This is a genomic window from Aphanizomenon sp. UHCC 0183, from assembly GCF_009712065.1.
Lineage (GTDB): Bacteria > Cyanobacteriota > Cyanobacteriia > Cyanobacteriales > Nostocaceae > Dolichospermum > Dolichospermum heterosporum.
The window spans coordinates 1-45,018 of sequence record NZ_VILC01000025.1 but is presented as its reverse complement, the minus strand read 5'-3'; the positions used below and the strand labels follow the sequence as shown (position 1 = coordinate 45,018).

The 45,018-nt window shown below is 37.2% G+C and carries 38 protein-coding genes and 2 pseudogenes; 24 read left to right on the top strand and 16 right to left on the bottom strand.

The window, feature by feature from the left end; translation table 11 throughout:
• Positions 1–145: 145 nt before the first annotated feature.
• Positions 146–1,573: a UDP-N-acetylmuramoyl-L-alanine--D-glutamate ligase gene (gene murD, locus FJR37_RS11020; RefSeq protein ID WP_168466030.1), complete on the bottom strand. Its 1,428-nt coding sequence runs from the start codon at positions 1,571–1,573 to the stop codon at positions 146–148.
• A gap of 80 nt (positions 1,574–1,653) precedes the next feature.
• Positions 1,654–3,804 (bottom strand): glycine--tRNA ligase subunit beta, encoded by a 2,151-nt coding sequence (gene glyS / locus FJR37_RS11015; protein ID WP_168466029.1) that lies wholly within the window; start codon positions 3,802–3,804, stop codon positions 1,654–1,656.
• A gap of 668 nt (positions 3,805–4,472) precedes the next feature.
• Between glyS and FJR37_RS11010 the strand changes: the two genes are divergently transcribed.
• The 3 genes from FJR37_RS11010 (at position 4,473) to FJR37_RS11000 (ending at position 8,202) form a co-directional block, all read left to right on the top strand.
• Positions 4,473–4,997 (top strand): type IV pilin-like G/H family protein, encoded by a 525-nt coding sequence (locus FJR37_RS11010; protein WP_168466028.1) that lies wholly within the window; start codon positions 4,473–4,475, stop codon positions 4,995–4,997.
• A 181-nt stretch (positions 4,998–5,178) separates the two neighbouring features.
• Positions 5,179–5,718 (top strand): type IV pilin-like G/H family protein, encoded by a 540-nt coding sequence (locus tag FJR37_RS11005; RefSeq protein ID WP_168466027.1) that lies wholly within the window; start codon positions 5,179–5,181, stop codon positions 5,716–5,718.
• A 240-nt stretch (positions 5,719–5,958) separates the two neighbouring features.
• On the top strand, positions 5,959–8,202 hold the full coding sequence (locus FJR37_RS11000; protein WP_168466026.1) for an O-linked N-acetylglucosamine transferase, SPINDLY family protein: 2,244 nt from the start codon (positions 5,959–5,961) through the stop codon (positions 8,200–8,202).
• Between the two features lie 58 nt (positions 8,203–8,260).
• Here FJR37_RS11000 and FJR37_RS10995 read toward each other — a convergent pair whose 3' ends face one another.
• The 6 genes from FJR37_RS10995 to FJR37_RS10970 all read right to left on the bottom strand — a co-directional run bounded on the left by FJR37_RS10995 (position 8,261) and on the right by FJR37_RS10970 (position 18,573).
• Positions 8,261–8,890, bottom strand: a complete 630-nt coding sequence (locus FJR37_RS10995; protein ID WP_168466025.1) for a transposase — start codon at positions 8,888–8,890, stop codon at positions 8,261–8,263.
• A 53-nt stretch (positions 8,891–8,943) separates the two neighbouring features.
• Complete coding sequence (locus tag FJR37_RS10990) at positions 8,944–14,439, bottom strand: FkbM family methyltransferase (protein ID WP_168466024.1); 5,496 nt, start codon at positions 14,437–14,439, stop codon at positions 8,944–8,946.
• Positions 14,440–14,721: 282 nt separating this feature from the next.
• Positions 14,722–15,330 (bottom strand): hypothetical protein, encoded by a 609-nt coding sequence (locus tag FJR37_RS10985; protein WP_168466023.1) that lies wholly within the window; start codon positions 15,328–15,330, stop codon positions 14,722–14,724.
• Between the two features lie 418 nt (positions 15,331–15,748).
• Complete coding sequence (locus tag FJR37_RS10980; protein WP_168466022.1) at positions 15,749–16,507, bottom strand: Uma2 family endonuclease; 759 nt, start codon at positions 16,505–16,507, stop codon at positions 15,749–15,751.
• Positions 16,508–16,603: 96 nt separating this feature from the next.
• Entirely contained in the window at positions 16,604–16,996 is a 393-nt protein-coding gene (locus FJR37_RS10975; RefSeq protein WP_168466021.1) for a M48 family metallopeptidase, read from the bottom strand.
• 95 nt (positions 16,997–17,091) lie between these two features.
• Positions 17,092–18,573 (bottom strand): glycoside hydrolase family 13 protein, encoded by a 1,482-nt coding sequence (locus tag FJR37_RS10970; protein ID WP_168466020.1) that lies wholly within the window; start codon positions 18,571–18,573, stop codon positions 17,092–17,094.
• A gap of 217 nt (positions 18,574–18,790) precedes the next feature.
• Here FJR37_RS10970 and smc point away from each other — a divergent pair, with 217 nt between their 5' ends.
• The 6 genes from smc (at position 18,791) to FJR37_RS10940 (ending at position 25,938) form a co-directional block, all read left to right on the top strand.
• Positions 18,791–22,477, top strand: a complete 3,687-nt coding sequence (gene smc / locus FJR37_RS10965) for a chromosome segregation protein SMC (RefSeq protein WP_168466019.1) — start codon at positions 18,791–18,793, stop codon at positions 22,475–22,477.
• A 150-nt stretch (positions 22,478–22,627) separates the two neighbouring features.
• A complete protein-coding gene (locus FJR37_RS10960; protein WP_168466018.1) occupies positions 22,628–23,218 on the top strand; it encodes a hypothetical protein in 591 nt (196 codons plus the stop codon).
• Positions 23,219–23,397: 179 nt separating this feature from the next.
• Entirely contained in the window at positions 23,398–24,294 is an 897-nt protein-coding gene (locus tag FJR37_RS10955) for a hypothetical protein (protein WP_168466017.1), read from the top strand.
• A complete protein-coding gene (locus tag FJR37_RS10950; RefSeq protein WP_039202875.1) occupies positions 24,291–25,010 on the top strand; it encodes a hypothetical protein in 720 nt (239 codons plus the stop codon). The genes FJR37_RS10955 and FJR37_RS10950 overlap by 4 nt, the downstream gene beginning before the upstream one ends.
• A gap of 284 nt (positions 25,011–25,294) precedes the next feature.
• Positions 25,295–25,588, top strand: coding sequence for a DUF6516 family protein (locus FJR37_RS26955; protein WP_015215672.1), 294 nt, complete (start codon positions 25,295–25,297; stop codon positions 25,586–25,588).
• A complete protein-coding gene (locus FJR37_RS10940; RefSeq protein ID WP_039202878.1) occupies positions 25,585–25,938 on the top strand; it encodes a MarR family transcriptional regulator in 354 nt (117 codons plus the stop codon). The genes FJR37_RS26955 and FJR37_RS10940 overlap by 4 nt, the downstream gene beginning before the upstream one ends.
• A gap of 518 nt (positions 25,939–26,456) precedes the next feature.
• Here the strand turns inward: FJR37_RS10940 and FJR37_RS10935 are convergent.
• Positions 26,457–26,861, bottom strand: coding sequence for a type II toxin-antitoxin system VapC family toxin (locus tag FJR37_RS10935; protein WP_015080096.1), 405 nt, complete (start codon positions 26,859–26,861; stop codon positions 26,457–26,459).
• A gap of 7 nt (positions 26,862–26,868) precedes the next feature.
• Positions 26,869–27,165, bottom strand: a complete 297-nt coding sequence (locus tag FJR37_RS10930) for a hypothetical protein (protein WP_027402408.1) — start codon at positions 27,163–27,165, stop codon at positions 26,869–26,871.
• Between the two features lie 288 nt (positions 27,166–27,453).
• Between FJR37_RS10930 and FJR37_RS10925 the strand changes: the two are divergent.
• From FJR37_RS10925 to FJR37_RS10915, 4 genes and pseudogenes are all read left to right on the top strand, one after another.
• Positions 27,454–27,678 (top strand): annotated as a pseudogene (locus FJR37_RS10925) (hypothetical protein); the annotation flags it as partial.
• Between the two features lie 202 nt (positions 27,679–27,880).
• On the top strand, positions 27,881–28,009 hold the full coding sequence (locus FJR37_RS27445) for a hypothetical protein (protein WP_256366876.1): 129 nt from the start codon (positions 27,881–27,883) through the stop codon (positions 28,007–28,009).
• A 211-nt stretch (positions 28,010–28,220) separates the two neighbouring features.
• Positions 28,221–28,583 (top strand): hypothetical protein, encoded by a 363-nt coding sequence (locus FJR37_RS10920; RefSeq protein ID WP_168466016.1) that lies wholly within the window; start codon positions 28,221–28,223, stop codon positions 28,581–28,583.
• A gap of 276 nt (positions 28,584–28,859) precedes the next feature.
• Entirely contained in the window at positions 28,860–29,591 is a 732-nt protein-coding gene (locus tag FJR37_RS10915; RefSeq protein ID WP_039203479.1) for a hypothetical protein, read from the top strand.
• Here the strand turns inward: FJR37_RS10915 and FJR37_RS10910 are convergent.
• Positions 29,568–29,840 (bottom strand): hypothetical protein, encoded by a 273-nt coding sequence (locus FJR37_RS10910; RefSeq protein WP_168466015.1) that lies wholly within the window; start codon positions 29,838–29,840, stop codon positions 29,568–29,570. The genes FJR37_RS10915 and FJR37_RS10910 overlap by 24 nt on opposite strands.
• Positions 29,841–29,861: 21 nt before the next feature.
• On the opposite strand from FJR37_RS10910, the gene FJR37_RS10905 reads away from it, so the two are divergent.
• Both FJR37_RS10905 and FJR37_RS10900 read left to right on the top strand, forming a co-directional pair.
• A complete protein-coding gene (locus FJR37_RS10905) occupies positions 29,862–30,080 on the top strand; it encodes a hypothetical protein (protein ID WP_039203488.1) in 219 nt (72 codons plus the stop codon).
• Positions 30,077–30,334 (top strand): hypothetical protein, encoded by a 258-nt coding sequence (locus FJR37_RS10900; RefSeq protein WP_039203477.1) that lies wholly within the window; start codon positions 30,077–30,079, stop codon positions 30,332–30,334. The genes FJR37_RS10905 and FJR37_RS10900 overlap by 4 nt, the downstream gene beginning before the upstream one ends.
• Positions 30,335–30,426: 92 nt before the next feature.
• On the opposite strand, the gene FJR37_RS10895 is transcribed toward FJR37_RS10900, so the two are convergent.
• Complete coding sequence (locus tag FJR37_RS10895; protein ID WP_039203476.1) at positions 30,427–30,876, bottom strand: hypothetical protein; 450 nt, start codon at positions 30,874–30,876, stop codon at positions 30,427–30,429.
• Positions 30,877–31,487: 611 nt separating this feature from the next.
• On the opposite strand from FJR37_RS10895, the gene FJR37_RS10890 reads away from it, so the two are divergent.
• From FJR37_RS10890 to FJR37_RS10875, 4 genes are all read left to right on the top strand, one after another.
• Positions 31,488–31,724 carry a DUF433 domain-containing protein gene (locus FJR37_RS10890; protein ID WP_015080100.1) on the top strand — a complete coding sequence of 79 codons (237 nt, stop codon included), beginning with the start codon at positions 31,488–31,490 and terminating at the stop codon, positions 31,722–31,724.
• Complete coding sequence (locus tag FJR37_RS10885; RefSeq protein ID WP_039203475.1) at positions 31,721–32,071, top strand: DUF5615 family PIN-like protein; 351 nt, start codon at positions 31,721–31,723, stop codon at positions 32,069–32,071. The genes FJR37_RS10890 and FJR37_RS10885 overlap by 4 nt, the downstream gene beginning before the upstream one ends.
• Positions 32,072–32,454: 383 nt before the next feature.
• The gene (locus FJR37_RS10880; protein WP_039203474.1) at positions 32,455–33,663 is read left to right on the top strand and encodes an AAA family ATPase; all 1,209 of its coding nucleotides are present in this window, start codon (positions 32,455–32,457) and stop codon (positions 33,661–33,663) included.
• Complete coding sequence (locus FJR37_RS10875) at positions 33,657–34,397, top strand: DUF4276 family protein (protein WP_052150005.1); 741 nt, start codon at positions 33,657–33,659, stop codon at positions 34,395–34,397. Before FJR37_RS10880 ends, FJR37_RS10875 begins: the two co-directional genes overlap by 7 nt.
• 892 nt (positions 34,398–35,289) lie before the next feature.
• On the opposite strand, the gene FJR37_RS10865 is transcribed toward FJR37_RS10875, so the two are convergent.
• A complete protein-coding gene (locus FJR37_RS10865) occupies positions 35,290–36,135 on the bottom strand; it encodes a DUF2382 domain-containing protein (protein WP_039203472.1) in 846 nt (281 codons plus the stop codon).
• A 140-nt stretch (positions 36,136–36,275) separates the two neighbouring features.
• Here FJR37_RS10865 and FJR37_RS10860 point away from each other — a divergent pair.
• From FJR37_RS10860 to FJR37_RS10840, 5 genes and pseudogenes are all read left to right on the top strand, one after another.
• Positions 36,276–36,466: pseudogene (locus FJR37_RS10860) on the top strand (hypothetical protein); the annotation flags it as partial.
• A gap of 155 nt (positions 36,467–36,621) precedes the next feature.
• Positions 36,622–37,611: a PRC-barrel domain-containing protein gene (locus tag FJR37_RS10855; protein WP_039203471.1), complete on the top strand. Its 990-nt coding sequence runs from the start codon at positions 36,622–36,624 to the stop codon at positions 37,609–37,611.
• Positions 37,612–38,543: 932 nt separating this feature from the next.
• On the top strand, positions 38,544–40,298 hold the full coding sequence (locus tag FJR37_RS10850; protein WP_217355241.1) for a Mu transposase C-terminal domain-containing protein: 1,755 nt from the start codon (positions 38,544–38,546) through the stop codon (positions 40,296–40,298).
• 3 nt (positions 40,299–40,301) lie between these two features.
• A complete protein-coding gene (locus FJR37_RS10845) occupies positions 40,302–41,135 on the top strand; it encodes a TniB family NTP-binding protein (protein WP_168466014.1) in 834 nt (277 codons plus the stop codon).
• Positions 41,135–41,638, top strand: a complete 504-nt coding sequence (locus FJR37_RS10840) for a TniQ family protein (protein ID WP_168466013.1) — start codon at positions 41,135–41,137, stop codon at positions 41,636–41,638. Before FJR37_RS10845 ends, FJR37_RS10840 begins: the two co-directional genes overlap by 1 nt.
• A gap of 65 nt (positions 41,639–41,703) precedes the next feature.
• On the opposite strand, the gene FJR37_RS10835 is transcribed toward FJR37_RS10840, so the two are convergent.
• The 3 genes from FJR37_RS10835 to FJR37_RS10825 form a co-directional block, all read right to left on the bottom strand.
• Positions 41,704–43,314: an ADP-ribosylglycohydrolase family protein gene (locus tag FJR37_RS10835; protein ID WP_217355240.1), complete on the bottom strand. Its 1,611-nt coding sequence runs from the start codon at positions 43,312–43,314 to the stop codon at positions 41,704–41,706.
• Positions 43,307–43,984 carry a DarT ssDNA thymidine ADP-ribosyltransferase family protein gene (locus tag FJR37_RS10830; RefSeq protein WP_168466011.1) on the bottom strand — a complete coding sequence of 226 codons (678 nt, stop codon included), beginning with the start codon at positions 43,982–43,984 and terminating at the stop codon, positions 43,307–43,309. The genes FJR37_RS10835 and FJR37_RS10830 overlap by 8 nt, the downstream gene beginning before the upstream one ends.
• A gap of 3 nt (positions 43,985–43,987) precedes the next feature.
• A partial coding sequence (locus FJR37_RS10825; RefSeq protein ID WP_217355239.1) for a 3'-5' exonuclease occupies positions 43,988–45,018 on the bottom strand: 1,031 nt, incomplete at its 5' end.

Here is a 45,018-nt window from a genome sequence, read left to right as displayed (position 1 = left end):
GTTTTACCTTAAGTTGACACCAATGAAGCTCTTGCTTTACCCCTACACATCTGGGCTTTTTGTCATTTGGCAAAAGTTTAAATCTCACCCGTGTTTAGTATACATCAATTTGATTGATGTTGGGTTGCGCTTTGCTTAACCCAACCTACGGTACTAGATATTTTTGGCACAATTGCCGAAAGTCTTCACCCCGCATTTCAAAGTTGGGATATTGGTCAAAACTAGCGCAAGCTGGAGATAATAATACTACAGAGGCTTGATATTTTTTGGCTAATTCCCCAGATAAGGATACGGCGTTTGCCATTGTTTCAACTATGTGATAATTGCTATATCCCATCTCTTGCAGCCGTTTCGCAAATGCTGGTGCTGCGTTACCTATGAGTAAAACGGCGGCGGCTTTGGCTTGAATTTGGGCTAACCAAGTGGTATCATCCCCGGCTTTGGCTTCGCCACCAGCAATTAAAATGGCGGGACTATGGACAGATGCTAATCCTACTTCGGCTGCGTCGTAGTTGGTGGCTTTGCTATCGTTAATAAAATCAATTCCTTGCCAATTGCAAATATGTTCTAAACGGTGGGGAACGCCAGAGAATTCACGCACAGCTTGAGAAATAGCGGTAATATCTATACCTGCTAATCTAGCAGCGGCGACGGACATGAGCAGATTTTGCTGGTTATGTTCCCCTACCATTCGCAATGCAGATACCTCTACAATGGGTTGTGGTGTGGGGGTAATTTTTTCCATTACCCAGCCATTTTCTATATAAAAGCCTTTTTCACCTATGAGGAATTTTTCACCTTTAACGGTTGTCCAATAGGCATTTGGCCAATGAGTTAATCCTAATTTGCTCAAATAAGTATCATCACCATTAAATATTTGAATTTGGGAGTTATGTAATAATTTGGCTTTGATATTATAGTAATTTTCTAATGTTTTGTGTCGGGCTAAATGATCTGGGGTGAAGGTTGTCCAAATCCCAATGCGGGGCGCTAAAGTTACGGAAGATTCGATTTGATAACTACTAAGTTCACCAATTATCCAATCAACGGAATTTTTTTCTGTATTCCCTCTTGCCTCTTGCCTCTGGTTACTGAGCGAAGTCGAAGTATTGCCTCTTGCCTGTATTGCTACCTCACAAGCAGCATGACCAATGTTACCACAGGCGGGGGCGTTCAATCCCGCTGTTTGGAAAATGGCAGCAGTTAAAGCGGTGGTGGTAGTTTTACCATTTGTCCCGGTGATTGCTACCCAAGGAATATCTTGCAAATATCGCCAAGCTAGTTCCATTTCGCCAATAGTTTCCATGCCTAATTCTCGCGCTTTGGCTAAAATAGGAATATCCCAAGGAACTCCGGGACTGAGAACTATTAATTTGGATATATCAGAGTTGGTGAATTCTGGTTTGTGTCCTAATTTTACGGTAATGTGTTCACTGGCGAGTTGTTGTTGTTGTTCGAGGAGGGTTGGGGAGGTGCTACTATCGCAAAGTTCAACCTCCCAGCCTTCCTGTTTCAACAATCTTGCCGCAGCAACACCGGATTTTCCGAATCCAATAATTAACGCTTCTGGCATAGACTATGTAGCATCCCTGGTTAAGCTTCACTATAGTAGCGTTAATTGGCAAAAATTACACCAATTTTTGTTGCGTTATGCTACAAATTTTTGACTATCGCGCCAAAGTCCGCCAATACACGGGCGTTATTTCGCAGTAATCCCAGCAAATTTAAGCGATTTTGCTTAATATCTGGATTTGCGTCCATGACTAAAACGCTGTCTTCACCATCAAAAAATGTACTGACGGTGGGGGCAATTTTTGCTAGTGCGGTTACTAATAGTTGGTAATCCCGGTTTTGTTGTGCTGCTTGGGTTTGAGGAACTAATTCGAGTAAAGCGTTATAAAATGCAGATTCGGATTTTTTCTGGAACAGTTGGGGATTTATTAAAGATTGTGGTTCTAGGGTTTGGAAATCTAGATTTCCCTGGGCTGCTAACCGGGTGGAACGGTTGACGGTTTCGTAGATTTTATCTAATGTACCATCTTTGCGGATTTGTTGTAAATAGAGAGCGCGATCGCGGACATCTAATAAATCCGTTAATGCTCGTTCTGTGTATTCAGGATCATTTTCTCCCAAAACTGCATTTACCAAATCGTAATCTATCTGTTTTTCATCTTGTAATAAGGTGCGAATCCGTTGTAGGAAAAATTCTTGCAAGGTTTTAATTAAGGATTTGGCATCTTTGTTAAAAGTTGTAGCGAAATCTGTGGCGATTTCTTCTAAAAGGGTTGATAAATTAATTTGTAAATTCGCCAACCAGGTAATATTAACAATCGCATTTGCTGCGCGACGCAATGCAAAAGGATCTGATGAACCTGTGGGAATTAAACCTAAACCAAAGATACTCACTAAGGTATCTAATCTATCTCCTAAACCAACTATTTGCCCTGTGAGAGTTTGGGGAAAAATATCATCAGCATTTCTGGGTAAATAATGCTCAAAGATGGCTTTTGCAACTTCTGGATTTTCGCCATTGGCTAAGGCGTATTTTTCGCCCATAATTCCCTGTAATTCTGGGAATTCATAGACCATTTGTGTGACTAAATCGGCTTTACAAAGTAATGCGGCTCTTTGTATATTCTGGGTTTGGTCTGAATTTAATTGTAATTGAGTGGTAATTCTTTCGGCATTTTTAACTATTCTGGCGATTTTGGCACGAACTGAACCTAAATCTTCTTGAAAGGTGACTTTTTCTAATTGGGGTAAGTAGCTTTCTAAGGGTTTGGCTAAATCAGCTTCATAGAAAAATCTACCGTCAGCTAACCGCGCTCGAATGACTCTAGCATTACCGACAGCGATAATATCAGCTTTGGCTGGATCTCCGTTACTAATGGTGATAAAATTGGGTAATAATTCCTGACAATCAGCATTTTTGAAGACGGGAAAATAACGCTGATGACTTACCATGACTTCGGTAATTACTTCTTTTGGTAAATTGAGAAATTCCTCTTCAAATTGGCCGATAACTGCTGTGGGATATTCAACTAAATTGACAACTTCTGCTAGTAAGTCGGGGTAAATTGGGGTATATCCGCCTAATTTTTCGGCTGCTGCTTTCACTTGATTTGTGATGATTTCGGCTCGGCCTTCTGGGAGTACATTTACATAGCCAGAAGCCAAGGTTTTGACATATTCTGTAGCGTGGTCAATGCTGACGGGTTGGGGGTGTAAGACTCTATGGGTGCGAGAAAGGCTATCGCTTTTAACAACTTTTGCCCCATTTTCTAATTGTAGTGGTAGAATTTCCCCATCTAACAATGTGACTAAAGTGCGAATTGGGCGCGAAAATCGTCCGTCACCATGTCCCCAGCGCATTAACCGCTTGCCTTCTAAGTTCCAGACCCATTGGGGGACAAGTTCGGTTAGAATATCGGCGATGGGACGACCGGGAATTTGTTTGTTGACAAAGACGAAATCGCCTTTTTCCGTGGGACGAATTTCTAAAGCGGAAATATCTACACCTTGCTTACTCGCAAAACCAATGGCGGCTTTAGTGGGTTGTCCATCTTTAAAAGCTGCTTGTGCGGGTGGTCCCTTGATTTCTTCTTCTCTGTCTGCTTGCTGGGAAGGTAAACCTGTAATCAGAACTGCTAACCGGCGCGGTGTTCCATAGACTTTGACAACCGCTTCGGGGAGATTGTGGGTTTTGAGACTTTCGGGAATGCGCGATCGCCATTGTCCAATAGCATCACTCAAAAAACCTGCGGGTAATTCTTCTGTACCGACCTCTAATAAAAATGCTGGCATAAGATACTGTTTTTAAGTTGGTGTGGCTTAATATTAGTCAATTCCAGCATTGTACGCCAGTTCCGACTCTTGAGGAAAATCTAAGAGGGTGGTTGAAAAGTCATGATTGCTGTATCAAATGTTAATTACTTAAGCAGTGAGACAGAATTAATTACACAATGTTATTGTGTTAGCGCAGCGTGGCGTTAGCCATATGGAAGGAAGTGAAATGAAGCAATTCCAAGGGTCGTGATTGCTTCCCTTCGCTCGCAATGACTGTAAATAAGTAGTGAGGCAAAATTAATTACATAATGTCATTGCGAATGGAAGGAAGTGAAAGGAAGCAATCGCAAGGGTTGTGATTGCTTCCCTTCGCTCGCAATGACTGTAAATTGTCATTGCGTTAGCGTTGCGTGGCGTTAGTCATATGGAACAAAGTGAAATGAAGCAATTCCAAGGGTCGTGATTGCTTCCCTTCGCTCGCAATGACTGTAAATAAGTAGTGAGACAAAATTAATTAATTCTGTCTCACTACTTACCAAACACTATAGCCACCTGAGTATAAATATTTTTTGCATAGAGATATCAAACCTGAGAAATTTGGGAATAATTGAGATTAGTGTGGATATTGCCCTATTTTTGCATCTATGTGAAAGCACACTTTTTTCGATTAACCTATTGAAAATACTATGAAAAGCCATTTCCGAACGCAATTTTTAGGCTATTTTTTATCACCAAAGCTAGGCAATACGGGATTTACCCTAATTGAACTACTTGTAGTTATACTCATGATTGGTATTTTGTCTGCGATCGCCCTACCCACTTTACTGAGTCGGGCTAATAAAGCTAAACAGGTAGAATCTAAACTATATGTTGGTGCAATGAACCGCGGTCAACAAGCTTATTATCTAGAAAATACAGTCTTTACTGAATCTATTGATGAATTAGGCGTTGGTATTCGACAGCAAACAGAGAACTATTTATATAAAAGCAATATTGCTCCTAGTAACACAGTGGTGACAAATAACGGTATATCCAGGAAACCAGCGTTGAAATCTTATGCAGGAGTCCCCTATTTAAATACGATTCTAAGCACAGATGGTACTATTGGATCAGTTACCATCACTATTTTATGTGAAAGTCCTGCTGCTGGTGAAGGGACCGAGCAAACAATGAATTTAGCTTCTTGTCCCACTGGTTGGATACCTTTATAAATGCCAACGGTTGGATTGATTGAATAAACATAATCAGATGAAATCATCTGTATGTAAGCTTTCTCATCCATTTTTATATCTAGGAAAAAATATTTTTCGGTGGGGTGATATGAAATTGATCAGAACTGGGTAAGTTATTTGCATAAAGAAACAAACAACACTCCGACCAGGAAAAACTACTATGAAAACTGAACTGAAAGCCAAATTCTTGCAACACCTTCTTGGTAAAAAGAAAGATGATCAAGGTTTCACCCTGATTGAATTGTTAGTTGTTATCATCATCATCGGTATTCTGTCCGCTATTGCCCTACCTTCCTTCTTGAACCAAGCTAAGAAAGCTAAACAGACTGAAGCTAAGACCTATGTTGGTTCTATGAATAGAGGTCAACAAGCTTACATGACAGAGAATGATACCTTTACAAGCAGCATTGATGCTATGGGTATTGGTATTGCCACCCAGACCGCAAATTACACATACACGGCTGAGGCTGGTACTGGGGCTGGTACAGCTGCTTATGGTGTTAACTATTCAAGTATAGTAACCACTGGAAGTGGGCTGAAAAACTACGGTGGTAATGTTTATTTGAAACCAGTTGGACCTAACTCTGAACTAACAAGTATAGCATATCTCTGTGAAACCACCAATGTGGAAGCAAGTGGTAAAGACGCAGTCGGTACAACTGGTACAACTTGTACTGGCACCGGTAAACTAATTAAGTAATTCTTGAATTGTTTCAGCAATTAAGAGTAAGATTACACAATTAACTCTCTATGTTAGACATAGGGGGTTAATGTTCTTATTGCAAAATAGTTATACTAAACACGGGTGAGATTTAAACTTTTGCCAAATGACAAAGAACCCAGATGTGTAGGGGTTTAGCACTGCTAAACCCCTACGTTTAGAATCAAACAATCAAGCCGTTTTGAGTATATAGAGTATAGTATATAGGTTAAAAATTTTATGCTTCAGGATAACTGGCAGCAACAGGCACAAGAGTATCTCATTAATGAAAATTATAGTGCCGCAGCAAAACTGTATGAGGAAGCAATAGAAAGAGAATCTGATATTAAAATTTATTACTGGTATCTGGGATTACTATTCTTATTACAAGGTCAGGAAACAGAAGCGCAAGTAACTTGGTTTACGGCATTATCAGAAGTAGCAGAAGCAGATTTTGACATCACAGAATTAATAGAAGTTTTAGACAAAGAAGCCAAGCGTCGCATCACAATTGAAGACTATCATGTTGCTTGGGCAGTTCGTCAGCATATCAAAGAAATTGCCCCTGAAGATATTAATAATTTATTGCATCTGGTTGCGATTGTCATTCAATTAGCAACCTTTAAGGATGATTCCTCAGAGTTATTAGAGTCAATCAGTAATTCTTTATGTGTCACAACAGATAATTGTGATCTCACTTTATTATTAGATGTTATTAGAAAATTGTTAGTTTATACAAGCACAGAAAAAGCAGCATTTAATTCAGTTTTTGATTTTGCGAAAATTTGCTTACAGAGTCATCCAGATAATTCGATAATGATCATTATTGAAACCGTAATGACCCAATGTATCAAATTATCAGCTTTTTATAGACGACCAGACTTGGCATCAAAGTTTGCAGAACTGTGTCTAGATAGAGTTCCCAAGAATTATCATCTTGAACATAGAGAAATTTTAACACTGATATCCTATTTTTATCAAAACAATCAACAATATGATAAAGGTATAGAAGTAGCTAAACTATGTTATGAATTAGCAGATACTTTATCAGAAAAAATTTGTGCTAACCAAGTTGTTCTTAGAGGATTAATGACTTCTGGTAGTTATTGGCAAGAGGCTTATGATCGATTGCAAGACCAGATTGTATTAACTGAGCAGTTAGTAGAAACCCAACCTAATATTGATAATATTATAGATATAACCAGGTTATCTAATGCGTTATCTGCTCTTCCGTATTTTGAAGATAAACCACAAAGAAACCACATACTTCAACATCAAATTTCTAGTTTTTGCCAATCCCACTTTATTAAAAAATATGCAGAAATAGTAGAACATAATTCTAGAAACTTAGATTTACGAAGACAGAATCTAAATCGAAATAAACAAATATTTAATATTGGTTATATTTCCCATTGTTTTAAACGACATTCTGTTTCTTGGCTATGCCGTTGGCTTTTTAAACATCATAACCCAGAAAAATTCAAAATACATTGTTATTCTTTTGACGATTCTGAAGGAATGGAAAGTTTTACACAAAGACATTTTGTTGATAAATCTTATAAGTTTTATAAATTTGGACTTCATGAAAATGATAAAGTTTGGCAGCAAATCCAAGCAGATGAAATTGATATTTTAGTGGATTTAGATAGTTTAACTTTAGATCAAGCCTGTGAATTAATGTCAATCAAATCTGCACCGATACAGGTAACATGGTTAGGGTGGGATAGTTCAGGATTACCATCAATTGACTATTTTATTGCTGACCCCTATGTGTTACCAGAAGCAGCACAGGATTATTATAGCGAGACAATTTGGCGACTACCTCAAACCTATATTGCTGTTGAAGGTTTTGAGATAGATGTACCTGATTTACAAAGGGAAGATTTAGATATTCCTAGTGATGCCATTATTTATTTCATGACTCAAAAAGGATATAAAAGGCATCTACCCCATCTACAATTACAGATGAAAATTATCAAAGAAGTACCTAATAGTTATCTTTTGATTAAAGGAGATGCTGATCCAGAAACAACTAAGGTATTTTTTGAGAAGATTGCGGCAGAGGCGGGTGTGGATTTTTCTCGCATCAAATTTTTACCCTATGCCCGTAGTGAAGCCGTCCATCGGGCTAATTTACAAGTTGCTGATGTGGTTTTAGATACCTATCCTTATAATGGTGCAACCACAACTTTAGAGACTCTATGGCTGGGTATTCCTTTAGTTACTAGAGTGGGTGAACAATTTTCTGCCCGCAATAGTTACGGCATGATGGTTAATGCTGGTATTACGGAAGGTATTGCTTGGACTGAGGAAGAGTATGTAGAGTGGGGTGTGCGTTTGGGTAAGGATGAAAAACTTAGACAAGAGGTTGCTTGGAAATTAAGACAAGGAAGAAAAAACGCACCTTTATGGGATGCGGAAAAATTTACCCGTGAAATGGAGAATGCCTATCAACAGATGTGGCAGAAATACGTTGATAGTTAGCTTGTAGTGAGGGCTTAAGCCCTCATCTAAATCACAGCACTGAAGTGCTTACTACGGACTAGTCATCCCAATTTGTGCCGTAATCTCTTATTGGATACTCAACCCAAGAATCACGCAACCATTGCCGTTCATAAGTTTCTAAATACCAGTGGACACTACTCTCAACCCAATCATAAGGAGATTTTACTAAGCCATGTTTCACCGGGTTGTAATGAATGTAGTTCAAAGTTGTATAGTAATGCCGTTGAGAACGAATAGCTCTATCTGACCACCGATACCATATTTTTCGCTTAGTTACATTATCCTCAAGATTCCATTGACGAGAAAGCACACCATGTATTTTGCGAAATAACTCACTCAAAACATCAAAATTTACTAACTGAACCAGCAAATGATAATGATTAGGTAAAATCACCCACGCACAAATCTTGCAGTTTGTAGTGAGTGCTTCAGCACTCACCTTATTGCTCACAGCATCACCAAAATTATTAAATATCATCTCTAACAGTTGCTGACGACGTGATTCTGAATAAAGATGACACTTATGTTCATAGCAAGCTGCTGTTAATAAATAAAATTCTTTATCTCTAACTGGATGTGGTGGTGAGTGAGGTGGATAACCTCGACTTAAACGATATTCGACTAGTTCGGCTTTTTGTTCATCTGTAAGTTTATGATACTCGTACATAGATTTTTTTAAAGCAAGTTAGTAATGAGGGCTTTAGCCTGCTCTTTTAAAATTCAAGAAGCACTGAAGTGCTTACTACAAACTTTTTTATAAAAGGACTCTAAACCTGTAACGCAAGCCTTATCATCAAAAAGACAGTCGTGATTTTGGCTCATTCTTTCCGCAATACTCCTTCTCCAAGGTTTATCTAAACCTAATCTAACAGCAATTTCTATATATTCTTGTTCGTTACTAGCAATGGTATCTGTTACACCTATCATTTTGAGAAAACTATCTGTGTGACGACCACGCATAAATTCCCCTGGACAAGTTACTATAGGAAGATTACAGGCTATTGCTTCCAGACTAGTATTACCACCAGACCAAGTAAATGTGTCTAAGTAAACATCCGAAAGCAAATTAATCATCAGATAATCTAGTCGTTCTGGAATATTCAGATGGACACAGTAATCTTCACTATTTAGCCCTACCGCAGCAAAAGCACGTTGTAACCGAGGCTTTAATACATTACCCCGTAAAAAGACAAATTTAGCTTGAGAGACGCGACTAGCAATTTCCGCCACAATAAAATCATACTGTGGTAAATATTTAAAAGGTGCTTGACAACATAAATAAATTACATCATCATCACTTAAACCATAATCTGAACGAGTTTTAATAACTGACGGAATATAGGGTTTAGGATAAGAAACACCAATATTAGGTAAGAGAATTAATTTTTCTGAGTAATGTTCTTGAGCATTTTGCCCTTCCATTAACTCACTAGATAAAAAATAATCAATCGTTGGTAAACCTGTAGTTACAGGATGTCCCCAAGCTGCACATTGCACAGGTGCAAGTCGTAAACCTGCCATTTGCATAGTTGGCGCATCCATACCAATTTCGGGATAGACTAAAATATGAAGTTTATCAGCAATTATCTGTTCACAAACTGCTGGTAAATTATCAGGAATATGATAGAAAAAATCGCTATATTCTTGAAATTTTTCAGTAATTGCATCTGCTTGATTACCTGTGTAGTAACAGTAGATTTCAAAATTATTGCGATCGCAGTAGCGCAGCCAGCCAGTTAACCAGAGTGTCCCACTATAGGAATGTAGATAATGAGAAGCGTAGCCAATGCGGATTTTCTGATTTTCTTTTAGAGGAGGCATTAATAATGGCATACCCCACTGAGGATAATTAGCTTTCATGATTTGATGCAGCCAACTACCATATTGAGATTGCAAAATTAGAACATTATCTGCTTGATAAGGAAGATAAAAGTTTGTCCAACAACTAGTAGCAATTAGGGTGTTTTGTTGGTCTTCAATATTATTGAGAGGAATATTATTAATTAAATTATCAAGTCCTTGCTTAAATCTTTGTCGGTAAGCATTAATTTCTTCTACTTGATCATAAACACTAGGTAATATAAGATTAGAAATTAATTGAAATGTGCGATTATTAGGTAAGTTATCCAACGCTATATTAGCAGCCGTAATTGCCTCTTGAACCCGTCCACTCATTTGATAATTAACAATTACAGTGAAGTGGAGTTTTGCATTAACAGGATATAGTTTAATTCCTTCTTGAAGAACGGCAAAACATTGTTCAAGAAGATTAAGTCGTCTGAAACATTCGCTGAAACTCCAGTAAAATTCAGGATTACCTATTTGAATCTGCCGAAATTTTTGATACTGTATAATTGCTTCTTGATATTTGCTTTGAGAAAATAAGCTATTTCCTAGCTGAAAAAAAAACTGTTCTGCACTTACTTCTTTTAAATTTTCCAGAGAATATAAAGGAATTTGTTCTACTTGTTTGTTGACAATTACCTTTTGATTTTCATGTTCTAAAAAAACTCTCGCATTAATACAAGGAAGTAAGGCTTGCCACTGAATTTCATTCAAATCAATGAGTAAAGAAATTGTTAACTCCTCAGTTATATCTATTTCTTCTTCCATCAATATATTCATTACTACGCTAGATAAAAAGATTTCTGCATCTTCAGTATCTATGTCACCTGTGTTTATGAGAAGAGTAATTTTTTCGCTGTTAGGATGAGTTGCTAATGTTTGAATTACCTCTTGTAACTCAAGACCTAGTTCATCTTCTGGTTGTGACCAATCAGGAAAGATAATTAAATTAATTTCTCTGAGATTCAAAGGCAATAAAGTTGTATTAATTAGCTCAGAACTCACAATTTCAGCCATCTTTGTCCAGGAGAAATTTTTAGATTGTGCTAAACCTGCGGTAATTAATGAGTGACGAACACTAGGCTTCTGCACTTCACACATAGCATTTGCCAGTGCGGCAACATCATCATCATTAACATAAATAGCGGCTTCTCCTGTGACTTCTGGGATTGAAGCATTAGGACAAGTAATCACAGGACAACCACAAGCCATTGCTTCTAATAAAGGCATTCCAAAGCCTTCATATTTAGAAGGATAAACTAGTGCCACTGCACCAGAGTAAGCTAGTACCAGTTCTTCATCGCTCAGTTGTACCAGATGTACGGCACTACCTGATGTGTAGGTTCTTAATTCAGGTGTTAAAACTCCACCAATACCAGTACAAATAATATCAAATCCGTAGCTACTGGCTAGTTTGGCAAAAGCTTGAAAGAATAAAATACCATTTTTGTAACCACTACCAGTACCAACTAATAGAAAGTACGGTTTGGTAACACCATATTTATATTTAAAAGCGTTAATTTCGCTTTCAGAAGCAGGATAAAAAAGAGGATCTACACCACAATGGGCAACAGTAATTGATTCTGAGGGTATATCAGGGAAACATTTATTTAAGTCTTTGGCTGTATTTTCAGAGATAGAAATATAAGCTGAGGCGTATTTTATAGCATGATGTTTTTCTCGCCACATAGGCTTATTTAAGTCTCCCCCCAATACTTCGGGAATCATGTCATAAGCCATAAATACCGAAGGCGTTTCTATAGGTGTGGTATAGTAGGTAGAAATAAATAGTTCCGCTTCTTCTTCATTGCAGATTTGTTGAAGCATCTGTTTATCAGCTTCGGTATTGTTATAGTCGTAGCGGGGAATGGTGCGATAACGAATACCATTAATTTTTGGTGCTGTATTGGCTCTATCTAAAACTAAAATATGATTAGCAAAGCCTGTGTTTGTCCATTCTTGAAGGAGACTTCGCCAAACTCTAGCTATTCCTGTTTGATATAGTTGGAAAAATACTGCATCAATTATAATTATTGGCTTTCTTTTTTGAACTTTTTCTCTTTGCTGCTGTATTTGATCTGGTTTTAAAAAGTGCCAATTAGTATTCTTGAAATCCCTTTGCACGATTGGTATTACACCGTAAGATTCAGCAATATCTACTATTGTTTCATCTCCTACCCAAGCAAAGTAATCTCTCAATAAAGTGGGAAATTTACTGTTTGATTGTAAAGCTTGCCACTGAGATACAGCATTACTATAGCCATAATACTGTTCTTTAAACCGCAATTGTTCTGAAGTAACATAGGCAAAGTGTTGAAACACTAAACCATTCTTTTCAGTTTCATCATGTAAAAAAGGATTTACGGCTGCAATGTTTTGATGTTTTCCGTCTAGAAGAGATTCAACTAATATCGGAGGTTCATGTGTTGCCCAAAATGCACCAGGTTTAAATTTCCAAGTTCTCAACCAGTCTTGTTGAGGATTTTGTGCATAACAATTACGGGTACTAATAATTAGTTTTTCACCAACAAAATACCAACACCAATAAAAAGCAGCAGTTTTGTCGGGATTGGTAATGAACATTTCTCTAGCAGAATAAATTTGCTCTAATGTCCACAGTTCATCTACATCAATTTGCCATAATAAACATTCTTCCTGAATATTAGCAAGCGGTGCATTCACCATTTCCCGTTTACCATCCCAAAACTCGCCTTCAGGTTTGCGGTAAATTGTAATATTATTTGGATATAGTTTCGCTAGTTCATCTAAGTATTCTCTAGTACCGTCATAGCTTAGACCGTTTTTATGGAGTTCGTCACTAATATTTCCACCAAGTTTTACACTCCAACTTGTATCGTGCTTTAAGTCAGCTACGCCTTCAATAATATGCCAATGCCATCTAAATGAAAGTTGCTTTAAGACTTCTATATGATATTGAATAAATGGTTGCCCATTCAAAACAATGGTAAAAAAGTTAATTGGTAGTACCGGAAAAGCAATATAATTTTCATAAAAAGAATTAGAATCTACTACTACTTCTCCAATATTTCCCTCTTCAGTTATTCGATGGCATTCATAACCATTTTCAATTAAGATATCAAAAGTAGATTTTGCAATACGATTTAATCCTTCCAACATCTTTTGTGATATTTCAAATTGTATATATCTTATGGATTTATTTTTTAATAATTCTCTAGATCCTTCTAATACATCGCTTTCAGCACCTTCAACATCAATTTTCAAATAATCAATATGATCAATACTGTTTTCTAAGCAAAATGAATCTAACTTAATTGCTTCAACAATCTCTGTATTTGTAATGGGTACATATTGCCCTGATCCTTGTGGATCTAACATTTGTGGTTTCCCAATGCTATTCCACACTGAGAAATCGTCTGGAAATTCATTAAATTCTATTTGAGTATCATCTGAATAAAATGCTTTTTTGAATTCATAAACATTATTAATTTTCAATGAAATAAGTCGCTCTTGTAGTTGATTGAAGGTAGTTGACGCTGGTTCAAATGAATAAACTTTTCCAGAAGAACCTACGAGTTTACTTAGAAGGATTGAATAATCACCAATATTAGCACCAATATCAAAAACTAGCATTCCTGGTTTAACAAGTCTAGTTACTAGTCTTTGCTCAGATTTTTCATACACAGAAAAATAATTTTCAACACTATCCTTCTTTTGAAAAATAGAATATCCATTTCTAACAGATGTGTTTTGAGAAACAAGTATGTAACTGGAGTCATTTAGTAATTTATGATGATTAATATTATTTTTGAATGTACTAATATCATCTAAACAAATAAATTTTGCTCCATATACCTCATTTAATTCTGCAACACCAGTAAATTCTGATCCATCTATTAAAACTACATCAAAATATTCTATATTATTTTCTTGTTTAATTCTCCTAATACCAGCATCAGCAACTCCAGAGTTTTTCACATATTCAATATCTTGGTTTAACCAACTAAGAATTAATTCTAATGGATATAAATTTAAATTAGTTATATTACTTCGGTAAAAGTTTATAACTTCTTGCTGCTCAGGAAAATTTTCTAGTGAAACAGAAGAAAAGTTATAGCATTTTACAAATAAGTCATTTTTGTACTTATTTTGCAACTCAGCAAATCTAGGTTTTGAAATTTCCATACAAAACAAAACTGGTTTATTAGGGTTTTCTCTTAAACCCATAACAAATGCTTCTGTACTTCCTTCGCCTGAAGATGAACCAATTTCTAAAATAGTTTTAATATCTTCTTCCCTAGCAATTTTATGAATAGCTGTATAAAATTCATCATTTTTAATTTCTGGCGGAATTAAACGGTTAAGTTCAGAATTAGTAATTTTATTATTCATAGTCATACTCTTATTTACTTACCCTAATAATCAAATTTTACTAGCGATCAATCTTATCTTTTCCCTTATTTCTTTCTTCACATCTTCCAAAACAGTCTAATAATTCTGTCTATTTGGATGTAATTGTACCAGTCTTTCCATGAGTGCGATCGCTTGCTTAACCCCCCCCTAATTACCTCTACATCTAGATAGTACCCACAATCCCAGAAAATCTATCATCTTATAGACACGCGGACGTTTATTTTCACAAATCTTTACAATTAACATGAAAAAGTTAAAAACTCAATAAATAACCTGCTCAAAACTATTACTAAATATAAAGTTTAACGCCTCCATCAGTGCTTGTAAATCCTCTAATACATAATATTTAACATTCTTAACAAACTCCATTTCTTGCAAAACTGCAAATTCCCATAACTTACCATTAGAAACTATACCAAATAACCGACTATTTTGATTACCATTCATTTTTTGTGCAGCAATCAGTTCCGCTAAACATTGTCCCCAACCTTCCTCAAAGTTATCTTTTTTAGCTTCCACTATAATTAGATAAGGCTTCTCCAAAATAATTTTACCCCTAGAAGAACGTTGAGCAACCATATAGTCGGGAATCCCTGATAAATTCTCATCATAATTTAAAGGTTGATGACTCCAAAGTAATAATTTACTAGCATATTGTCGCCATACTTCTACAAGAACTGGGTAAATAATGCTTTCACAAATAGCATATTCTGAATTAAAAACAACTCCTGCTTCTAGGATAAAATCTAATCTACTCTTAAAATACGGATCAGTTTCCATAGGTACTTGTTCAATGAAATTTTTTTCTTTGTAAGTGAGTGGAAATTCCTGTAATACATCAGCAATGCTTTTGTATTTATTAAAAGACATAATTTCCCCTCTGGGTAAAGTTGCTTTCCACACCCGCCAGGGAATAAATTCCCTGTCTCATAGCTCAAGTCCGTTAAAACAGACTAATAAATTTTCCTAATAAGTAGTCAGACAGAATTAATTACACAATGTCATTGGGAATGGAACGAAGTGAAATGAAGCAATCGCCAGGGTTGTGATTGCTTCCCTTCCCTCGCAATGACTGTAAATATTTTTGTCCAATTACTTATTTAGGAACGCAAATTTAATAACCTGCAATTCTGATGTAACCTGGAATGGTGCGTTACGCTGTCGCTAACACACCCTACTTTTGCACCTTATTTAATTCACATTCCTTAGTCATCTTTAGATGACTTTCGCTATTAGCAAGGAACTTGAGTTCCTTGCGGTATAGGGGTTTTGCATTATACAAAATTGCTCAATTATCAAATTCAACGCCTAATTCTCGCAATTTCGCTGCTAATCTATCAGCCCGCTGTTTTTCCTGTTCAGCCCGCTGTTTTTCCTGTTCAGCCCGTTGTTTTTCCTGTTCAGTTTGTTCTTCTCCTGTTAACAAGAAATTACCTTCCAAATCCCACCACCTTAACCAAGGTAACTCGACATTTTTATATGTTCCTTGCCAAATTCCTAATTCAACACCCATTTTTTCAATTACATAATGACCCCTTGCATTAGGTGGCATCAAGTGATATTGTCCTTCGATTAAATGATATAATTCTAAGGATGATTTCTTTTCTTCGTAAATACCATAAAAAGGCACTCTTATTGCTTTTTCATAAACCCAAAATTTTCCCTGATATGGAGTTTCGTCCCTTTCTTCCCTACCATTACCGGATACAAATTCAATGACAATTAGGGGAGCAAGTAATTCTTGCCACATCACATAAGAACGGCGCATTTGACCATTTAGAGTAGGCGGCACATCAGGAACATAAAACCAACCTGGTGCTTCTGCACCTCTTTCTGGTGGTTCTGTAATCCGCCAATAAATACCGCTATCTTGTCCTATGCAAAATTGTTTATCTGGATGAATTGCTTGTAATTTTGACCAGATAGATTCTGTTAGAAGAATACTTTGGGGATGTTCTTGAAAATTTTTCACAAATGTTCCATCTTCACAGGGTAATTGAGTATGATCTGGTAACTGTGTTGAAGGAGAAATTTTCAGGGTGTCCATAGTTTTCCATTTTGGAAGAATATGTTAGCTTTCACTAAAATCGGATATGGAATTATATCCATCTCAAATACATTATAAACAATTCTGATATCGCTCTTACTTTTCCCTCATTTTCTTCTTTACATCTGCCAGCACAGTTTGATAATCCTCTCTATCTGGATGTAATTTTATTAACTTCTCAATTAGGGCAATCCCCCCCTGATTATCCCCAGACCTTAACCGCATAATGGACAATCTCTCAAGCGCCATTTGATTATTCGGTTCACGTTGTAAAACCAATTCATAACCCTTAATCTGTGTCTGTAAATCATTCCCAACGGTTTGAACTACTGCCTGCTTAGGTTTTTCCCAAGACTGTTTGATGGCATTAACCCCGCCGAACAATATTGAACCACCAAATGAAATAAGTCCAATATATGTAACAATTCTTTTCTTTCGCTCAATCTGCTTACCGCGCCGAACCAAGTAATCATCACTAGAGTTAGTCATGTGTCAAAAATTGCTGTTGTCTTAATAGCAGCATTACCCCTACTATGATTAGATTACCCATAAGTAGCAAAAAAATATCACTCATCATCTCGTAGTCAGAGACTAGGAACGAGATGTGGTGGGGATTTGAGATTAACGCAAATCAAGCCGCTACGGGGAGGAATAGTTAAAGAAACATTGTTATCCTTCCATGTAATTTCCCCATTGCCAAATAAAACTTGGTGTGGTTTTTTTGGCAAATTACGACAATCTATATTCACTGTGATAGATTCAGTTCCCACATTCACAGCAATAATTAATTCTTCACTTTCTAAAATCCGCGCAAATACATAAACTGTTTCTTGTGCATATAGAACTTGATAACTACCAATTCGCAAAGCTGGATGATTTTGACGTAGAGAAATTAATTGTTTGTGAGTATTTAAAATTTCTTGATTCCAGTCAGATTCTAGGGGGAAAACACGGCGACAATCTGGATCTATGCCTCCAGGTAAACCAACTTCATCACCATAATAAATACTAGGCGCACCGGGAAAGGTAAATAACAACAGATTACATAATTCTACACTTGCTTGATCACCATCAGCAATACTAATTAATCTAGCTGTATCATGGCTACTGAGGACGTTTAATTGAGTTAGTTGAATTTCCCAAGGATATAATTCTAAAAGGCTGTGAATTTTGGCTGCATAACCAGCCGCATCTAGGGCAGGATAGGGATAATAACTCTGAGATTCTACTAATTCTAATACAATGCGATCGCCTACTGCAAACGCCAGCACTGCCTCATTAAATAAATAATTCAATACCCCATCAAATTGCGTCCCATCAAGCCATTCACGGGCATCTGTCCAAACCTCACCGACAATATAAGCATGAGGATTAATACCTTTAACTCGCTGGCGAAATTCCTGCCAAAAACCCGGAGTTTTAATGTCATAAGGCACATCTAACCGCCAACCATCAATGCCAAATTCCAGCCAATATTCGGCAATTTTCATGATATACTCCTTCACATCTGGATGATCATGATTAAAGGTTGGTAAAGAGCGAATCCCCGCCCAAGCATCATAGTTAGCAGGTAAATTACCATCATAAGGGGCAAGCGGCCAGTCTTGAATTTTGAACCAATCTACCCAAGGGGAATTAGAACCATTTTCTAACACATCATGGAAAAAGAAAAAGCCTCGACTAGAATGATTAAATACGCCATCAAGAACTATTTTCATATTGCGGGCGTGGGCAGCATCTATTAATACTCGCAAAGCCTGATTACCCCCCAACATCGGATCAACCTGGTAATAATCATGGGTATGATAACGATGATTACTAGCAGATTGAAAAATGGGTGTAAAGTAAATTGCACTCACCCCTAAACTTTCGATATAGTCTAATCGTTCTATCACACCCCACAAATCACCACCTTTATAGCCTTGGTATGTAGGTGGTGCATCCCAGACTTCTAAATTGCTATTATTTAAGAAGCTGTGACGGGAATGCTGACTTCTAGCAAATCTGTCGGGGAAGATTTGATAGAAAACCGCGTGTTTAACCCAATCTGGCGTTTGAATTTCCATAAATACATCTATGAGCAACTTAACATATAGCAATTTTAAACCAGATGTAAACAACCCCCTTGTATTTCCCTCTGTGTCCTCTGTGTCTCTGTGGTTCGTTTAAAATATATTGTCGCCATACATTTAGTTACCAAATTTCCCTTCTTTCTTGGTCACGAAATGATAAATAATTGGTACACTTAGTTATTTAACCCAGTTTACAGTTAACCAGTGCCTCATGGTATATGTCAAGCGCGTTGAACTTACCAATTTTAAATCCTTCGGTGGGACTACTGCTGTCCCTTTGTTACCGGGGTGTACCGTCATATCTGGTCCTAATGGTTCTGGGAAGTCAAATATTCTAGATGCTTTGTTGTTTTGTTTGGGACTGGCTAGTTCTAAGGGTATGCGGGCGGAACGTTTACCGGATTTGGTGAATAATGCCCAAAAACATAAGGGGCGTTCGGCGCTGGAAGCTAGTGTAACTGTGACTTTTGATATTTCGGATGTCTCTCGCAGAGGCGCGGAGGCGCGGAGGGAGGAGGTGGAGGAAGTGGGGGAAGTGGGGGAAGTGGGGGAAGTGGGGGAAGTGGGGGAAGTTGGGGAAGTGGGGGAAGTGGGGGAAGTGGGGGAAGAAAATCCAAAGTCTAAAATCCAAAATCCAAAATCCTCTGAGTGGAGTGTGACTCGGCGGTTGCGGGTGTCTCAGCAGGGGGGGTATACGTCGAATTATTATATTAATGGTGTGGCTTGTACTCTGACTGAGTTACATGAGGATTTGGAGGAACTGCGGATTTATCCTGAAGGGTATAATGTAGTATTGCAAGGGGATGTTACCAGCATCATTTCCATGAATGCGCGGGAACGTCGGGAAATTATTGATGAGTTGGCTGGGGTGGCGACTTATGATCGGAAAATTGTCCAAGCTAAGTCTACTTTAGATGAGGTGAAGGATAAGGAGGATAGTTGTCGGATTATTCAAACTGAGTTAAGTGGACAATGCGATCGCCTGTCTCAAGACAAGGCTAAGGCAGAAAAGTATCAATTATTGCGAGTTGAATTTATCCAAAAACAATCTTGGGAAGCGGTCTTATCTTGGCGTTCTCTCCAAGCACAGCAGGAAAAGCTGGTTGCACAAGTTCAAGAGGGCGATCGCAATTTCAGTGATTTTACTACTCAGTTAAATACAACTAATTCTCAAATTAATCAGAAAACTACTGAATTAGAGCAGCTAAATCTCCGTGTGAAGGCTTTGGGTGAGGAGGAAGTTCTTTCTGTTCAGTCTAATCTCGCTACTCAGGAAGCCGAACGGAAACAACTCCAACGACAACAACGGGAGTTAGAAACATCTATTCAAGAATCTACAAAGCGGTTAAATCAAACTTATCAAGAAATTCAGCAATATCAACTTGCTTTAGAGGAAGCTAAGAAAAGTCATAATGTAGAGACGTTTCATGTAACGTCTCTACAATCAGAGCGTGACGTTGCACAACAAAATTTAGAATCCTCTCGTCAAGCTGCTGCGGAAATTGCCTCAGCTTCGGAAGCTTGGGTACAACAACAAACAGCTTTGAATCGGCAAATTGAATCTTTACTACATATTCTTGAACCCCAACGCACTGAACAAGCACAATTACAGGAACGGAATACTCAATTACAACAACTCATTTCTGAACAATCTCAGTTAATTGCCAGTTTAGAACCGGAATTAACCGCAAAACAAGCTGAATGTGCGCGTCTGGAAACGGAATTTAATGCTTCTACCCAACCTATTCAAAATTTAGCTGAAAATCTCGCTGCGACAGAACAAGAGTTACAAATTCAACAAGATACCCAAAAACGACTTTTACAAGAACAACGGGACAAACAACGTCAATTAGATAAATTAGAGGCACAGACGCAAGCCCAACAGGAAATCCAAGGAACACAAGCCAGTAAAGTAATTTTACAGTCAGAAATGCCCGGTTTGTGCGGTTTGGTGGTGCAGTTGGGTAAAGTTGAACCCAAACACCAATTAGCATTGGAAATGGCTGCTGGTGGACGTTTAGGACATATTGTGGTTGAAGATGATAGCGTGGCATCTGCGGGCATTGAACTATTGAAACAAAAACGGGCAGGAAGGGCAACTTTTTTACCTTTAAATAAGATTAAAGTCCCGAAATTTACCCAAGATGCAACTCTGCGTTTAGCTGATGGGTTTGTCAGTTATGCGGTAGATTTGGTAGAGTGCGATCGCCGTTATCATGATGTATTTGCCTATGTTTTTGGTGCAACGGTAGTATTTGCGACTCTTGCCCAAGCTCGGAAAAACATGGGACTATATCGGATAGTCACTTTACAAGGGGAATTATTAGAAACTAGCGGCGCAATGACTGGAGGTAGCGGTAATCAACGTTCATCTTTGCGGTTTGATAATGGCGAAGCTGGAGAATCTCAGGAAGTTGCTAATTTGAAATCTCGCTTAATGGATATTGATCGGATTTTAGAACGTTGTGGAGAAGCAATTTCTACTTTAGCAACTCGCACTAAAACCCTCACCCTAGAATTAACAGAAGCACGTCAAGTCCGCAGGGAACAACAATTATATTTAGAACAGTTAAAGAAAGATATTAAGATTTTAACAACGCAGTTAGAAAATACTCGTTCTCAACTTTCCCAAAATACCGAAAAATTCACCACTGCACAATCCCGGTTAGAAGTTTTAAATCGGGAATTACCAGAACAAGAAACTCAATTACAACAATTGAGACATACCCTAGCTGAGTTGGAATCTTCCCAAACCCCTAGCGAATGGCAACAAATCCAAGCTATCATTAAAACCCAAGAACAGGAATTACAACAACGGGAAACAGCACTGCGAGATGTTCAACAACAATTAAAAAACTTAGAAAATCAACAACAACGGTTACAAGAAAAAATAGAAGAATCTCAAGCGCGAGTTATTCAATATCAGCAGGAAGAAACCACAGGAAAACAGCAACAAGCAACAGTTAATAGTCAAATTGAAGAATTGAATAATTTGATTACTGCAATTCAGGCTAAATTGGGTCAATTAGAAGAGAATTTAGGGGAAGAGAAAAAGAACCGAGATACAGCAGAAACCGAATTGCGATCGCTCCTCTTGCGTCAACAACAATTACAATGGGAAATAGAGAAACTGCAAGAAACTCAACAAAAACGCCGGGAAGATTTAACAGCACTACAAAACCAACTGCGAGATTTAGGTGCAGAATTACCCAGTCCCCTCCCAGAAGTTCCCAATAAAGTTGATTTAGAGGACTTGCAAAAAGAATTGCGGAGTTTAGGTAAACGTTTACAGGCAATGGAACCTGTGAATATGTTAGCTTTGGAAGAATTCGATAAAGTCCAAGGTCGTCTTCAAGAACTCACCGAAAAATTAGAGACTTTGGAAGGTGAACGCACAGAATTATTATTAAGAATTGAAAACTTTACCACCCTCCGACAAAAAGCATTTAAAGAAGCTTTCGACGCAGTAAATGAGAATTTCCAATCTATTTTTGCTATTCTTTCCGATGGTGACGGTTATTTACAACTAGATAATCCTGAAGATCCTTTTAACAGTGGTTTAAACCTAGTCGCACACCCCAAAGGAAAACCCGTCCAACGTCTTGCTTCTATGTCTGGGGGAGAGAAATCCTTAACTGCATTAAGTTTTATATTTTCCCTACAACGTTATCGTCCTTCTCCATTTTACGCCTTTGATGAAGTGGATATGTTTTTAGACGGGTCAAATGTGGAGCGATTAGCGAGAATGATTAAGCAACAGGCGGAACAGGCACAGTTTATAGTTGTGAGTTTGCGTCGTCCGATGATAGAATCAGCACAGCGGACAATTGGCGTAACGCAAGCTAGAGGTGCATATACTCAGGTTTTGGGTATTAAGTTACAATCATCTGACCATTGAATTACTAATCGCCCAGTGAAGTATGAATTTAGACTTTTCAAACAACCTCTAACATAAAAATTTATTTACCATTGAATTAGTTTTCTGGGTGTTGTTCCACGAAATAATACTCATAAGATTTTTGTTTTTTCTAAATCTCTAATATCAGTAATGGATGACAACCTTCTACTAACAGAAAGTGAAATTGAAGAACTTCAGGAAAGGCTGATTCAGGAGACAACAAATTTTGTCGTGAATCTTGCAAAAGAAGGAGAGCGAGCAGCAGTGGTTTTAGGTGCTGCTCGCTTAGATGTAAGTCTTGAACGTCTTCTCAAAAAATTAATGCGCCCTCATCGTGGTGGCTCGGACAACCTCTTTGATCCTGATCGTCCTGTTAGCTCCTTTTCTGCCAAAATTGCTCTTGCATATAGATTAGGTGTAATCGACAGCAACTTTGAACACGCTTTACAGATGATAAGAAAAATTCGGAATGTATTTGCTCATTCCATTAATGTTGCAAGTCTTGACGATCAACCTCACAATGGGCAACTTAACGAATTAATTAGAGAGGTTAAAAAAGATGGAGATTTGTTCGATAACATGGTGGATCTATTGGGACAAGTAGGATTACCTGAAAAATTATTGAATTTCTGTGCCGCTGTCATAGTGTTGCTTATTGGACTTGAAATGGTTGTAGCAGTTAGTGTTCAACTGCAACCAATTAAGACAGCAAAATTAGACAAGACGCGATTTTTTGAGTAAGCTGAAGGTAGTGCGATCACTATTTATAACTCGACCAAATGCGATATTATGATATTTTAGTTTTGAGCTGAGGGCGATCGCTGTCCGCTCGACTGCGCTATTATACCAACAGCTATCGCTTTGATAATCTACCTTTTTCCTTAACTTGTCACTAATTATAATAGCCTATAAAAAACCTCATGTATACAGAAGAGCAAATCAAAAATCTATTTGGAGATTCAACGGTACAATACATAAAAAATAAAAATACAGGAGGTGTTAGTAACAGTAAAGGTAACACTTACGAAAATATCTTTGCTATTTACAAAATATCCTTATTATCTAAATGCGTTTTAGAATGTAACAAAGAAATTTACTTATTAAGCCAATGTCTATCTTTTATTGATGACTTAATTATTGAACTTGTCTCAGAAAACACACTGCAACACTATCAACTTAAAAATAGTTCTGCTGTAACTTGGGGAACAGGAGAAAAATCAATAAATGACGACTTTAAAAAACAGTATGAATTAAATAAATCAATTTCTAAAGCATCAGAACTTGCACTGGTAGTCTCTTCTTCAGAAATCCGAGATAAATTACAAACGAATATTCCCAATGATATTAAAAATTATAGCCAAGTTATTTACTTCTATTTTGCCGATAGCCTTCCTAAAATAATTGCTCAAGAACCTGATTTTAGACGTTCATTAGAGTATTTGTGTGCTTTTGATAATGCAGATCCAGATAAAATTGAATGTCTGGCTACAGTTTTACTTGGTGCTTGGGAAGCAATTAATAAATCGAAAGTATCTCTTATGGATATTCTCAAAAAAGCTCAACATTGCATCCCTTCATATATTCGTTCCTTTCAAGCAGAACTACAGCTAGACCCAGAAGTAATAGATATTTTTGATAAAATAGACAGTTTCACATATAATTTAACCAGAGGCTTTTTAAAATGGGAGTATTTCGACGGACTAAATGAAGGAACAATATCTTACAGTATCGAAACCACAAGGTTTCAAAAATTTCAGGAACTTATCAAAAAACATCACCCCACTTCCTTTGAAGAATTGGAGGTATTCTTGATATGACTAGGCTATATTCAGATATTTGTAATCAAGATATTCAGCAATTACTGGAAACATTAGCCAATAAGAATGTTAAACCAGACCAATACAAAGATACCATGACCAAGATAGGGATGAATCTTGGTAATTTTCTACTATCTGAAATTAATGATAAAAATTCTGATGTATACCTAGCTTGTACCGTAGAAGATGCTGATTTCTTAGCTAAAGGTATAATGTTAACTTTAGAAGAACATCTACATAATATTGGTTTTGCTTGTTTCTGGAATCAGCGATTTTCTCCTTTTGAAATTGAAGATTTAAAAGTAGCTCCTATTCTCAAGAAATATCAAGAACCTGCTCATGAGAAAGTTAAATATTTGATTGTAATTAAATCTATTATTTCTGGTGCTTGTGTAGTCAGAACTAACTTAGTTAACCTGATTCAAAAAATAGAGCCAGAGAAAATATTTATAGTTGCACCTGTCATTTATCAAAATGCAGAGCAAAAACTTAAAAATGAATTTGCAGAAAATATCTATAATAAATTTAAGTTTTTCTACTTTGCTAAAGACGATAAACGCACCGAACAAGGTGAAGTAATCCCAGGAATAGGAGGTAATGTCTATTTAAGGTTGGGATTTGAGGGACAAGAACATAAAAATGAATATATCCCCGAAATCGTGAAAATGAGACGTTCTCAATTTATCCGTCAAAAACAGGAAGTTCATCATACTTAATGATGATTCAATATCTGAATCAGGATTTACAAGATTAAGTGCGATAGCGAAGCGCTCCGCAGGAATCGCTCGTAGGTTGGATTGATAAAGTGCGATAGCGAAGCGCTCCGCAGGAATCGCTCGTAGGTTGGATTGATAAAGTGCGATAGCGAAGCGCGACCTAGGAATCGCTAATTGATTTTAAGTTTAATCAGCGAACTGACAAGTCAGCACTTCGCGATCGCTCAACAGTGCCGTTCGGATCATAATATTGCTACTCGACAGAAGTTAAATATATTGCTACAATGCAATATATGAAGGCCACTCTAATCGCCAAAGCAAAAGAAGTTCATGACGACGGATCAATCGTCGAGGTTGTTATATGGGAATTACCAGAACCAATACCACCAAGCACACATAAATACAAATACAGATTATTTTACGGGCAGAATGGAAAATGTAGAATTCGATATGACAACGAACGCGGAAAAGGAGATCATAAACATATAAATTCACACGAAATAGATTACAAGTTCACAAGCATTGATAAATTGCTTGACGATTTTGAAAAAGACATTGAAACCTGGAGTGAATCATGAAAGCAATTATTGAAGTAGCCAAAGGTGGTTCTGCAATCCGAGCCGCTCGTCAACAAATTAAAGACTCCGAAATTGGAAAGCCAGTAAATTTTAGACTTTCATTTGAATCTGCAAAATCACTTTTTAGTGAGCTAACACCTGCTAGACTTGATTTACTTGATACTTTAAGCAAGATAGAGCCATGCAGTATTTACGCGCTGGCAAAAACAGCCGAAAGAAACTATTCAAACGTACACACAGACGTAAATCGCCTGGAAGAACTCGGATTAATTGAAAGAACAGAAGAAGACAAAATATTTATACCGTTTGAATCCATTGAAATATTCATGCCACTAGCGAAAGCAGCGTGAGAATTTGAAAAAACACCGAAGGTGAGCTTTACGTTAGCCCGCATTGCCGCTTAGTGTTATCTTGTGATATAGTCAGCTTCTTTCCGCAACATCTGCATCTTGAGAAGCGATTGCTTGTAGGTTAAATTGATAAAGTGCGATAGCGAAGCGCTCCGTAGGAATCGCTCGTAGGTTAAATTGATAAAGTGCGATCGCTCGTAGTTTGGATTTACCAAGTGCGATAGCTTGTAGGTTGAATTGATAAAGTGCGATCGCTTGTAGGTTGGATTGATAAAGTGCAATTGCTTGTAGGTTGGATTGATAAAGTGCGATAGCTTGTAGGTTGAATTGATAAATTGCGATCGCTTGTAGGTTGAATTGATAAATTGCGATAGCGAAGCGCGACCTAGGAATCGCTCACAGGTTAGATTGATAAAGTGCGAGTTCGCCACTTACACCCTGACCAAATGCGAAAAACCCAATAACAGCTTAACCAAACCTACAGTTTTAAATACATCAGCCAAAAAATAATTTAATCATCATAATTCTACCCAATTCTCTAAACTTAAACCCTCAACTCTGGCCAAATCACTATCATTAGAAACCACAATTAAATCTTTAAGAATAGCAGTAGCAGCGATTAAAACATCTTCAGTTTGAATTGGTACACCCCTTAATCTCAAATTAGCATGAATTTGAGCAGCTTTTTCTAAAATTGCTAAATCATCTAAGAAAATAATCGGATATTCTTGACAAAATTCCTCAAATCTTGCTCTTTGTTTTGGTGCATCAACCGCTAAAAAACCTCGCCTAATTTCAAAATAGGTGATACAACTAATAAAAATCTTTTCTTCCTTAGACTCACTAATTGTAATCTTGTGAAGAATTTGGGAATTTTGTTTGAGTGCTAAAGAAACAATATTAGTATCTAATAAATAATTCATAAATTTTCTATTTTCTTTTAACTGCATCATCAAAAATTGCCATTTGTTCAGGAGTAAAATCCTCTCCTATTTTAGCCAAAAGGTGTAGAGCCATGATACCACTACAACGCTTTTTAAGACTTTCTTCTGATATCTGACTAAATTCTTCTAAAGAAAAGTTTTCTTTAAATACTTTTACTAAATCTTGAACCATTTTCGTATAATTTAGATCCTCTTTAAATAAAGGACGTTCTTCCATTAAAATAGCAACAACATTCTCAATTCTCTTAATTATTGATTCTTGTTTCATATCAGTTGATAACATAATTATTACCTCACTAAGGAATGTGAATTAAATAAGGTGCAAAAGTAGGGTGTGTTAGCGACAGCGTAACGCACCATTCCAGGTTACATCAGAATTGCAGGTTATTAAATTTGCGTTCCTAAATAGTCTTTATGTCCATTATATCAAGTTTGTGAACTTTTGGGAATTATTTATACTAACACTTTTAAATCACCAATGAGTCCCCAAAAGTTTGTAGCGACTGTTTTGAATGTCAAGCGATAGCGAAGCGCGACCTAGGAATCGTTTGTAGTTTGGATTGATAAAGTGCGATCGCCATTTTACGCCTTTGATGAAGTGGATATGTTTTTAGACGGGTCAAATGTGGAACGATTAGCGAGAATGATCAAACAACAGGCAGAACAGGCACAGTTTATAGTTGTGAGCTTGCGCCGTCCGATGATAGAATCAGCACAGCGGACAATCGGTGTAACTCAAGCTAGAGGCGCATATACTCAGGTTTTGGGTATTAAATTACAATCATCTGACCATTGATAGGTAAGAGCTAATAAGAGTAATAAAAATTTATCTTTTCAATTACCCATTACCAATTGTCAAGTTTCTCTTAAAATATAGTGATATACATAAACCGGATTCGAGATTGCCTACGGCACGGTGAACAGGACGTAACTGATGATACAATATATTTAATTTTTATGAGTTATTCAAATGCCCAATTTTAGGTACAAATAACGCTATGCAAGTAAAAATCATTGGACAAGCAAAAGATTTACGGACAAATACAGATATTCTTTATGCTCAATTATCCATACAAGACTACTTATGTTTAGTTGGGGATAACTTTGATGAGTACAAAAAGCTTTAAATACTCTTCTAAAATTACTTAAAGATAATCAAGAAGGAGATGATCCTCTCGCATTGGAAACATTACAGAATGTGGAAAGTGGATTTAATCCGCGTAAAGCAAGTCTTGGATTTGCAAAGAGGACAGTTTTAACATACGGCTTCAAAGAATATTTTAATCAAGCAGGAGAATGTAATTTTGATAAATGTTGGCTAAGAGGATCGGAATACCTATGAACTATAATGATTTAACAGAATTTAGTGATCTTCCCTATGATATAACTCTCTTCTCTGAATATGATGGTATTTGCACTCTCAACGGAATGATACCGATACCAGTAGATGCGGTATCCTTTTCTTATGAAAGTGATGAAGACATTGAAATTTATAATGAGCATAATAATTTTTTGGGTGTTCTCTGTATATGTAAATCTATTACTGATATAAATATTGCAAGTCTAAAAGAGGCAAGATATATTGCTTATATTAATGAAGTTGATAAGGGACTTCCAAATAAAAAAATACTCAACCACCTAACGCAAAAATCTCTCAAACCCTTATTCCTCTGTGTCCTCTGCGCCTCTGTGGTTCGTTAATCAGGATAATTTATTTCTTGGAAGTCCCTAAAGAGACGTTTCGACTTGAGATTCCCTACAAATTTATTAAAAACTACTTAGAGGTTGTTTGAAAACTTTTTCGTGTGGGATCTGACACCCGCAGATCCCCCTAAATCCCCCTTGAAAAGGGGGACTTTAAGGAATTTAGCCCCCCTTTGTAAGGGGGGTTGGGGGGATCTCGATTAATTCTGATACTTTTCAAACATCCTCTTAGTGATTGCTGTTTGTGAGTATAATGATTATAAAAATAACTACATGGATTCTGCACCTATTTGGGGAGGATTTTTCCACTCAAATGCAGCATCTAATTTACATCAAGCATATCGTTTTAAGCCTTCTAAATTGATTGCTAGACCTAGAATTGTACTTCCAACTCCCTATCATAAAGAAAGTTGCATTCGTTCAGTAGTTCAACCCTATGCTTTTGAAAGATTTTTAAAGCTTTATCACCTTCTGGAACTGATTTTCGACTGGAACTTAGTTCAGCAAATAAAAAGTTTAGATAATGATTTACAAGGAATAGGACAATTACTCAATCAATATAGCAGCAATAAGGAAATTGATAGCTTAAAAAAGTTACTCAAAAGTAAATGTGATGATCAGAACAAAGTTGATAAAATTGCAGATTGTCTAAATAAAATTAACTCTCCAGATTATTTAGATAAGGGAATGAAGATTTTTTTCGATTATGGTAAAGACGGTAATCCTTACAACAAAATCACTAATATTATTCCATTTCAAGATTTGATGAACAGGGGAGGATTTACCCGAAGTAATTCCAGAGATTCATCTATTACAGGCATAACAGAAAATAGCTATAAAGGGTTAGTAATAGATTTTTCAGCCTATTGTATATATCGTGTGAGATGTTGTACTGCTCACAATCGCATAGGTGAGTATGTTATGTCTAATGATGACGAAGGATTCGTAGTTGAATTTGCTGAACCCTTGCTTCGTGAGGTACTATGTCAAATATTTAGTGAGTGAAGATTGATAAACATAAAGCAATGCGATCGCTTGTTGGGTGGTGTTAGGAAGTGCGATAGCGAAGCGCGACCTAGGAATCGCTTGTGGGTTGGATTGATAAAGTGCGATAGCGAAGCGCGACCTAGGAATCGCTTGTGGGTTGCGATCGCTATTTATTGACGAAAGTGCGATAGCGAAGCGCGACCTAGGAATCGCTATTTTATGCCTTGCGATCTTGATTAGATAAGCGATAATTGAGGTATGTGTCATGAAAGAAAAGTGGATTCCAATATGACTGAACGACTTGAACAGGTGATCGCCCGATTAAAAATCTTACCTACTGATAAGCAAGATGCGATCGCAACCCTAATTCTGGAAGAACTCGAAGATGATCAGCGATGGGATGATTCATTTGCTAATTCCCCAGATTTATTGGCGAAACTGTCAGCCGAAGCCATGGCAGAGTACCGAGCAGGTAAAACTCAAGAATTAGACCCAGAAACATTGTGAAATCTCGTACCACCACCCAGTTTCGTAAAATGTTTTCTGATCTCCCAAAGCCGATTCAAGGACAGACTCGTAAAGCTTATAGGCAATTCAAGCAAGATCCAAACTACTCAAGCTTGCGATTCAAGAAAGTTCATCCAAAACTGCCCATTTATTCCGCACGTATCAATAAAGACTATCGAGCCGTCGGTCAATTAGAAGAAGATACTGTAATCTGGTTTTGGGTTGGTTCTCATGCAGAATATGATCAACTGTAGACTGACTTGTCAGTTCGCCTGTTGAGGTTAAGTGCGAGAGATCGCTCGTAGGTTGGCTTAATCAAAGTGCAATCGCCCGTACGTTAGGTTTTTCAAAGTGCGATCGCTTGTAGATTGGATTGATAAAGTGCGATAGCGAAGCGCGACCTAGGAATCGCTTGTAGTTTGGATTGATAAAGTGCGATAGCGAAGCACTCCGTAGGAATCGCTTGTAGATTAGATTGATAAAGTGCGATCACTTGTAGATTGGATATATAAAGTGCGATCGCTTGTAGGTTGGATTGACCAAGTGCGATCGCTTGTAGGTTGGATTGACCAAGTGCGATAGCGAAGCGCGACCTAGGAATCGCTCGTAGGTTGGATTGATAAAGTGCGATAGCGAAGCGCGACCTAGGAATCGCTTGTAGATTAGATAGATAAAGTGCGATAGCGAAGCGCGACCTAGGAATCGCTTGTAGATTAGATGGATAAAGTGCGATAGCAAAGCGCGACCTAGGAATCGCGCAACGCTGACTTGTCAGTTCGCTTTTTTCTATTGTCATAGAACTCAAAAAATCAAGTACAATTAATTTAGTGCCAACATAACATCTAATATCGTCAGTAACTCAGCCCTAAAGGGACTGAGCTTGTAAGAAATTGCAAGCTGTACTGACCAGTCTAAGTCTTCACTGACTACGTTTTTTGAGTCACGACACCCCGGAATGCGTTGCCCCTTCGGGGTTCAGCAGTCGCTCATGGGGGAAACCCCCAAGACCGCGCTGCTTCACTAGTTCCCTGCTCTGTCATTTGCAATTAAACAGTTTTAAAGTCACTGAAACAGTGTTGCAAGTCTAAAAAGCTCTTAAAACATTGACGTTCGCGCAGCGTGCCGTAGCATCAGCTAACATTACCCCAGAAATGGGAGGCACATCGCGTGCAACACATTATGCGTACAGAGTTGGGAATTTTGAATCGGTAATTGTCCCGTTGAAAGTACATTACAAAAGTACACCGAATTTACCAACTCCAAGGCGGTAATGAAAAAATATTCAAGGCGGTTAAAACCGTGGTCAGTGAGCAGTTCGGCAAGCTCACTGTAACACTTGTCGAACTGCACGAGTCGTTTCCCTCTCAGCACTGAAGTGTCTGAGTTTCCCACTTACCGGGTATTTTTATGAATAACCTTCTATTAAATAGAATAACAATTAACCATGATATTTGTCATGGTAAACCGTGTATTCGTGGATTGCGATATCCGGTGGAAATGATCTTAGAACTTTTGAGTTCAGGCATGAATATTGATGATATTTTAGAAGATTATGATGATTTAGAATACGAAGACATTTTAGCAGTTCTCAGCTTTGCTACTCGACTCACTCAAGTTAAAAGTATTCTCCAATTAGTTTCATGAAATTCTTGATTGATGCTCAATTACCAATGCGAATTGCCAATTTATTAGAGAACTTAGGTTGTGATGTTATACATACCAAGAATCTTCCTTTAAAAAATGCAACTCCAGATTCGGAAATCAACAAACTATCAATCCTGGAACAGAGAATCGTTATTACCAAAGATAAAGATTTTTTAGATTCTTTTTTAATCAAACAAGAGCCTTACAAACTACTACTAATAACAACAGGTAATATTAGTAACAAACAAATTGAACAACTTTTTCTACAAAATATTACTCAAATAATCGAATTGTTTTTGATGTATGATTTTTTAGAAATGACCAGAGATAGTTTGATTATTCATTAGTGCTAGTTCGCCTGTTGGGGAAGCGTAATCAGCGATCGCTCATAGGTTGGATTGATAAAGTGCGATAGCGAAGCGCTCCGCAGGAATCGCTCATAGGTTGGATTGATAAAGTGCGTAGCGAAGCGCTCCGCAGGAATCGTTTGTAGGTTAGATTGATAAAGTGCGATCGTTTATAATATACTGAATAGACAACATATATTAGACAACCATTCAAGCATAGGAGCTATCTATGTTGTTACAAGAACTTAAAGAGCAGATATTCAAACTACCATTAAGCGAACTGACAAGTCAGCGCTTACGCTATCGCAAAACATAAATAATTGTGTATTCCTTACCCAAAATATTCGCAACAATATAGTTTTATTTAATATTAGGAGAAGTAAATGGAAGGTAAAAGATTTATTCATAAAATCAAATTACAAAACTTTCTTTCTTATGGAAATGCGGGGGAAGAAATAGAACTACAACCGCTAAATGTGTTAATTGGTGCTAATACATCTGGGAAATCTAATTTAATTGAAGCTATTGGAATTTTAAAAGCAACACCGACAGATTTACCTGTGCCTTTTCGTAAAAGTGGAGGTATTAATGAGTTTTTATGGAAAGGTAACAAAGATACTCCGATAGCAGAAATTAAAATTACTGTTGATTATCCTCAAAAATCAGAGTCACTTTTACTTGATTATACGCTTAGTTTTACCACATATAATCAAAGATTTGATTTAGTGGATGAATTTATCGAACCAGAAACGAGAAAAGAAGGTTTTCAATTTTATTATCTTAACAATTATAATGGATTTCGTTCTTTTACAGTAAGAGATAAAGATCCCTTATCAGGACAGGAAAGACGAAGTGAACAACTTTTGGAACTACATTCAATTAAATCAGATCAATCAGTTTTATCTCAAATAAAAGATCCAAATAGATATCCAGAACTTTCTTATTTAAGCACAGAATTTTCTAAAATAAGCTTATATCGTTACTGGCAAATGGGAAGAGATTCAGAACCAAGAAAGGCTCAACCTACTGATTTACCTCAACATCCTTTACTAGAAGATACGAGCAATTTAGGTTTATTTATAAAAGATTTACAACACAGAATAGGTATTAGGAAAGTCATTGAATGCCTCAAAAAATTTTATGAAGAAGCAGAAGAATTAGATGTGAGAATATACGGTGGTACTGCACAAATATTTATTCGGGAAGAAGGTGTAATTCAACCAATTCCTGCAACTCGTTTATCTGATGGAACATTGCGATATTTGTTTTTAATGGCTTTACTTTTAGATCCTACTCCACCACCACTAATTTGTATTGAAGAACCCGAATTAGGTTTACATCCAGATATTTTGCCAACTATTGCAGAATTGTTAATTGAAGCATCTCAGAGAACTCAATTAATTGTCACAACTCATTCTGATGCTTTGGTTTCTGCGTTGAGTGAATATCCTGAATCTGTAGTAGTTTGTGAAAGAGATAATACAGGAACTCATTTAAGGAGACTTAAACCAGAAAAATTGAAAAAATGGTTGGAAAAATATACTCTTGGTGATCTTTGGAGAATAGGGGAACTTGGTGGAAATAGATGGTAAGTATTCGTATTTATATTGAGGGTGTTGGAAATGCAAATGATGATGAAGAACTTTTACCAATGCAACGTCCAGGTTTTAGAAGTAAAATTATAGCAGGTAAGGAAAGTACAAGTAGTCTTCGTGAAGGATTTAGTAAATTTTTTCAAGAATTAGTTGGTATTGCTAAAGAACAAAAAATAGAGTTTAGGATAGTCATGTGCGGTTCTCGGAAAGATGCTTATGAAAATTTTAAATTATCCTTAGACTCTAATGCTGAATCTTTCAATATTTTATTAATTGATTCCGAATCTCCAATATCTCCTAATCACAGTCCTTGGGAACATTTGAGAAACAGAAAAGAGGATCAATCTTGGATTAGAGGTGATAACCTGGATTATGATGATGATCAATGTCATTTTATGGTTCAAGCAATGGAATCTTGGTTTGTTGCTGATATTGATGCTTTAAGAAACTTCTATGGTGAAGGGTTTAAAGAAGAAAAAATTATCAGAGGAATGGGAAATGACCAAAATATAGAACAGGTTTCTCCTAAAACTTTATTAGTATGGTTAGAGTCAGCAACTCGTCATTCTAAACATGGTAAATATGATAAAAAAACTCGTCGTCCACCTCACCATGCTGTAGAAATTTTAAAACGTCTTGATATCAATAGGGTTCGTCAAGCTTCTCCTTATTGCGATCGCTTATTTAATACTTTAAGATCAAGAATTGGATATTTGCCTGATGAATTATAACCTAGTACCGCAAGGCGGAAGTCAAAAGTCAAAAGTCAAAAGTCAAAATGAAGACAGTATAGGCTTTTGGAGGATTTAGAATGGTTGGTTTATTTACGCCGTTTTGTACTAGTAGGGTTATACCATGTTATGTTTTTAGATCGGGCAAACTAGGAATGATTATCTAGAATGATCAAACAACAGGCTCAACAGGCATAGTTTATAGTTGTGAGTTTGCGCCATTTGATGATATAATTAGCACAGCGCACAATTGGTCTCACTCAAGCCAAAGGTGCGTATGCTCAAGTTTTAGATATTAAGTTAGAATCATCTGACCATTGAAGCAGTTCACAGGATTACGCAAGATATATAATTGTGAAGCGATCGCTGGCGTTGCTGAAACCAAGCATGAATTTAAGTGTAGAGCCGAGAATCCCTACCCATGGAACGTCTCTACAAGGGTTTTGATCTCATGAAAAATCATTCTCATACCCCAAATCAGCAACGCCCAAATTCAATTACCCGAAACAACAGAAGGAACGGAATTAGATATTATTCTTGTCTATGAATCAGCATCACCAACAAAAACAACAACAAAATTGAGTGATTTTTATAGTTGTATTCAAGATGAAACATTTATCAGACATCCACAGCCAGAACAAGCAGAAAGAGAGCTATTTTGATGATTTATCTGCTAGACACTAATGCCTGTATTAAGTAGTGTTGCAACGAGAGCCATTTTCCCAAGACGCAGAACTGCTGTTTCGAGGTTCCTTAGTTTCTTCTCTCAATTACTCGTTGATCAATCCGATTATACTAAACACGGGTAAGATTTAAACTTTTGCCAAATGACAAAGAACCCAGATGTGTAGGGGTTTAGCACTGCTAAACCCCTACGTTTAGAATCAAACAATCAAGCCGTTTTGAGTATAACATCTAATTCTTGACGACGAATAGTATCTTCAGCTTCAACTGTATCCTGTTCAACTATTTTCTTGATTTTTACTCCTCCTTCACCTAAATCAGCCTCAGTTAGTGATACAGTTTTAACACCCGTTTCCGCATCAGTGTGTTCAATGACTATACGTTCTCTTTGCACAGGTACAGAAACTGTTACCATTTCAGTATATGATTGCTTACTAACAGTTACTTCTCCTGTCTTCACACGAGATTTATTAGCTACTAAACGTTCTTCATATAGTTTCAGGTTTTGGTGATCCTGCTCATTCACATTGTAAAGATTTGGTTCTTCCTCATACCTATATGTATTCCGTTCAACAGGAACAGCAGGAGTAACTATTGTGCGCTCATGAGAAACTAGTGGAGAATCTACAGCTATCGGTGACTCTAGCGGTGTTGATGACTCTAAAGGTTCTTGTGCTATTGGTGGACGATAAACACCCCGCACCCGTTCCTCATAGTCGTAATCAATTTCTTGCAAATCTTTAAAATCTGGTAAATTTTCTACCTGCTGCTTTGTCAGCTTATTCGCGTATACCCGACGTTTATCATAGTCAATTCGGGAACGTCCAATTGGTAACAATACTTGTCTACCAAAGAACCAAAAACCTGTGTCCACAACTAAATAACGCAAACGCCCTGAATCATCTACTAATATGTATTTAATAGTGCCAACTTTATCATCATCTATGTCTGAATAGACATCAAAATGCTTAATCTTTTCAACTTCACTGTCATCCAACTCTGGACTATCATAGTTAGAGTCAGCAGTAAAGTCTTCAATTTTGTATAAAGCCATATTCATTTAGCTCCAAACAGCTATACTTATAATTCTAAAAATAAAATTTTTTACTTCTTCTTTCTAAAGAAGGATATTAATATCAATAAATCTTGCTGTTCTGGTGGAAATGTATTATCAGGATATCCAGCTACAATTACGAAGTTGATATGTTTTTAAATGGGCCAAACAGGGAATGATTAGCTAGAATGATCAAACAACAGGCGAAACAAGCTTTATAATTGTGAGTTTGCGCCGTCCGATGATAAAATCAGCCCAGCGCACAATTGGCGTAACTCAAGCCAGAGGCGCGGATACTCAAGTTTTGGGTATTAAGTTAGATAACAGGTGACAGGGAACAGGGAACAGGGAACAGGAAAAAAGTTTACCAATGACAACTGACAACTGACAACTGACAACTGACAAATTTCTGTTAAAAATAGACATATACATAAACCAGATTCGAGATTGCCTACGGCACGCTACGCGAACAGGAAGACCTATAGAATGACTTCAGAACAAATAGTTAGACGTTCAGATATATTAAACACTCAGGTAATCACCCGCGACAACGGTAAGCGGTTAGGTATCGTGAGTCAGATTTGGGTTGATGTTGATCAAAGAGAGGTTGTGGCAATAAGTTTGCGAGACAGCCTGATATCTATTTCTAGTTTGCCCCGCAATATGTATCTCAACAGCATCAACCAAATCGGTGATGTCATCTTAGTTGATAACGAGGATGTCATCGAAGATGTAGAAGTGGAGATTCTCAGTAACCTGATGAACTGGGAAGTAATCACCGAAACAGGTGAAGTTTTAGGCAAAGTAAGAGGCTTTAAATTTAATGGCGAAACGGGTAAAATATACTCTATCGTCATTGCCTCCTTGGGATTACCGCAAATTCCCGACCAATTTTTGAGTACCTATGAACTATCCATTGATGAAGTAGTCAGCACCGGACCTAGTCGGTTAATTGTGTTTGAAGGTGCTGAAGAAAGAGTAAACCAGTTAACCGTGGGCGTTTTAGAACGGCTGGGAATTGGTAAAGCCCCTTGGGAAAGAGATGCAGAAGAAGAATTTGGCTATAGCGCCCCTCGGACAGTTGCACCCAGTAATCAATTACCTAGTGGTGTTCCTCTCCAACCACCTCGTCCTAAAGTCCGCATTCCTGAACCCATAGCCCAAGAAGAGGAATGGACGGAAGACTATGTAGAAGAAGAAAGACCCCAGCGTCAGGTGATGAAAGCCCGTTCCTACGAGTCAATTCAGTATGAAGAAGACGAAGAAGATAACTGGAGTGATGCAACGGTAAGAGATAGTTATCAGGAAGCCCCCAGAGCCGAAGCCAAACCTGCCAAAAAGACCTACGCTGACCAGTATGATGACTATGATGATGATCTAGACGGTGATGCCTGGGATGATGCACCAAAGCCTGTAAATATTCCCAAAAAGGTTAAGGAACGACAAGTGGAATACGAAGAAGAAGGCGGATATTAAGTTTTGTAAACCCCCTCTACTATAAGTAGCTACGGTGTATACACAAGTTATCGAATCACCATTATTCCTCAAATTACCCCACCCTAACCCTCCCCGATGCTTTGGGGAGGGAACTAATTTTTCCGGTTTCCCCCCAAAGCATCGGCTACCGTGTACGCACATCCTTACCCAAAGCGAGTTTTCCACAACGAGAAAGAATTTTAGAGGGGGGGAGTGAATAACTACTTTTCAAAACCTAACCTAAAATACATCATTAACAATACTTAGCCAAATTATGAGGGTGAGATGATACAGCACTTCCTGATGTTATGAGGTACAAAGTTTCATCGCCAATCCTGTAGGGGCGCAGGGTCTGCGCCCTTAATTGTATTGCATTCAATCGGCAACTGCTGTAATGCTTTAACCATGAACTTCCGTTTCTCGCTAGTGGTCTGTCAATATTAATTTTGTGTGTTAATGAAGTTTGAAAGTATTGCTAACAAACGGTTATAAAATTTAATAACTCACAATTTCAATCTTGACAGACTACTAGGCTGAGGATGAAAGATTCAATGATGGGTTAGTGGCTAATATTACTGAGATTATCCCTCAATTGTTGATGAATGTGAACTGCTTGGAGCAGCGCTTCGCTATCGCCCCAAAGAGGAATCACAGTTTGTCATGGACGACATTGTACAGTGACTAATTATATGTCATCGTGACAAATTAATGTCATCTTATAAATCCTTGCTGTACAAGGATTTTAGCATCTTAACGATATTATACTTCAATCCAGTTAGTGACAAAATAAATGTCGTTTCCCATGAACATGACAAATTAACTGTCGCGTTACTGATTAAAAAAAGTTTTTGTATATTTTCATAATGACAAATTGACTGTCGCTTTCCAGTAAGTTAGAATAACATGATGTTTTTATAAAATTTGTTTGATTTATGAACAGAGATGAAAATTCTGATTTAACTGTTCATACCTCAGCTATCCCTGTGGAAGGCATATCAGAAGGAGACAACACACCTCCTGAGACAAATGTGATTGCCACAGAACTCTCAGAAGAAGCTCAACTGAAGTTAGAGGTATTACAAAGTTTACTAGAACCATGCGATCGCACAACTTATGGACAAAAGTTAAAGGAGGCGGCTGAAAAACTAGCTGTATCAGTCCGAACAGTTCAGCGTTTGGTGAAAAAGTGGGAACAAGATGGTTTAGTCGGACTCACCCAAACGGGTAGGACTGATAAAGGAAAACATCGAATTGGTGAGTTTTGGGAAGATTTTATCGTCAAAACTCATAAGGAGGGTAACAAGGGAAGCAAACGCATGAGTCCTAAACAGGTTGCTATTAGGGTTCAGGCTAAAGCTCATGAATTGAGTGACTTAAAACCTCCTAATTACAGGACTGTTTTACGAGTATTAGCTCCCATATTGGAAAAACAAGAAAAAACTAAAAGTATCCGCAGTCCTGGTTGGAGAGGAACAACCCTTTCTGTTAAAACCCGCGAAGGAAAAGATTTATCTGTTGATTACAGTAACCATGTCTGGCAATGTGATCATACCCCTGCGGATGTGTTGTTAGTAGATCAGCATGGTGAACTTCTCAGTCGTCCCTGGCTAACCACTGTAATTGATACCTATTCTCGTTGCATTATGGGTATTAATCTAGGTTTTGATGCACCTAGTTCTGATGTAGTAGCCTTAGCGTTACGCCATGCGATTTTACCCAAAAGGTACGGTTTAGAGTACAAACTGCATTGCGAGTGGGGAACTTACGGTAAGCCAGAACACTTTTATACAGATGGTGGTAAAGACTTTCGCTCTAACCACTTGCGTCAGATTGGAGCGCAATTGGGGTTTGTCTGTCATTTACGCGATCGCCCTTCCGAAGGTGGAATCGTTGAACGTCCTTTTAAGACATTGAATGATCAACTGTTTTCTACTTTACCTGGATATACTGGCTCTAATGTCCAGGAACGGCCAGAAGATGCGGAAAAGGATGCAAAACTGACTCTGAGAGAGCTAGAACAACTCATCGTTCGCTATATTGTTGATCGCTATAACCAAAGTATTGATGCTCGAATGGGTGATCAAACTCGCTTTGGGCGTTGGGAAGCGGGATTACCTTCAGTACCAGTACCAATTGAAGAACGTGATTTAGATATCTGCCTCATGAAGCAGTCACGGCGAAGGGTGCAAAAAGGTGGGCATTTACAGTTTCAAAATTTAATGTATCGGGGGGAATATTTGGGAGGATATGATGGGGAAACCGTCAATTTAAGATTTAATCCCAGAGATATTACAACGGTGCTGGTTTATCGCCAAGAGAACAATCAAGAAGTTTTTCTGACTCGCGCTCATGCTCAAGGTTTAGAGACTGAGCAACTTTCATTAGATGAAGCTGAGGCTGCTAGTCGTAGACTGCGTAATTTAGGTAAGACTATTAGTAACCAAGCCTTATTGCAAGAAGTTCTTGAGCGTGATGCTCTGGTAGCAAATAAAAAAAGCCGCAAGGATCGTCAAAAATTGGAGCAAGAAATTTTACGCTCTAATGCGGTAAATGAAAGTAAAAATGAGTCTTTGGCATCTCCAGTTATAGAACCAGAAGAAGTGGAATCTACTACTCCGGTTCAATCTTCATCTCAGGAACTAGAGGTTTGGGACTATGAACAACTGCGTGAAGAATACGGATTTTAAACAATGACAGATGATGCACAAGCTATAGCCAAGCAATTGGGTGGGGTAAAACCGGATGATGAGTGGTTGCAAGCTGAAATTGCTCGTCTCAAGAGTAAAAGTATTGTGCCATTACAGCAAGTCATAACCTTGCATGATTGGTTGGATGGAAAGCGCAAAGCACGGCAATCCTGTCGAGTGGTTGGGGAATCAAGAACGGGCAAAACAGTTGCTTGTGATGCCTATCGGTATAGACAAAAGCCACAGCAGGAAGTGGGAAAAACACCGATTGTCCCTGTAGTGTATATTCAGCCGCCCCAAAAATGCGGTGCAAAGGATTTGTTTCAGGAGATTATTGAGTATCTCAAATTTAAAGCAACTAAGGGAACAGTATCAGATTTTCGCGGTAGAACAATGGAGGTATTAAAAGGCTGTGGCGTAGAAATGATCATTATTGATGAAGCTGATCGTATCAAGCCTGAGACTTTTGCCGATGTACGCGATATTTATGACAAGTTGGGTATTGCCGTTGTTTTAGTAGGAACAGACCGTTTAGAAGCAGTAATCAAGCGAGATGAACAAGTTTATAATCGCTTCCGGGCTTGTCATCGTTTCGGGAAGTTGGCAGGGAAGGACTTCCAGGATACTGTACAAGCTTGGGAAGATAAGATTTTAAAGTTGCCATTGCCTTCTAATCTCATTAGCAAGGATATGCTGCGGATTCTGACTTCGGCAACAGAAGGTTACATTGGTAGGCTAGATGAAATTCTCAGGGAAGCAGCAATTCGCTCTTTATCAAGGGGATTAAAGAAGATTGACAAGGCTGTTTTACAGGAAGTGGCGCAGGAGTACAAGTGATGACTGCACCAGATGTTAAGCCTTGGCTTTTTATTATCCAACCTTATGAAGGGGAAAGCTTGAGCCATTTTCTAGGTCGTTTTAGACGCGCTAATCATTTATCTGCTGCTGGGTTGGGTAATTTGGCTGGGATTGGTGCTGTGGTGGCACGGTGGGAAAGGTTTCATTTTAATCCTCGTCCTAGTCAACAAGAGTTGGAAGCGATCGCATCTGTGGTAGAAGTAGATGCCCAGATTTTATCTCAAATGCTACCACCTACTGGGGTGAGTATGCAGCATGAACCCATTCGGTTATGTGGTGCTTGCTATGCGGAAACGCCTTGTCACCAGATCAAGTGGCAGTTTAAGGAAACGGGGGGATGCGATCGCCATAATTTGCGTTTACTATCCAAGTGTCCTAAATGTGGTGCTAGGTTTAAAATACCTGCTTTATGGGAGTTAGGAGTTTGTCAAAGGTGTTTGATGACTTTTAGCGAGATGGCTGAGTCTCAAAAGCCTGTTTAGAGTAAGCTGTTGTACCTTTAGTTTCTATAAATACAAATGAATTGAAGTATAATCACTATTTGGGATTACTCATTTTTATTAGGTAGAGATGCCCATAACCATGTAATGAAAGCATTATATATTGCTTTATCTTTTCGTTCAAATTTCAATTTTCTCAATATATCTAATATTACTTCAGAATTAAAATTACTGCTTTCAACAATATTTTTAAATTCGTCTAAAGCAGATAATGAATTAATTATAGATTGACTTTTTGTATGCAATTCTTCTACTTTTTTTGAAGTATGAGAAAAGTCACGCTCAACTTTACAATAAATGGTTTGACCAAAAACAAGTTCTAGTTTGACAAAATGAATATGTCTACCTTGCCATGTAGGAGTAATATTGTCATCTTTTAATATTTTGGCATTACCAAAAATCGGAATATCTATAGATGTATTACTGACATCTGGATTTTGTAATAGAGCAGAAATCTTTGGTAAATTCAGATTTTTACTTTCTGGATAGCTAAATATTGACTTTAAATTTTTATTTTTTGTGTAGAGATCATAGCAGTAATCAGCTACTTTCAATAAATAGTCATAATCTTGAATTTTTTGCTTAAATAATTCAGGGATAGATTGCAGCCCATATTTTACACCTAACATTGCTCCAGCAAAGTAGGCAATAGTATCAGTATCAATTCCTATTTTGTTAACAATAGGAATTATAACATTTTCAAAATTATTACTTCCATTTTGAAAATCGTTAAATCGGCATAAAAATAGAATAGATGCTACTACTGTAATGTTACCTGCACCTTTAGTTTGTCTTTCAAAACACCCTATTCTAGTTAAAATTTTATCTAAGTCACCAGTGTTATGTTCTCGTTTTACTAGTTCTAAGTATTCTATTGTTTCTTTACAGATATCGTTCCAAGCAAAGGTAAAGTCTTGATTGCATACATTCTGCCATTTATTCTTCCAACTTGAAAATAAATTATCTTGACTCCATATTTTTTCTAATTGAGAGTAATTACTACATTTTTCTATTAAGCCATCAACCCATTCTACTTTACTCTGAGGATTTTCTATGAGTAATTTAATGGAGTCTGCTAATAATAAAGCACCCATTAATCCTCTAGGATGTCCATGAGTGATAATACTATTACGCCATATATCTATGTATAGCTTTGTTGAACTTTCAATATTAACTAATGCAATAGGAAGAATTCTCATAGCAGCACCATTGCCACCACTTTTAATATAGCTGGTATATGATGTATCATAAAAGTTATTATACCAGCTTATATTTGGATTTAAAAGATTTTTTGCAGCAGCTTTTGTTCCTGAACCACCTCCTAATTCATACTGTAACCACAAAGGTAATTCAAATTTAGAGAATGTTTCAGGATTAAAAGAACCATCAGCCTTTATTGAACGCGCTGTAGCTAAAGTTAATTGTGTATCATCTGAGTAAGCACCAGATGATAAAGGTAGTTTAATATAATTCTTATTACCAGCTTTATAATATGTAGTAATTCGCTCCCAATCAACAAACCTATCAAGTTGATCAAGTTGAAACTGACGGCGAATTTCATTTGAATTTCGCATAAATTCAGTAATAAATCCCAGTGCATCACCTATAGCAGCACCAATAAATGCTCCTCTAAATTTATCTTGGCTTTTCTTATTCACTTCGAGGTTTAAAGAGAGTTGGCTGCACACAAAATTTCTCCGTAGGTAGTTCTAGTACATCAAATGCAGATGCTAAAATATCATGTTCATATTGATTACGACACGCGATAAATAGAATATCATTATAAGGTATTTGACTCTGAATTAGCACCTCTGCTTCTGGGTCTGTTGTATAATAGTCAGGTAAGGTAGGTTTGCGAAATGTGGTTTCCCATTGATAATTTCCTTTGGGTTTACCAGATACCTTATTCATGAACACAGACTCAAATGTATTTATGGAACCATTAATCCCAAATTGTCTTGCTGGTTGATATGTAGCATTCGTAATAGAAAATTCTGTTTTTTCTTCATAGATATACTCTGGATTAATACCAATTATACAGAAACGACTACCTGGAGACCAGCGATCACGAAATATGTTTAATAAATAAATATTCGGATGCATGATAGATGTATTTAAGTTCTTAGTATCATCACGCCTTACTTTTGAATTTGGCATCACAAGCTCCTTCCATTCGTAACCAATATTGTGTAACTGGTTACGTGGTAAAATTTTACCTTCACCTATAATAGCTGTTACACTTTCAAATCGAGTAAAGTGAATAAGATGTTTAATGTCACGTTGATCAATGATAGATTTAAAATCCTGATAGTCTGGTTTTAGATTCATACTTTAAACCCTTATTGTTTGTAATAAATTTATATCTATTTCTTTTAAAAACCGCGAATACTCATTTATAGAGGAAGTGATAGTTAGAGTTTTTCTAGCTCTGGTAATTGCAGTATACAAGAGTTTACGATGTGCAGATAAATGTGCAGATGTGCTTCTGTGTGATAAAGAATTTGGTCCAGGGGCAAAAAAATCATCGTATCCAACTATAAAAACATGGTCAAACTCTAGTCCTTTTGCAGAATGTAAAGTAGAAATATAGATTCCACCTGAAGCATCCTTTAAATTATCTTCGTCTCTCAATAAAAAACAGTTATCATATCCCAAACTCCGCAACTTCCCATATAATTCATTAACATCTAACATCCTCATATGAAGAATACCAACGGATTCAGTAGAGATATCAATATTCCCAAGTGTATTAAGTAAATATTGCTTCTGATTGGTATATCTTCCACGTATCCAAATAGGTTTTAACCCCGAAGTTTCAGTCAAGTCTGGATCAAGTATATGAATGTCATTTTCATGATTTAAAGCTGACTGCATAAGACTTGCAGCTACCATAGCTATTTCACAAGTATTTCGATAATTTTTTCCTAGGTCTAATTTTGAACTAATTCCAAAATTTATATTAATGTCATCCCAAATATAATTATTTTTGTAAATTCTTTGTGTTGTATCACGAATAAATGTAATGGAATTAGTATCAGAAGAAGTTAATTCTAATAAAATTTTTATTTGTAATGCAGATAAATCCTGAGCTTCATCTACCACCAAAATATCATATTTTTCATATTCTGCCCCAGCTCGCATAAAAGAAAATACTTGTTCCCGTAAGTAGTTCCAATCTATATAATTTGATTCTTCCAAGGCTAATTGATAAGCTGGAACTAATTCTTCAGCTATTAAACGTTTTGTTTGATCATCAATATTGGGATTAGAACCACGTCCGATACGTTCTGATTCTATATAGTTCATTGTATCTGAACCAAATCTTCCCAGCAAGTAGTTAATTTCTTCCACAAGAAAGTCAG

Excerpts from the sequence above, each read along its gene's own strand:
- murD (WP_168466030.1), bottom strand. The coding sequence starts at position 1,573 with ATGCCAGAAGCGTTAATTATTGGATTCGGAAAATCCGGTGTTGCTGCG.
- glyS (WP_168466029.1), bottom strand. The coding sequence starts at position 3,804 with ATGCCAGCATTTTTATTAGAGGTCGGTACAGAAGAATTACCCGCAGGT.
- FJR37_RS11010 (WP_168466028.1), top strand. The coding sequence starts at position 4,473 with ATGAAAAGCCATTTCCGAACGCAATTTTTAGGCTATTTTTTATCACCA.
- FJR37_RS11005 (WP_168466027.1), top strand. The coding sequence starts at position 5,179 with ATGAAAACTGAACTGAAAGCCAAATTCTTGCAACACCTTCTTGGTAAA.
- FJR37_RS11000 (WP_168466026.1), top strand. The coding sequence starts at position 5,959 with ATGCTTCAGGATAACTGGCAGCAACAGGCACAAGAGTATCTCATTAAT.
- FJR37_RS10995 (WP_168466025.1), bottom strand. The coding sequence starts at position 8,890 with ATGTACGAGTATCATAAACTTACAGATGAACAAAAAGCCGAACTAGTC.
- FJR37_RS10990 (WP_168466024.1), bottom strand. The coding sequence starts at position 14,439 with ATGAATAATAAAATTACTAATTCTGAACTTAACCGTTTAATTCCGCCA.
- FJR37_RS10985 (WP_168466023.1), bottom strand. The coding sequence starts at position 15,330 with ATGTCTTTTAATAAATACAAAAGCATTGCTGATGTATTACAGGAATTT.
- FJR37_RS10980 (WP_168466022.1), bottom strand. The coding sequence starts at position 16,507 with ATGGACACCCTGAAAATTTCTCCTTCAACACAGTTACCAGATCATACT.
- FJR37_RS10975 (WP_168466021.1), bottom strand. The coding sequence starts at position 16,996 with ATGACTAACTCTAGTGATGATTACTTGGTTCGGCGCGGTAAGCAGATT.
- FJR37_RS10970 (WP_168466020.1), bottom strand. The coding sequence starts at position 18,573 with ATGGAAATTCAAACGCCAGATTGGGTTAAACACGCGGTTTTCTATCAA.
- smc (WP_168466019.1), top strand. The coding sequence starts at position 18,791 with ATGGTATATGTCAAGCGCGTTGAACTTACCAATTTTAAATCCTTCGGT.
- FJR37_RS10960 (WP_168466018.1), top strand. The coding sequence starts at position 22,628 with ATGGATGACAACCTTCTACTAACAGAAAGTGAAATTGAAGAACTTCAG.
- FJR37_RS10955 (WP_168466017.1), top strand. The coding sequence starts at position 23,398 with ATGTATACAGAAGAGCAAATCAAAAATCTATTTGGAGATTCAACGGTA.
- FJR37_RS10950 (WP_039202875.1), top strand. The coding sequence starts at position 24,291 with ATGACTAGGCTATATTCAGATATTTGTAATCAAGATATTCAGCAATTA.
- FJR37_RS26955 (WP_015215672.1), top strand. The coding sequence starts at position 25,295 with ATGCAATATATGAAGGCCACTCTAATCGCCAAAGCAAAAGAAGTTCAT.
- FJR37_RS10940 (WP_039202878.1), top strand. The coding sequence starts at position 25,585 with ATGAAAGCAATTATTGAAGTAGCCAAAGGTGGTTCTGCAATCCGAGCC.
- FJR37_RS10935 (WP_015080096.1), bottom strand. The coding sequence starts at position 26,861 with ATGAATTATTTATTAGATACTAATATTGTTTCTTTAGCACTCAAACAA.
- FJR37_RS10930 (WP_027402408.1), bottom strand. The coding sequence starts at position 27,165 with ATGTTATCAACTGATATGAAACAAGAATCAATAATTAAGAGAATTGAG.
- FJR37_RS27445 (WP_256366876.1), top strand. The coding sequence starts at position 27,881 with ATGCAAGTAAAAATCATTGGACAAGCAAAAGATTTACGGACAAATACA.
- FJR37_RS10920 (WP_168466016.1), top strand. The coding sequence starts at position 28,221 with ATGAACTATAATGATTTAACAGAATTTAGTGATCTTCCCTATGATATA.
- FJR37_RS10915 (WP_039203479.1), top strand. The coding sequence starts at position 28,860 with ATGGATTCTGCACCTATTTGGGGAGGATTTTTCCACTCAAATGCAGCA.
- FJR37_RS10910 (WP_168466015.1), bottom strand. The coding sequence starts at position 29,840 with ATGACACATACCTCAATTATCGCTTATCTAATCAAGATCGCAAGGCAT.
- FJR37_RS10905 (WP_039203488.1), top strand. The coding sequence starts at position 29,862 with ATGACTGAACGACTTGAACAGGTGATCGCCCGATTAAAAATCTTACCT.
- FJR37_RS10895 (WP_039203476.1), bottom strand. The coding sequence starts at position 30,876 with ATGACAATAGAAAAAAGCGAACTGACAAGTCAGCGTTGCGCGATTCCT.
- FJR37_RS10890 (WP_015080100.1), top strand. The coding sequence starts at position 31,488 with ATGAATAACCTTCTATTAAATAGAATAACAATTAACCATGATATTTGT.
- FJR37_RS10885 (WP_039203475.1), top strand. The coding sequence starts at position 31,721 with ATGAAATTCTTGATTGATGCTCAATTACCAATGCGAATTGCCAATTTA.
- FJR37_RS10880 (WP_039203474.1), top strand. The coding sequence starts at position 32,455 with ATGGAAGGTAAAAGATTTATTCATAAAATCAAATTACAAAACTTTCTT.
- FJR37_RS10875 (WP_052150005.1), top strand. The coding sequence starts at position 33,657 with ATGGTAAGTATTCGTATTTATATTGAGGGTGTTGGAAATGCAAATGAT.
- FJR37_RS10865 (WP_039203472.1), bottom strand. The coding sequence starts at position 36,135 with ATGGCTTTATACAAAATTGAAGACTTTACTGCTGACTCTAACTATGAT.
- FJR37_RS10855 (WP_039203471.1), top strand. The coding sequence starts at position 36,622 with ATGACTTCAGAACAAATAGTTAGACGTTCAGATATATTAAACACTCAG.
- FJR37_RS10850 (WP_217355241.1), top strand. The coding sequence starts at position 38,544 with ATGAACAGAGATGAAAATTCTGATTTAACTGTTCATACCTCAGCTATC.
- FJR37_RS10845 (WP_168466014.1), top strand. The coding sequence starts at position 40,302 with ATGACAGATGATGCACAAGCTATAGCCAAGCAATTGGGTGGGGTAAAA.
- FJR37_RS10840 (WP_168466013.1), top strand. The coding sequence starts at position 41,135 with ATGACTGCACCAGATGTTAAGCCTTGGCTTTTTATTATCCAACCTTAT.
- FJR37_RS10830 (WP_168466011.1), bottom strand. The coding sequence starts at position 43,984 with ATGAATCTAAAACCAGACTATCAGGATTTTAAATCTATCATTGATCAA.